Annotated in this window: 43 protein-coding genes and 2 pseudogenes (1 of these 45 cut by a window edge); 25 read left to right on the forward strand and 20 right to left on the reverse strand. The window is 70.2% G+C overall.

The window, feature by feature from the left end:
• Together IEZ10_RS33005 and IEZ10_RS33010 are read right to left on the reverse strand one after the other, a co-directional pair.
• A protein-coding gene (locus tag IEZ10_RS33005; RefSeq protein ID WP_189250433.1) for a hypothetical protein crosses the window boundary here: on the reverse strand, positions 1-194 show its 5' end (the start). 319 nt of this gene lie to the left of the window's left edge; only the first 194 of its 513 coding nucleotides appear in the window; it begins with the start codon at positions 192-194; its stop codon lies beyond the left edge, outside the window.
• Between the two features lie 181 nt (positions 195-375).
• On the reverse strand, positions 376-771 hold the full coding sequence (locus tag IEZ10_RS33010) for an OsmC family protein (RefSeq protein ID WP_189250434.1): 396 nt from the start codon (positions 769-771) through the stop codon (positions 376-378).
• Between the two features lie 288 nt (positions 772-1,059).
• Between IEZ10_RS33010 and IEZ10_RS33015 the strand changes: the two genes are divergently transcribed.
• A complete protein-coding gene (locus tag IEZ10_RS33015; protein WP_189250435.1) occupies positions 1,060-1,428 on the forward strand; it encodes a DUF427 domain-containing protein in 369 nt (122 codons plus the stop codon).
• Between the two features lie 402 nt (positions 1,429-1,830).
• Here the strand turns inward: IEZ10_RS33015 and IEZ10_RS33020 are convergent, their stop codons facing one another.
• The 3 genes from IEZ10_RS33020 to IEZ10_RS33030 all read right to left on the reverse strand — a co-directional run bounded on the left by IEZ10_RS33020 (position 1,831) and on the right by IEZ10_RS33030 (position 5,409).
• Positions 1,831-2,097, reverse strand: coding sequence for a site-specific integrase (locus IEZ10_RS33020; RefSeq protein ID WP_189250436.1), 267 nt, complete (start codon positions 2,095-2,097; stop codon positions 1,831-1,833).
• A gap of 230 nt (positions 2,098-2,327) precedes the next feature.
• Positions 2,328-5,213: a type 2 lanthipeptide synthetase LanM family protein gene (locus IEZ10_RS33025; RefSeq protein WP_229811889.1), complete on the reverse strand. Its 2,886-nt coding sequence runs from the start codon at positions 5,211-5,213 to the stop codon at positions 2,328-2,330.
• A 10-nt stretch (positions 5,214-5,223) separates the two neighbouring features.
• Positions 5,224-5,409 carry a DUF6229 family protein gene (locus tag IEZ10_RS33030; protein WP_189250437.1) on the reverse strand — a complete coding sequence of 62 codons (186 nt, stop codon included), beginning with the start codon at positions 5,407-5,409 and terminating at the stop codon, positions 5,224-5,226.
• A gap of 540 nt (positions 5,410-5,949) precedes the next feature.
• On the opposite strand from IEZ10_RS33030, the pseudogene IEZ10_RS33035 reads away from it, so the two are divergent.
• Together IEZ10_RS33035 and IEZ10_RS33040 are read left to right on the forward strand one after the other, a co-directional pair.
• A pseudogene (locus IEZ10_RS33035) lies at positions 5,950-6,192 on the forward strand (helix-turn-helix domain-containing protein); the annotation flags it as partial.
• Between the two features lie 261 nt (positions 6,193-6,453).
• Complete coding sequence (locus IEZ10_RS33040; protein WP_189250438.1) at positions 6,454-7,377, forward strand: CPBP family intramembrane glutamic endopeptidase; 924 nt, start codon at positions 6,454-6,456, stop codon at positions 7,375-7,377.
• Here IEZ10_RS33040 and IEZ10_RS33045 read toward each other — a convergent pair.
• Entirely contained in the window at positions 7,344-8,006 is a 663-nt protein-coding gene (locus IEZ10_RS33045) for a response regulator (protein WP_189250439.1), read from the reverse strand. The genes IEZ10_RS33040 and IEZ10_RS33045 overlap by 34 nt on opposite strands.
• A complete protein-coding gene (locus tag IEZ10_RS33050; RefSeq protein ID WP_189250440.1) occupies positions 7,994-9,253 on the reverse strand; it encodes a sensor histidine kinase in 1,260 nt (419 codons plus the stop codon). Before IEZ10_RS33050 ends, IEZ10_RS33045 begins: the two co-directional genes overlap by 13 nt.
• Positions 9,254-9,404: 151 nt before the next feature.
• Between IEZ10_RS33050 and IEZ10_RS33055 the strand changes: the two genes are divergently transcribed.
• Positions 9,405-9,635 (forward strand): hypothetical protein, encoded by a 231-nt coding sequence (locus IEZ10_RS33055; RefSeq protein WP_189250441.1) that lies wholly within the window; start codon positions 9,405-9,407, stop codon positions 9,633-9,635.
• 297 nt (positions 9,636-9,932) lie between these two features.
• On the opposite strand, the gene IEZ10_RS33060 is transcribed toward IEZ10_RS33055, so the two are convergent.
• On the reverse strand, positions 9,933-10,757 hold the full coding sequence (locus IEZ10_RS33060; protein ID WP_189250442.1) for an MBL fold metallo-hydrolase: 825 nt from the start codon (positions 10,755-10,757) through the stop codon (positions 9,933-9,935).
• A gap of 47 nt (positions 10,758-10,804) precedes the next feature.
• Between IEZ10_RS33060 and IEZ10_RS33065 the strand changes: the two genes are divergently transcribed.
• The 10 genes from IEZ10_RS33065 to IEZ10_RS33110 all read left to right on the forward strand — a co-directional run bounded on the left by IEZ10_RS33065 (position 10,805) and on the right by IEZ10_RS33110 (position 19,787).
• Positions 10,805-11,236, forward strand: a complete 432-nt coding sequence (locus IEZ10_RS33065; protein WP_189250443.1) for a MerR family transcriptional regulator — start codon at positions 10,805-10,807, stop codon at positions 11,234-11,236.
• Between the two features lie 749 nt (positions 11,237-11,985).
• The gene (locus IEZ10_RS33070) at positions 11,986-12,504 is read left to right on the forward strand and encodes a carboxymuconolactone decarboxylase family protein (protein ID WP_189250444.1); all 519 of its coding nucleotides are present in this window, start codon (positions 11,986-11,988) and stop codon (positions 12,502-12,504) included.
• A complete protein-coding gene (locus IEZ10_RS33075) occupies positions 12,497-12,766 on the forward strand; it encodes a metal-sensitive transcriptional regulator (RefSeq protein ID WP_189250445.1) in 270 nt (89 codons plus the stop codon). The genes IEZ10_RS33070 and IEZ10_RS33075 overlap by 8 nt, the downstream gene beginning before the upstream one ends.
• Positions 12,767-12,792: 26 nt before the next feature.
• Entirely contained in the window at positions 12,793-13,002 is a 210-nt protein-coding gene (locus IEZ10_RS33080; protein ID WP_189250446.1) for a heavy-metal-associated domain-containing protein, read from the forward strand.
• A complete protein-coding gene (locus IEZ10_RS33085) occupies positions 12,999-13,994 on the forward strand; it encodes a DUF8832 domain-containing protein (protein ID WP_189250447.1) in 996 nt (331 codons plus the stop codon). Before IEZ10_RS33080 ends, IEZ10_RS33085 begins: the two co-directional genes overlap by 4 nt.
• A 27-nt stretch (positions 13,995-14,021) precedes the next feature.
• Positions 14,022-16,253: a heavy metal translocating P-type ATPase gene (locus IEZ10_RS33090; protein WP_189250448.1), complete on the forward strand. Its 2,232-nt coding sequence runs from the start codon at positions 14,022-14,024 to the stop codon at positions 16,251-16,253.
• 191 nt (positions 16,254-16,444) lie between these two features.
• The gene (locus tag IEZ10_RS33095; protein ID WP_189250449.1) at positions 16,445-17,038 is read left to right on the forward strand and encodes a MarC family protein; all 594 of its coding nucleotides are present in this window, start codon (positions 16,445-16,447) and stop codon (positions 17,036-17,038) included.
• 140 nt (positions 17,039-17,178) lie between these two features.
• On the forward strand, positions 17,179-18,540 hold the full coding sequence (locus IEZ10_RS33100) for an MFS transporter (RefSeq protein WP_189250450.1): 1,362 nt from the start codon (positions 17,179-17,181) through the stop codon (positions 18,538-18,540).
• 62 nt (positions 18,541-18,602) lie between these two features.
• Entirely contained in the window at positions 18,603-18,884 is a 282-nt protein-coding gene (locus IEZ10_RS33105; RefSeq protein WP_189250451.1) for a metal-sensitive transcriptional regulator, read from the forward strand.
• A 318-nt stretch (positions 18,885-19,202) separates the two neighbouring features.
• A complete protein-coding gene (locus IEZ10_RS33110; protein WP_189250452.1) occupies positions 19,203-19,787 on the forward strand; it encodes a DUF6461 domain-containing protein in 585 nt (194 codons plus the stop codon).
• A 145-nt stretch (positions 19,788-19,932) separates the two neighbouring features.
• On the opposite strand, the gene IEZ10_RS33115 is transcribed toward IEZ10_RS33110, so the two are convergent.
• Both IEZ10_RS33115 and IEZ10_RS33120 read right to left on the reverse strand, forming a co-directional pair.
• Positions 19,933-20,295, reverse strand: coding sequence for a nuclear transport factor 2 family protein (locus IEZ10_RS33115; protein WP_189250453.1), 363 nt, complete (start codon positions 20,293-20,295; stop codon positions 19,933-19,935).
• 343 nt (positions 20,296-20,638) lie between these two features.
• A complete protein-coding gene (locus tag IEZ10_RS33120; RefSeq protein ID WP_189250454.1) occupies positions 20,639-21,862 on the reverse strand; it encodes a trans-sulfuration enzyme family protein in 1,224 nt (407 codons plus the stop codon).
• Between the two features lie 99 nt (positions 21,863-21,961).
• On the opposite strand from IEZ10_RS33120, the gene IEZ10_RS33125 reads away from it, so the two are divergent.
• Positions 21,962-22,486: an Lrp/AsnC family transcriptional regulator gene (locus IEZ10_RS33125; protein ID WP_189250455.1), complete on the forward strand. Its 525-nt coding sequence runs from the start codon at positions 21,962-21,964 to the stop codon at positions 22,484-22,486.
• 124 nt (positions 22,487-22,610) lie between these two features.
• Here IEZ10_RS33125 and IEZ10_RS33130 read toward each other — a convergent pair whose 3' ends face one another.
• On the reverse strand, positions 22,611-23,288 hold the full coding sequence (locus IEZ10_RS33130; RefSeq protein WP_189250456.1) for a TetR/AcrR family transcriptional regulator: 678 nt from the start codon (positions 23,286-23,288) through the stop codon (positions 22,611-22,613).
• Between the two features lie 118 nt (positions 23,289-23,406).
• Here IEZ10_RS33130 and IEZ10_RS33135 point away from each other — a divergent pair, with 118 nt between their 5' ends.
• From IEZ10_RS33135 to IEZ10_RS33145, 3 genes are all read left to right on the forward strand, one after another.
• The gene (locus IEZ10_RS33135; protein ID WP_229811891.1) at positions 23,407-24,354 is read left to right on the forward strand and encodes an NAD(P)-dependent alcohol dehydrogenase; all 948 of its coding nucleotides are present in this window, start codon (positions 23,407-23,409) and stop codon (positions 24,352-24,354) included.
• Positions 24,355-24,839: 485 nt separating this feature from the next.
• Positions 24,840-25,079 (forward strand): hypothetical protein, encoded by a 240-nt coding sequence (locus IEZ10_RS33140; RefSeq protein WP_189250458.1) that lies wholly within the window; start codon positions 24,840-24,842, stop codon positions 25,077-25,079.
• A 197-nt stretch (positions 25,080-25,276) separates the two neighbouring features.
• A complete protein-coding gene (locus IEZ10_RS33145) occupies positions 25,277-25,789 on the forward strand; it encodes a sensor histidine kinase (RefSeq protein WP_229811892.1) in 513 nt (170 codons plus the stop codon).
• Positions 25,790-25,912: 123 nt separating this feature from the next.
• Here IEZ10_RS33145 and IEZ10_RS33150 read toward each other — a convergent pair whose 3' ends face one another.
• Positions 25,913-26,797, reverse strand: a complete 885-nt coding sequence (locus IEZ10_RS33150; protein WP_189250460.1) for a hypothetical protein — start codon at positions 26,795-26,797, stop codon at positions 25,913-25,915.
• Between the two features lie 216 nt (positions 26,798-27,013).
• Here IEZ10_RS33150 and IEZ10_RS33155 point away from each other — a divergent pair, with 216 nt between their 5' ends.
• Positions 27,014-28,522 carry a serine/threonine protein kinase gene (locus IEZ10_RS33155; protein ID WP_189250461.1) on the forward strand — a complete coding sequence of 503 codons (1,509 nt, stop codon included), beginning with the start codon at positions 27,014-27,016 and terminating at the stop codon, positions 28,520-28,522.
• A 347-nt stretch (positions 28,523-28,869) separates the two neighbouring features.
• Here IEZ10_RS33155 and IEZ10_RS33160 read toward each other — a convergent pair whose 3' ends face one another.
• On the reverse strand, positions 28,870-29,538 hold the full coding sequence (locus tag IEZ10_RS33160; RefSeq protein WP_189250462.1) for a class I SAM-dependent methyltransferase: 669 nt from the start codon (positions 29,536-29,538) through the stop codon (positions 28,870-28,872).
• Between the two features lie 61 nt (positions 29,539-29,599).
• Between IEZ10_RS33160 and IEZ10_RS33165 the strand changes: the two genes are divergently transcribed.
• Positions 29,600-30,238, forward strand: coding sequence for a TetR/AcrR family transcriptional regulator (locus IEZ10_RS33165; RefSeq protein WP_189250463.1), 639 nt, complete (start codon positions 29,600-29,602; stop codon positions 30,236-30,238).
• A 192-nt stretch (positions 30,239-30,430) separates the two neighbouring features.
• Here IEZ10_RS33165 and IEZ10_RS40495 read toward each other — a convergent pair.
• From IEZ10_RS40495 to IEZ10_RS33175, 3 genes and pseudogenes are all read right to left on the reverse strand, one after another.
• Positions 30,431-30,598: pseudogene (locus tag IEZ10_RS40495) on the reverse strand (hypothetical protein); the annotation flags it as partial.
• A 21-nt stretch (positions 30,599-30,619) separates the two neighbouring features.
• Positions 30,620-31,537, reverse strand: coding sequence for a hypothetical protein (locus IEZ10_RS33170; RefSeq protein ID WP_189250464.1), 918 nt, complete (start codon positions 31,535-31,537; stop codon positions 30,620-30,622).
• Positions 31,538-31,792: 255 nt separating this feature from the next.
• Positions 31,793-32,164 carry a YciI family protein gene (locus IEZ10_RS33175; RefSeq protein ID WP_189250465.1) on the reverse strand — a complete coding sequence of 124 codons (372 nt, stop codon included), beginning with the start codon at positions 32,162-32,164 and terminating at the stop codon, positions 31,793-31,795.
• 242 nt (positions 32,165-32,406) lie between these two features.
• Here IEZ10_RS33175 and IEZ10_RS33180 point away from each other — a divergent pair, with 242 nt between their 5' ends.
• The 3 genes from IEZ10_RS33180 (at position 32,407) to IEZ10_RS33190 (ending at position 35,514) form a co-directional block, all read left to right on the forward strand.
• Positions 32,407-32,832: a hypothetical protein gene (locus IEZ10_RS33180; RefSeq protein WP_189250466.1), complete on the forward strand. Its 426-nt coding sequence runs from the start codon at positions 32,407-32,409 to the stop codon at positions 32,830-32,832.
• A 388-nt stretch (positions 32,833-33,220) separates the two neighbouring features.
• A complete protein-coding gene (locus IEZ10_RS33185) occupies positions 33,221-34,780 on the forward strand; it encodes an MDR family MFS transporter (protein ID WP_189250467.1) in 1,560 nt (519 codons plus the stop codon).
• Positions 34,781-34,908: 128 nt separating this feature from the next.
• Positions 34,909-35,514 (forward strand): response regulator transcription factor, encoded by a 606-nt coding sequence (locus IEZ10_RS33190; RefSeq protein ID WP_189250468.1) that lies wholly within the window; start codon positions 34,909-34,911, stop codon positions 35,512-35,514.
• On the opposite strand, the gene IEZ10_RS33195 is transcribed toward IEZ10_RS33190, so the two are convergent.
• Together IEZ10_RS33195 and IEZ10_RS33200 are read right to left on the reverse strand one after the other, a co-directional pair.
• Positions 35,492-36,217 (reverse strand): sensor histidine kinase, encoded by a 726-nt coding sequence (locus IEZ10_RS33195; RefSeq protein WP_189250469.1) that lies wholly within the window; start codon positions 36,215-36,217, stop codon positions 35,492-35,494. The two genes, IEZ10_RS33190 and IEZ10_RS33195, sit on opposite strands and share 23 nt — an antisense overlap.
• 80 nt (positions 36,218-36,297) lie before the next feature.
• Positions 36,298-37,047 carry a sensor histidine kinase gene (locus tag IEZ10_RS33200; RefSeq protein ID WP_189250470.1) on the reverse strand — a complete coding sequence of 250 codons (750 nt, stop codon included), beginning with the start codon at positions 37,045-37,047 and terminating at the stop codon, positions 36,298-36,300.
• A gap of 141 nt (positions 37,048-37,188) precedes the next feature.
• On the opposite strand from IEZ10_RS33200, the gene IEZ10_RS33205 reads away from it, so the two are divergent.
• On the forward strand, positions 37,189-38,310 hold the full coding sequence (locus tag IEZ10_RS33205; protein WP_189250471.1) for an epoxide hydrolase family protein: 1,122 nt from the start codon (positions 37,189-37,191) through the stop codon (positions 38,308-38,310).
• Positions 38,311-38,429: 119 nt separating this feature from the next.
• Here the strand turns inward: IEZ10_RS33205 and IEZ10_RS33210 are convergent, their stop codons facing one another.
• Together IEZ10_RS33210 and IEZ10_RS33215 are read right to left on the reverse strand one after the other, a co-directional pair.
• Positions 38,430-40,466, reverse strand: coding sequence for a cellulose binding domain-containing protein (locus IEZ10_RS33210; protein WP_189250472.1), 2,037 nt, complete (start codon positions 40,464-40,466; stop codon positions 38,430-38,432).
• A gap of 179 nt (positions 40,467-40,645) precedes the next feature.
• On the reverse strand, positions 40,646-42,127 hold the full coding sequence (locus IEZ10_RS33215; protein ID WP_189250473.1) for an endo-1,4-beta-xylanase: 1,482 nt from the start codon (positions 42,125-42,127) through the stop codon (positions 40,646-40,648).
• 613 nt (positions 42,128-42,740) lie between these two features.
• Between IEZ10_RS33215 and IEZ10_RS33220 the strand changes: the two genes are divergently transcribed.
• The coding region (locus tag IEZ10_RS33220) for an extracellular catalytic domain type 1 short-chain-length polyhydroxyalkanoate depolymerase (protein ID WP_229811893.1) at positions 42,741-43,813 on the forward strand (1,073 nt) is incomplete at its 3' end.

The following is a 43,813-nucleotide window of genomic DNA, read 5'->3' on the forward strand; positions in this document are numbered from 1 at the left end:
GTCCGGCAACGGCAGACGCACAGTTCAACGTGGCCGTAGGAGAACAGGTACGGCCATCGGGTGCGTTTGCTGACGCGGCCGATGGCCCACGGTGGGCCGAGGACGGTGGCGATGCCGGTCAGGGAAACGCCGCACCGCAGCGGTCCGATCCGTCCGGTCGAGCCGAACTCGGTCATGACGTCCAACGCGGTCACGCGTCGAAGCGTGTCAGTCGACGCGCTCCGATGTCCACGGCGTTCATTGGAGATGACGTGAGTCGATCACGACCGTAATCCCTGTTCAGGGTGCTGGTCGGTAGCCTTCTGCCGCCGACCGCGTGTTCACGCCGCCGTAGCGGTGCGGAAGTCCTCATTGGTTGTGGTTCCTACATGGTCATCAGCCGATCCTCTGCACGGTGGCACCCTGTCGGATGGCGCGGGGGATCTCGGCGACGGAGTCCACGATGTCGATCAGGTGGGCGATGCTCTCGGCTGAAGCAGTGGAGCTGACGTCGACGGTGTAGGTGATCCCGGTTGACCGCCAGCTCTCGATATCGAAGCCGCCGGCTGCGGAAACGCGCACTCCCAGGAGCTCGATTCCCAGTGCGGCGGCCTCCCGGTAAAGGTCGTTGAGGACGCATCCCGCCGCCGCGAGGTGAAGGAGATGTCCTCCGGTGAAGTCCGCCCTGACACTCACGCCCTCGGGTGTCCACCGATGAGGGAAATGCACCGCGTGCTCGTCCGTCACCTTCAGCGATCCTGTGCTCACGATCACGTTGAAACGATCATCCATGATTCAGCTCCCGGCACCTCGGGCGTACGGACGTGGCGACAAGAGCCGTCCTACACGTCTCAGCCGCCAACCGGCAACACCCGCTCATGCCGCTGGGCCGTCTGGTGGAGGACGCGTCCGTTCGGCTCGGAGCCCGCTCATGTGATACGCGTGGCATCTTCGCCACATAGCGTGCCGACGAAGCGCGCTCTCTCGTGCTGCCGCACAGCGGCGCGGACAGTGCCGGGACGAATCACGCGTTGCCGGTGAGCGTTGGCCGTCACCGGAGATGTTTGATGGGATTGACGTATGAAGACACGAGGACATGACATCGAGGTCACGCCTACGTCGGACCATGTCGTGGTACGGGTCAAGGACTCGGTCGTCGCGACCTCCTCTCGGCCGCTCGTACTCACCGAGACAGGCTGCCCACCGCGGTACTACCTGCCGCCAGACGATGTGAAGATGGATCTGCTGCGGTCATCGATGACGACGTCGCACTGCCCGTTCAAGGGTGATGCCGTCTACTGGTCGGTGGACACTGGTGACGGCCTGATCGAAGACGTGGTCTGGTCCTACCCGGAGCCGTTCGCGCGGGTGGAGCAGATCGCGGGACGGCTCGCCTTCTGGGCCGAGAAGCCAGGCGTCACTCTTGAGGTGAATGGGCAGGGTGGGTAAGCGTCGCCGACTGCGACCACCGCCACATGAACGGCCACACGAAACGGCAGATCGCCCCGATCGGCGCACGCCAGGCGGCCAACGCCCACCGGCGGGCGGCGGCTGCGCCCCGTGGGGAGTGCTGTACAGCAGCGCCGTACAGCAACACCCTCTGACGCGATCACACGCCACCGGCCCGCATTCACCGCCTGACCAGGGCCCGAGCCGTGAGACGTGCACGCTGCCCTTCCCTGCGGATCAGAAGGTCAGGGGTTCGAGCCCTCTCGGCCGCGCCAGGCGAAAGCCCAGGTCATCAGCCGGTGACCTGGGCTTTTTCGTGCTCTGGATCAGCTGTTGGTGTCCGGTTGTGTCCGGCTGTCGTCGGCTGTCTCCGGTTGATCGTGCCGAATACGTGCCGAAGGTTCAGCCCAGAGCTTCGCTGATCCGGCGCATGGAGACCTCGTCCTGGCCCACGAGGCACCTGGCGTAGGTGCGCAAGAGCACTTCCATGCTGTTGCCTGCCCACTCGGCCACCTGCTTCGGCGAGATGCCAGCGTTGAGCCAGGTGGATAGGCGCGCATGACGGAGGTCGTAGACGCGCTTCGCCGGCGGTGAGCCGTACTCCTCCGGACTGAGGGCGGCGCGGTGGGCCTTGTCCCAGATCCGCTGAATGGTGCTGGTGGCGAGCACGCCACCGTGAGCGCCGTAGAAGACCCGCCCGTCCGGACCGGCGCCGAAGGTCCTGAGGTGCTCGCGGAGGATGGTGACGAGTTCGGAGGCGCACGGCTTCTTGGCTCTCGCTCTGTCGGCGTTCCGCCCACCTGTGCTTGGCCCTCACCAGTTCTCCGGTCACCGAGCAGGGCAAAAGGAGCGCACCGCGGCAAGAAGAACCGGGGCGGGCAGGAGAGGAGACGGGGCGGTCAGTTCTCCGGGTCAGGGAGCAGGACGGAGGGGAGGGAGGTGTCGGGGGGCAGGCGTAGTAGTTGGTAGAGCATGCCGCCCACTCCCGGCATCAGACCTGGGCTGAAGGCGTCACGTGAAAGGCCACTCACCGGGCCGTGCTCGTCCATGCTGCCGATCATGTACGCGGCGAGGTACTCCGGAGTCAGCTCTTCGGGCCCGACACCCGTATCGATCGCGTGGCGCACGACTTCCCAGTTGCCGAGGTCTCCGTGGCAGAGCGTGTGGTTCCAGCCGATGCCCCTCGACCAGGACGACGCGGCGGCCCGGCGCAGCACGTCCGCCCAGCGCGGGTCACCTTCGCGGGCCAGCCGGTCGGCCGCGACGAGGCCGATGCCGGCGGCTCCGTGGCACCATGCGCTGGAGGTCACGCGAAGGTCATCCACTTCGCGCAGGTCACGCCAGCCCTTCTCCGCCGGGTCGTACAGTGACTCCTCGTACAGAAAGGCCCTGTCCGCCAGGGCGCGGAAGTCCGCAGCGCCGGCCGTGGCGCTGTCGGCGAGCCGGGCCAGCGCCCAGGCGATCCCGGTGGCGCCGTGTGAGACCCCGCCTAACCCTTGTGGGAACGCGGTGCTGGGCCAGCGTGCTCTCCGGTCGTCGATGTGGGCCAGTGAGAGCAGGCGCTCCCCGATGCGGTCGGCCTGCGTGGACCACTGCCGGTCACCGGTCTGTTCCGACAGGCGGAGCAACGGCACGATGGCGCCTGCCATGCCGGTGAGCAGGTCGTACACCCCGTCGGCGGCCACCGCCTCGGGCAGTTGCCCCGCCAGGGCGCCGGCCCGGGCGACCGCCTCCTCCGAGCCGACGGTGCCCAGCCCGCGCAGCAGCAGCCAGCTCCAGATTTGCGAGCCGATGCCGACATAGCCGCCTGGGGTGGCGGGGCGGCGCCGCGGCCCGGTGCGGCGTGCCTCCGCGTCGCGCTCCTCGGCCAGCCTGATCGTGTGGAGGAGATCGGCGAGCAGCCCGTCCAGCCCCGGCACCTCGTCGGCCCTGCCCTGCCCGGTCTCACTCACGTAGGCGGCCAGAGTGATGGCGACCCCGTACGCCCCGCCGTACACGTCGGGAGACAGCGACTGTACGAACCAGCCGTCGGAGGTGAGCACCGGCGCGGTCCAGGTGACGGTGCCGTCGTCGCCCCGGACCGCCGTGTCAAGCATGCTGCGGGCGATCCCGGCCGCGATCCGACGCCGGCGCCGCTCGAGGTCCCGGTGCCGGATGGGCGGCACGGTCATACGCTTGTTGGCAGGCATCCACCCTTCATTGAGGTAGGCGCTGACCAGAGCGGACCGGATCACCTCGCGGTCCAGGGCCGCGTCGCGGTCGCGCCAGCGCCGCAGTGCGTCCGCGATGAGGTCCTGCTCGTCTCCGTAAGAGGTTCCGCCAGGGCCGTCCAGACGGCCGCGAGCAGGGGTCGTGGCGAAGAAGGGGATGTCGCCGACCAGCAACTCGGCCACCTCGGCGTCGATCACCTCGGGGTCCGATGGCGCGCCGGGCAGGTTCTCGGCATGCTGGGCCAGCAACCCCGCCGCCTTGCCCATCGCGGTCGGCTCGTCGTGCAGTGAGGCCGGGTGCCACAACATGCGGGCCAGCTCGGCGTACGCCTCGGTGGCGCGGAGCACGACCCGGATCGGACGGTCGGCGAAGTCCGTGAGCAGCCCGGCGAGCTCATCCCGCCGATCCAGCATGTCGAGGTGCTCGACCAGCTCGGTGAATCCGGACAGCACCAGGTCCCAGTAGTGGACGAGGATCGGATCGGGGCTCGGGTGGTTGCTCACCGCTCCCAGCTCGACCCGTTCCATCCCCAATCTCGCCATGTCCGTGCCCGCGTCGACGACGACCGGCACCTGCGTGTACGGCTGCTGGCCAGGCAGGCCTCCGACGGCGGACATGTCGACGCCGCGCCAGGCGAGCGAGACGCCGCGTCCGGGAAGGAGTCCGGTGCGCAGCACCGATCCGCTGAGCAGGTCGGTCGCCTGGTCGACGGCGTCGCCGTATCCGGACGGTTTGGCCGGGACGTGCGGGGTGAACAGCGTCTCGCAGTCGACGACGACGGGCGCGGGACCGGCCGCGATGAGGTTCTCCATGTGCAGGTCGCTGCCGCCGATCAGCCGCATCAGCGCCAGCCAGTGCCCGACACCGCGGTAGAAGGACCGCAGCTCCGTCTCGTCGGCGCAGTAGCGGTGCTGGATGTGCTCCGCCCAGCCGTACCCCTGGCGAATCAGCACGTCGGGTACGCGGATGCGGCTGCCGGCGGGCAGCTGGGGTGCCAGGCGGTCGATCAGCCGCGCCAGCGCCTCGTCCACGGCGAGGGACCGGGGCTTGTAGACCACCTTGCCCTGCGAGCCGTGCAGGACGGCGACGCTGTGCCCTCCGCGATGGCTGTCTCCCGCCCCGAAGTCGACTCCGACCAGCTCGCCTCGGAGACCGCCGGGCAGTGCGGTGAGCGCCGCGCGGTCGGCGGCGAACCTGCGGGCCAGTTCCACGGCCGCGGCGCACCTGTTGTCGATGATCGTGCCGAGCCTGGACAGCATCGTGGGGTAGTGCCCGGTCAGGGACAGCCAGAACTCGGGCGTCGCGGCCGTCGCCTTCCACTCCTGCCACCGCAGCTGCGGCGTCTCGGCGGTCAGCCTTCCGGTGATCCTGGCGGCGTTGAGTTCCAGCAGCAGGACCCTGTTGACCTTGAGGCGGACGGTCTCCTCTAGCGCTTCGGCGGTTCTCTGGCATATCAGCCGGGCCTCCGCCTCCGTGAGGCCGGGGATCGATCCCAGCGTGGCGGACAGCCCGACCAGCGCCGGTGCGGTCAAAAAGTCCAGCGACGGGTCGAAGTCCCCGGCCATTCGGATCATCCTTCCTTGATCAACAGCAGAAGCGGCTGCAGGTGCACGAGCTCGCCAGCCGGGTGTCCAGGGCCGTCAGCGTGATCTCCGACTCGGCGTAGTCACCGATGAACAGCGGACCGGCCGGGTTGTCCCAGCCCTCGACGTCGGCTCCGCTGCGCCACGCGGAGACGATCTCCTCAGAGCGTTCCAGGGTGACAGGCATTCTTACTCCCTCCATGACCGGGCGTCCCGATCAGCGTTGGTCAGCCAATCGAAAAAATCAATACATAGCGGGCGAAATGTAGACTTGTCGGCATTCAGTAGAAATGGTGAAAGTTGCCGTTGACTGTGACGGAGTTTGCCCAGACGCCGACGGAATGTCCGAAACGCGCAAGCGAGACCGTCCACCCCTCCACACCACCGGTCCACGCCCATCAAGGGGACGACAGCGCACGTCAGGGGTTTCGTCCCACAACGGGCCATGACCACCACCTCGGTGACGGCGCTCATGTGCGGGACGGCCCAGCGAACCGCTTTCATACGGAAGGGGAGGCCGCGAGAAGGTTTCCGCTGTTCGGGAGCGCGGCAGGCGGCGGGGAACAGCCCCGACCACGGGCCGTCCGGCGACATTTCCCACCGATGAGCATTTTCCATCGTGATCGTGCTGGTCACGGTGATGGGGTTAGGGTCAAAGGTGCGGTGAGATAAGGCTCCCGGTAAGACAGCAGTCGACCAAGATCCGATGTCCCAACCGGGAGCCTCGTTGCTGTCTTACCCTGCCGCGATTCCGCTGTCGAACCGCACGCTTGTCCGTCTGGCCGATCTCATCCGCGCTCAGCGCGTCCAACGGCGATGCAGGTGGCGGCGCCTGGATCCGGGCCGGCAAGCCCTGCTCGTACCGGCCCATCTGCGCAACGGCGACACCTACGCTCGCCCGGCCGCCGGGTTCGCCATCGGCACCACGACAGCCTGGCGCTATGTACGGGAATCAGTCGACCTGCTCGCCGATCTCGGCTTGAACCTGCTCGGGTTCGCCCTGATGGAGGTGCGGCAGACTCTGGCGAACGCGACAGCGGGAGTGGACGCCTGAGCGTAGCGAGCGCGGGCCCTGATGTGGCTCTGGCCGTAGCGGCGCGGTTCCATTTTGTGTAGTCGGACGTGATGGCTGCGGTCACCTTGACGACCCTGCGCGTCGTGCCTGCACCACCTCTTATTGGGGAGCTTGCGTAATCGTGCGGGACGGGTGAAGTTTCTAGCGTTGCTTCCCATGTCGATAACCTCTCCCGAGTTCAAAACAGTGCCGTGGAAGGAAGTATCGTTCTTCCTCGGCTTCACACTGGTCGCGGCGTGGATCACCGCGCTGCCCATGTGGATTGCCGGTGTCGGCCCGGGTGACACGGTGTTTCTCCTGATCAGTGTGAGCACCATGCTGACGCCCTCGCTCGCGGCCTTCGTGACCCTCCGGATTTTCCGCCCGGCGCGGGGCATGGCGCGCTCCACCGGGCTGGTCCCGCCGTCGTGGCGACGCATGTGGAGCTACGGCGTTCTCGGTCTGGCCTACCCGATCATCGCGGCGCTGCTCGCGCTCCCGTTGGGACTCATCACCGGGCTCAACCATCTCGACCTGGCCCAGATGTCCGGGCCTCGGGCGTTGGTGGGTCCGTGGGTTGAGCTCGCTTCATCCAGTCCGGCACAGATTCTGCTGAGTGGCATCGCCGCGATGGCGGTGAGCTTCGCCATCGGGCTGATCCCCTGTTTCGGAGAGGAATGGGGATGGCGGGGTTACCTGCTGCCCAGGCTCATGCCGTTGGGCATGTGGCCCACGTTGTTGATCAGCGGTGCGTTGTGGGCCTTCTGGCATGCGCCGCTGGTGCTCCGCGGGTTCAACTACGACGATGGCGGCATCGCCGGAATGGCCGCGATGACGGTGTCGTGCATGCTGGCGGGGATCGTGCTGGGCTGGCTGGATCTGAGCTCGGGCTCGGTGTGGCCGGCGGTCATCGCGCACAGCTCGAACAACACCTTCGCGGTGCTGATCACTTCGGGGCTGGGAGCGAACGCCGCGGTCCAGGTGGATCCGCTGCTCAGTCAGATTCCCGTCTGGGTCACGACGGCGCTCCTTGTGGTGGTGCTGGCCGTACGGCGCTCTGGTGCCTTTCATGGACGGGACGGCGTACGACTGTCGAGGTAGCGCAGCACGGCCGCGACCCGGCGGTCCGTCTGGTCCGTCGGGTGGAGGTCGAACTTCAGGAAGATGTTGCGGATGTGCTTGTGAACCGCCTTGTCAGTGACGAAGAGGCGTTCGGCGATGGCGGTGTTGCCCAGCCCTTCGGCCATGAGCGCCAGCACCTCACGTTCACGTGGGCTGAGGGGCCGCATGACGTCGATGGCGCGCTGGTGGGTGAAGAGCTGGGCGACCACTTCCGGGTCGATCGCGGTGCCACCGGCGACCACCCGGTGCAGGGCGTCCAAGAACTCCTGGAGCCGCCCGACTCGCTCCTTGAGCAGATAGCCGATGCCGCCGACCCCGTCGGCGAGCAGGTCGGCGGCGAAGGACTGCTCGACGTAGGCGGACAGGACCAGCACCGCAAGCGGCGGATGCAGTCGACGTGCCTGTACGGCGGCGCGGATGCCTTCATCCGTGAAGGTCGGTGGCATGCGCACGTCGACCACGGCAATGTCCGGGCGATGCTCGGCCACCGCCGCCAGGAACTCCTCTGGCGTCGGCACGGCCGCGACCAGGTCGAAGCCCCGCGCGGTCAGCAGCAGAGTGAGCCCCTCGCGTAGTAGGGCGTCGTCCTCCGCGATCACGATGCGCACGGCAACTCGACCTCCAGTACGGTCGGCCCCCCGATGGGGCTGGTCAGGGTGATGGTCCCGTCGTGGGCCTCGACGCGTCGCCGTATCCCGGTGAGCCCCGAGCCCGCACTGACAGCGGCTCCACCGATGCCGTCATCCCGCACGTGGACCGACAGTAGGTCGCCGACCCGGTTCACGCTGACGGCGGCGGTGGTGGCGCGGCTGTGCCGGGCGGTGTTGGTGAGGGCCTCAGCGGCAATGAAATAGGCCGTGGTCTCGACCGCGACGGGCAGATGACCCAGCTCAGCCACCGTGACCTCGCACGGCACGGGGCAGTCGGCCGCCAGCGAAGTCAGCGCCCCGGCCAGGCCGCGTTCCTCCAGCACCGGCGGCAAGATCCCGCGGATCACGGTGCGAAGCTCACCCAAGGCCTGTTCGGCGGCGCTCTGAGCGCGTTCGAGAGCCGCCTCTGCACCGGCGGGATCCCGTACCACCGCATCGCGGGCCACACCGAGGAGTACGGCCACGCCGATGATCCGGTTCTGCGTGCCATCGTGCAATGCGCGCTCGATACGGCGCAGTTCGGCAGCATGGGCTTGCAAGGCGCTGGCACGGGTCACGGTGAGCTGCGCGATGCGCTGGGACAGGTCAGCCGACGGGTGCGGCCGGAGCAGCCGCACCCCGGGAAGTGCTTGCAGGCGCGCCATCGCCGGGCCCAGACCGATCAGGATGGCGGCCCAGCTGATGCCCATCAGGCTGACGGCCAGAACCGCCGGCCATGTGCGTACCGGGAAGCCCAACGATGCCCCGGCCTCCTCGATCGGGAGCAGCCACCACCAGAGCGGAAAGCTCGCATCGCGGACGGCGATGATCGGCAGGACGACCCCCGCCAACCCCAGCAGGAGACCCAGGCTCGCGTGAGAGGCGAGCCAGCGTAGATCGCGCCAAGTCGCCGGATCACTCGCGGCCGCGCGCAGACGGGCAGCCCAGCCTGTCGGGCGCGTGTCAGCGTAGGGGCTGATCACCTGGTACTGCCATCGGTTGAGCCGCCCACGCTCGCGCTCGGCGACGAGCCGTACCAGCGACAGCATGAACGGCAGGAGCAGCAGGCCCACCCCCGCCAGGCTCGCCGCAGCCACCACGATCAGCCCGGCTGAGGTGAACAGCGCCAGCAGACTCGTTCCCAGGCCACCCGCGAGCCGTTCCACGGCCTCGAACACATCTCGCGGGCTTGTGCCGCGGTTGTCGCTGATGGCAACCCCTCTCATCCCCCGAACCCTATGTCCACAAATATGGCGCGATGGGAGGAAGTGGCGGAAGGTAGAGCCTGCACCACCTGGACGCGGGCGCGTGCGTCCTTTCGCAGCACAGCGACCACTTCTAGCGTGAGGAACGCCCATCCACGAAAGGAACGCCGCTGTGCCCGATCCCTACCGCGACCAGCCTGCCCCACGGCGACGCCCGCTCTCCTTCGGCCGCCTCGTGCTGCGTGCTGTTTTGTGGTGCCTCCTGGTGCTCGCCGCCGCCGCGAACATGGTGGCTTCGCTTTCCGGGATGTCGACGTTGGTACGGCTGGCGTTCGGCATGACGGGGGTGGCGTGCGTGGTCCTGCTGGTCATCGACAGCATCCGAGCCCGTCGCCACCGTTGAGATCCCGCCAACGAGCGGGCACGTGGGGATGACCGGCCTGGCAACGGCTCGTCACAGCACGGCCAGGAACGAACAGACACCATGCGAGGCAACCCACGACGGCAAGCCCAAGCGGGACACCAGCCGCACTCGCGGGGCAGTAAATTCGCCGCTACATCATCTGGCGGAATAATCGCGCCGTCTATGAGCGTCTCGGCACGATCGTCGCACGGGCCGACGTCGCCTGAATCGTGTGACGGTCCGGCGATAGACCTGTCGGGGCTCGTCTGGCCACCCGATGAGTGCGGCCCTGTGAATTTACCGCAGCACCATGGGCTGCCCGGGATGACGGTAGTGATGGAGCTCCCAGGGGTCGTGGGCGCTGAAGATCGACACTTGGTCGCCATGGTGGCGGAGGAGTTCGCGTAGCCGAGCCTGAGTGCCGAGTCTGAGATCGTGGTGAACTTCTGAGCTGGTTTGCACTAGGTCCAGGAGCGGGTGAGGGTGGGGGGCGTCACCGAGTTCCCGATGGTAGTAGTAGGCGTCACCGCAGTGCAGGAGCCAGCGGTCGCCGTCCTGGACCGCCACTCCGGTGTGGCCGGCGGTGTGGCCGCCGAGCGGAACCAGGCGGATCTGCGGCGGAAGGCCCTGGGGCTGCAGGGACGTGAAGCCGAACCAGTCCTTGCCGGAGCCGGTGGGATAGGTCACCCAGTTCGGGTGGTGCGCCCAGTGGGCCGGGCGGTAGCGGAAGCTGGGCGCCTGGCTGGTCGCGGCTTCGAGTTCGGCCGCCAGGACGTGGACCTGGGCGGTGGGGAAGTCAGGCAGGCCACCGCAGTGGTCCACATCGAGGTGCGTCACGATGATGTGGCGTACGTCGGCGGGGTTGTACCCGAGCCGGGCGATCTGGCGGATGGCGGTTTCCTGCTCGTCCAGCACGGGCTCGGCCATCTCGACCCAGTCGGCGCCGAGGGTATGGCTGGGGTTGCGTACGTCGTCCAGGCCGAGACCGGTCTCGATGAGGACCAGTCCTTTGGAGTCGGTCTCGACCAGCAGGCAGTGGTTGACGGCGTGCGCGGGGGCCGGGCCCGGGTAGGTGGCTTCGATCTGCCGTACGGACCCGCAGTTGAGGTGATGGATCTGCATGGCGGCTAGCCTGCTAGTTGAAGCGAGGTTCAAGTCAAGGAGGCATGGTGGGCGAGCAACTGCTGGACATCGCAGAGGTAGCCGAGCGCTCCGGACTGGCGGCGTCGGCGCTGCGGTTCTATGAGAAGCGGGGCCTCGTCGCCTCGGCGGGCCGCAACGGGTTGCGCCGGACCTATCACCCCGGGGTCCTCGATCACCTCGCCTTCATCACCTGCGCACGCGGCGCCGGGTTCACCATTGCCGAGATCGCCGGATTCCTGCGGGCAACCCCCGGCGACCTGGAGCTGCGTACCCGCATGATGCGCAAGGCCGAGGAACTGGAGGAGGACATCGCCCGCTTGATCCGCATGCGCGACGGTCTCCGCCACGCCTCGACCTGCACGCACGAGCCGCTCGTGGAGTGCCCCGACTTCAAGCGCACCTTCCAACCCGGCACCCCTTCCGACTCCCTGGGGCCAGTCCCGGTAGATCAGGCTTGATCCCGATACACCCTGTTCTTGCGGCGAAGGCTCCCCGTCAAACGGGCCAGAGCCCCTGGTCGCCCTTCCTGGCTTGGGAGCCACCCTGGGAGCCGCTCGGACGGACGATCATGAACTGAGCCGTACGGACCTGAACAGCCGGAGTCCTGAGGAGCAGCATGGCGAATGGCTCTGAACGATCCCGGTCATCGTTCGGGGACCTACGGATGAGAAGGTCAGGGGTTCGAGTCCTCTCGGCCGCGCGGCAGGTCAGAGGCCCTCCGGGATCACCCCGGAGGGCCTTTTTCGTGGCCGTACAGCAGCGTTGTACAGCAACGCCGTCTTCTGAGCGGTCGGCTGCAGGGTTGTCCGCTCAGGCACCGTGGCCATTGTCCGGCGTCCCAACGGGGGTGGGCGGACAGTCGTGCGGGTCGATTGACACGGCGGCGTTCTCCAAGAGTGGTTCGGGTTCGTCCTCGCCGGTGCGGAAGGTGAAGCCGACGTCCCCTGCACTGGTCCGCGCGGGTCCTGCCGTATGCCCGTTTGCGGGTCCTCCTGCCCTCGGCTGTGGTGACCCGGACATAGCCGGCCCAGCCGTCCCTGTACGGGAAGGCCGAGCCTTCGCCGTTCGCGCGCCTGCCCATGCCCGGCCTCGGTTCTTCGTGCGTCCTCCGGTAGATCGGACATTCGTGTTCGAGTTATCCATACCCATGGGGGGTTCCGGAATACCCACGGGGGGTATATGGTTGGCGGCAGATGAGGAGGACACGATGAGACGCCTTCAAGCACTTGACCCGTCGGAAGCCCCCGACAGGTCCCGCGAGATCCTGGGTGACATCGTCGCCAGGCGCGGCGGGGTGGGCGACATGGTGGCCACGATGGCCCACTCGCCCGCACTGCTCCAGGGCTACTTGGACTTCTCCCGCGCGATCAAGCGGGTGAAGATCCCCCGCCCGCTGAGCGAGAAGATCTCGCTCGCGGTGCAGGAGTGGATCGGTTGCGCGATGTGCTTGTCGGCGCACACCAAAGCGGCGCGAGCGGCGGGGCTCAGCGAAGGGGACATCGAGCTGGCTCGCCAGGGCACCTCGACCGACGCGCGCGAGGCCGCCTTGATCGCCGTGGCCGTGCGGGTGCTGGCCGAGCCCTCCTCTCTCTCCGACGAGGACGTGGCCGAGCTGCGAGCCCATGGCTGGAGCGACCGGGTGATCGCGGAGATCGTCGGCCTGGTGTCGCTGAACCTGTTGACCGGCGCCTTCAACCTGTTGATCGGGCTTGAGCCCGATGAATGACAAAGCGGCTCACCTGCGGCGACTGCGCCGGGTGGAGGGGCAGGTGCGAGGCCTGCAGCGGATGGTGGACGACGACAAGTACTGCATCGACGTCCTGACCCAGGTCTCGGCGGCCATCAGCGCCCTGCAGTCCTTTTCCCTGGTCCTCCTGGAGGAGCACATGGCCCACTGCGTCGCGGAGGCGACGCGGAAGGGCGGCGCCGAGGCGGACATCAAGATCAAGGAAGCGGCCGACGCGATCGCGCGCCTGGTCCGTTCGTGAGAGTCACGAGACGAGAGGTGATCGTCATGGCCACCGCCACCTACACCGTTAAGGGCATGACCTGCGGACACTGCGTCAGCTCCGTCAAGGAGGAGGTCGGCGAGGTCGCCGGCGTGACCGAGGTCGACGTCGATCTGGCCACCGGGCTGCTGACCGTGACGAGCGAAGGCCCGGTCGACGCGGCGCGGATCAGCACCGCGGTCGAAGAGGCCGGATACGAAGTGGTGAACCCATGAACGCCGCAGCGAAGCTCGGCGCCTACATGGCGGGCCTCGCCGTGGTCTTCGGCGGAGCGCTCGGGCTCGGCAACGTCGTCGGGCCGCTGGGCGGGGAGCCGGCGAAGCCGAGCCATGGCAGCGGTGGCCACGCCGTGGCGGCTCCGGCTCCACAGGTCACCGCAGGCCACGGAGAGCACGCTGCTCCCGCGCAACAGGTCGAGAACGATACCCCCGGAGGGCTTCAAGTGTCCGAGAACGGCTACACCTTCACCCCGCTCACCACGGCGATCAAGCCGGGCGAGCCGACAGACCTCCGGTTCACCGTGACCGGCCCTGACGGCAAGGCGGTCACCGACTACCAGGTCCAGCACGACAAGAAGCTCCACTTCATCGTCGTCTCGCGTGACCTGGGCACCTTTCAGCATCTCCACCCGGTCGAGGCCGGCGGCGGCGTCTGGTCGGTCAAGCTGACGCTGCCCGAGGCGGGGGCCTACCGGGCCTTCGCCGACTTCGCGCCGACCGGCGGTCAGGCCCTGACGCTCGGCGGCGACCTGCTCGTCGCGGGCGACTACACGCCCAAGGCGCTGCCCGCGGCCAGCCGTACGTCCGAGGTCGACGGCTACACCGTCACCCTCGACGGCGAGCTGCTCCCCGGCAGGCAGAGCAAGCTGACCCTCAAGGTCAGCAAGGACGGAAAGCCGGTCACCGACCTGCAGCCCTACCTCGGGGCCTACGGGCACCTGGTGGCCCTGCGCGGCGGCGACCTGGCCTACCTCCACGTACACCCCGACGGCGAGCCCGGCGACGGCAGAACCCAGCCCGGTCCGGAGATCGTCTTCTACGCCGAAGTGCCCAGCCGCGGCGACTACCGGCTCTTCCTCGATTTCCAGCATGAGGGCAAGGTCCGGACAGCCGACTTCACCCTCGGAGCCGAGCAGGACCCCACCGTGGAGCCGAGCGCGGAGCCCACGCCCGGCTCCACCGGGCACGGCGCCGGCCACAAGCACTGACAGCAGGACGCACAGAAAGGAGCGGTGATGTCTCCGCTTACCGATGACCAGCGCCAAGGCGCCATCGAGCTGTCCATTGGTGGCATGACCTGCGCGTCGTGCGCCAACCGGATCGAGCGCAAGCTGAACAGGCTGGACGGCGTCACCGCGACGGTCAACTACGCCACCGAGAAGGCGAAGGTGACCTTTCCCGAGGGCATCGACCCGCAGCAGTTGATCGCCACGGTGGAGTCGGCCGGCTACACCGCGGCTCTCCCGGCCCCGCCGAAGGCGGAGTCGGACCAGGAGGTCCAGGAGGTCCAGGAGCCGGAGAACGAGCTCCGTCCACTGCGCAACCGCCTGATCACGAGCCTGGTGCTGAGCGTTCCGGTGATCGCGATGGCGATGATCCCACCGCTGCAGTTCACCAACTGGCAGTGGTTGTCGCTGACGCTGGCCGCTCCGGTGGTGGTCTATGCGGGCTGGCCCTTCCACAGGGCCGCCTGGACCAACCTGCGGCATGGCGCGGCGACCATGGACACCCTGGTGTCCCTGGGCACGCTGGCCGCGCTCGGCTGGTCGCTGTGGGCTCTGTTCTTCGGTACGGCGGGCGTACCGGGTATGACGCACCCGTTCGAGTTCACGATCGCCCGCAGTGACGGCTCCGGCAACATCTATCTTGAGGCCGCCGCCGGTGTGACCGCGTTCATCTTGGCCGGACGCTACTTCGAGGCGCGATCCAAGCGCCGCGCGGGAGCGGCGTTGCGCGCCCTGCTCGAACTGGGCGCCAAGGAGGTCGAGCTCGTCGACGGCCGGCGGGTTCCCACCGACCAGCTCAACGTCGGCGACCTCTTCCTGGTCCGCCCGGGCGAGAAGATCGCCACCGACGGTGTGATCGAGGAGGGTACCTCCGCCATCGACGCCTCCATGCTGACCGGCGAGTCGGTCCCGGTGGAGGTACGGCAGGGCGACCCCGTCACCGGCGCCACCGTCAACGCGGGCGGGAGGCTGATCGTCAAGGCCACCCGCGTCGGCTCCGACACCCAGCTGGCCCAGATGGCCAAGCTGGTGGAGGATGCCCAGACCGGCAAGGCCCAGGTCCAGCGGCTGGCCGACCGCATCTCGGGCATCTTCGTCCCGATCGTGATCGCTCTGGCGCTCGGCACCCTCGGCTTCTGGCTCGGCACCGGGTCCGGCGCGGCGGCGGCCTTCACGGCCGCGGTGGCCGTACTGATCATCGCCTGCCCCTGCGCGCTCGGCCTGGCGACGCCGACGGCCCTGCTGGTCGGCACCGGCCGGGGTGCTCAGATGGGCATCCTGATCAAGGGCCCGGAAGTGCTGGAGTCCACCCGCAGGATCGACACGATCGTCCTCGACAAGACCGGCACCGTGACCGAGGGCAAGATGACCCTCACCGACGTGCTCCTGGCCGAGGGCGAGGACCGCGACGAGGTCCTCAAGCTCGCCGGGGCCCTGGAGCACGCCTCCGAGCACCCGATCGCCCAGGCGATCGCCCGCGCCGCGCAGTCCACCGCCACGGTGGAGGACTTCGCCAACGTCGAGGGCCTCGGTGTGCAGGGCGTCGTGGACGGCCACGCCGTCCTGGTCGGCCGGCCCAAGCTGCTGGCCGAGTGGTCGCAGCACCTGCCCGTCGAGCTGGAGCGTGCCTTCCAGGAGGCCCAGGCGGCCGGCCGTACGGCTGTCGCGGTCGGCTGGGACGGCCAGGCCCGGGCCGTCCTCGTGGTGGCCGACGTGGTGAAGCCGACCAGCGAGGAGGCCATCCGGCGACTGCGGGCGCTCGGCCTCACCCCGGTGCTGCTCACCGGCGACAACGAGGCGGTCGCCAGGACCGTCGCGGCCGAGGTCGGCATCGACGAGGTGATCGCCGAGGTCCTGCCCAAGGACAAGGTGGACGTCGTCAAGAAGCTCCAGGCCGAGGGCAAGACGGTGGCGATGGTGGGTGACGGCGTCAACGATGCCGCCGCGCTCGCCCAGGCCGACCTCGGCCTGGCGATGGGCACCGGAACGGACGCGGCGATCGAGGCCTCGGATCTCACCCTGGTCCGCGGCGACCTTCGAGTGGCCGCGGACGCGATCCGGCTCTCCCGCCGGACGCTGGGCACCATCAAGGGCAACCTGTTCTGGGCCTTCGCCTACAACGTGGCCGCCCTGCCGCTCGCGGCGCTGGGCCTGCTCAACCCGATGATCGCGGGAGCGGCGATGGCCTTCTCCAGCGTCTTCGTGGTCACCAACAGCCTGCGCCTGCGCAGCTTCACGTAACAGGACGCCGGTGGCCGGTGGCCCGGGATTCCCGGGCCACCGGCCACCGGATTGCTCGAAAGGAGGGACGGACATGGTCGCGGTGTGGCTGCGCCGGACGATCCCCTGCCTCTCCACGGCTACCGAGTCCATCCCGCCCCTCCGATGACTCCGGGGGCGGGGCGCATCAGACCCGCCCGTGGAGGCCCGTCATGTCGGCCCTGTTCACGCAGGCCTTCGTCACCCTGCTCGTCATCTTCGACCCGCTTGCCGCCATCCCGGTGTTCCTCACCCTCACCCGGCACCAGAGCCCGTCCGGGCAGCGCAGAACAGCCCGGGTCTCGGTGCTCGTGGCCGCCGGGATCGTGACCGTCTTCGCCGTCGCCGGCAAGAGCCTGCTCGACGCACTCGGAATCTCTCTCCAGGCGCTCCAGGTGGCCGGCGGCGCGCTGCTCGCCCTGATCGCGCTCGACCTGCTCAAGGCGGACTGCGCCCGCGACCGCGCCGCGGCCGAGAGCGGTGGCGTGGCGTTCGTCCCGCTCGGCACGCCTCTGCTGGCCGGACCCGGCGCCATCGCGGCGACCATGCTCTACATGGAGAAGGCCGGAAGCGCCCCCGCCGTGGTGGCGGTAGCCCTCGCCCTGGCTGCGGCACTGCTGCTGACCTGGCTGACCCTGCACTTCTCGCCCTTCATCGGGCGGCTGCTCAAGGACAACGGGCTCAACCTGGTCACCCGGATCATGGGGCTTCTGGCCGCGGCCATAGCCGTGGAGCTCATCGCCGGGGCGATCCTGCACTGGACCTGAGGCGATACGGCGGTCCGGCGCCGGAGGCCGCAAAGCCTCAGACATGACCCGATCCGTCGCCTTGTTATACCCCCCTTGGGTATGTTACGTTCCTTGCGCCTCAGATACCCCCCTCGGGTATCAACTGAAAGGAGAACGTCGTGTCTACCGTTAATCCGCGTCGGTGGTGGGCGCTCATCGTGCTCGCCGCCGCGCAGTTCATGGTGATCATGGATACGTCCATCATCGGAGTGGCCCTGCCGGACATGCAGCGCGAGCTGGGCTTCACCGACAGCAGCCTGCAGTGGGTGTTCAACGCCTACGTCGTCGCCTTCGGCGGCCTGCTCCTGCTGGGCGGCAAGCTCTCCGATCTGCTCGGCGCCCGCAAGGTCTTCACCACCGGCTGGGTCGTCCTGACCGCCGGCTCGGTCATCGCCGCGGCGGCGGGCACCGTGTGGGTGGAGATCCTGGGACGCGCCGTCCAGGGCGTCGGCGGAGCCCTCATCGCCCCCGCCGCGATGACGCTGCTGATGATGCTGTTCGGGCACAACCCGCGTGAGCTGGGCAAGGCCATGTCCCTGTACGGCGCCGCCGCACCCGCGGGCGGTACGGCGGGCGTCTTCCTCGGCGGCGTGATCACCGAGTACCTGAGCTGGCCCTGGGTGTTCATCGTCTACATCCCGATCGGCCTGGCCACGCTGGCCGCCGTCCCCGCGCTGCTGCCCAAGGCCGCGGGCAAGCGCGGGTCGGTCGACTGGCTCGGCGCGATCGCCGCGACCGCGGGCATCGCCCTCGCCGTCTACGCGATCGTCACCACCGACTGGCTCGCCGGAGTCGGCGCCGCCGTTCTCCTGGTCGCCTTCCTGCTCATCCAGCGCTCGGTCCGCGAGCCCCTCATGCCGCTCGCCATCTGGAAGACCCCCGGCCTGGCCGCCGCCAACCTGGCCATGGCACTCCTGGGCGCCGCGTGGATCCCGATGTGGTACTTCCTCAACCTCTACCTGCAGAAGACCCTCGGTTACGGCTCCTTCGCGAGCGGCGCGGCGCTGCTGCCCATGACCATCGCCGTCATGATCTTCATGGTCGGCATCACCGCCAGGCTGCTCGGCCGCTTCGGCGCGAAGCCGCTCATCGTGCTGGGCCTGGGCGTCCTCGCCGTGGGGATCGCCGGTCTGAGCCTGGTCGGTGCGAACGGATCGTTCGTCACCGATGTGCTGCCCGCGAGCCTGATCGCGGCGGTGGGCATGTCGTTGGCCTACATCCCCGCGATGATGTCGGCCATGTCCGGTGTGCGGCCCGAAGAGGCGGGCCTGGCCTCCGGCATCGTGAACACCACGTACAACGTGGGCTCCGCGCTCGGCCTGGCCGTGATGACGGCCATCGCCACCGGCCAGGACTCCACCAACGCGGCCTTCGTCGGCGCGGCGGTGGTCGCGGCGATCGGCGCGGTCGCCACGGTGGCGTTCATGAGGCGGCCCAAGGCCGTCGCCCAGGAGGCGCAACAGCCGGCGACCCTTGCGTGAGGAGAACCCACTCTCAGATACCCCTAGGAGGTACAGTGATGAGATAGGGGGAGGGAGCGGACATGGCTGGATACGGCACCGCCAGACAAGACCATCTCCGGCGTCTGCGCCGGATCGAGGGTCAGACCCGTGGTCTGCAGCGCATGGTCGACGACGACAAGTACTGCATCGACATCCTGACCCAGGTGTCCGCGGTCACCAGCGCGCTCCAGTCGTTCGCCCTCTCCCTCCTGGAGGAGCACCTGGCCCACTGCGTGGCCGAGGCCACCAGAAACGGCGGTCCCGAGGCCCAAGAGAAGATCAAGGAGGCCTCGGACGCCATCGGAAGACTTGTCCGTTCCTGATTCTTCGAAGTACATCGAGAGAGTGCCGCCGCCTACGCCGTCAAGGGCGCACCGGGCCTGATCCGCCCCTTCGGTTCGTACATCGCCGGCCCCGTGGCGCAGAGCAGGAGCACGAGAGCCGGAATGGCGTGGATCGCGACGGAAGGACTCCGCAGCCCGTCGAGATCCACGCCAGAGGCCGCCACCCCCGCCGGGTACCACATTCAGAGATCTTGAGACTCGGCTCCGTGGCGCGGTGCAGCGGCTTCGTCGTCGTCGTGTGACCTGTTCTCTGACGTACGATCCGGTCGTGTCGGTCGGGGCTGTGAGCATGACGGAATGATCGCGACCCCTGGTGACCATGCCTGGTTCTCCCACGAGCGCTTCCCCGAGCTGGCGGAGGCCTACTGCTTCACCTACGTCCACGGCCTGACACCCGGGCAACTGGTGGTCCGGCTCGGTGGCAGGCCAGAGGATTTCACGCCCATGACGCTTGGGGAGCTGATCGAGACTCGCCACGGGAACAGCTACGACACCGCGTTCCTCGGTGTCACGACCATGGGCGACTGGGTGTTCGCCGTTGAGCCCAACGGCGGGCTCGGCGTCGATGAAGAGATCATCACTTCGTTGTCGGCGGGAACCCGCCTCATCTCCCATTTCCGCGACGTCGAAGGCGTCGAGTACTTCTACTGGAGCGAAGACGGAGAGATCCGGTTCTGCTTCATCGCCGATGAAGGGTACTCGGAAGAGGCACCGGAGGAGATCGTGGAGATCATGCAGCGGATCGGCGCCGACCGCGGACACCTCCACCCCAGCGACGGGCCGGCGTTCCTCCTGGCCGAGCATCTCACCGGCATCACGCTGACACCGGAGCTGCTGGAGGGGTCCACCTACCTGTGCGGAGTCACCCCCGAACCGAGGTGAGCAGGATCCATCGTCTGCGACCCCCTCGGGGCGGTCGCAGCCGGTGGATCACGCCGCTGCGAGCTCCCGCAAGATTCACCGGGGGCGCCGTTCCGCGCGGACCCGCTGCACCAGGCCACCGGGATGAAAAAGCTTCACCGGAGGTTCAGACCGCGTAGACGGGGGCGAGGTCGACGAATATGCGGTAGTCGGTGATCAGGCCGTCGTCGCGGGTGTGCCAGATCGACACGGCTACGGCGCTGGCGTCCTTGCCGTCGAGTCGCCGGTAGGTCACCTCGGTCTCGGCGATGACGTCGGCGTCCACCTGCCAGTTTCTGACGATCCGGTGCCGCAGGCCGCCGATGGTGGAGTAGAACGCCCGCAACCCGGCGACGATGGCCTCGCGTCCCGCCAGCGGTTCGGCGTTGCCGAACACCAGCGTGGCATCTTCGGCCAGCAGCCGGGCGAACTCGTCGGGGTCGAACGAGTCGACCACCTGGAAAACGCGTCGTACCACGTCGTCGGTCATGCCGTCCCTTTCCCGCACGGCCGGGAGCACTGGTGGGGACGATACGGGGCGAAGGACGGCGTACAACTATCGCCAGGGTGGGGATCCCGTCGCCGTACGAGCCGTATGACTCGTCGGAGTTCTCCGGACCTGCGCGCCGTGTCGCGGTCGGACAGGCGGTCGGTCGCATCCGGACGGGTGAACGCCGGTCAGCCTGCGCGACCCCGCCGCCGGAGCGCCGCGCCGAACGGGATCCGACGAGCTCGCCGGGAAGATCCGCTGCCTCGCCGGGGGAGCGACGGCTTCGGCCGCTCCCGCCCCGCGTCGGTCACGTCTCTTCGGCCTTCGGGCCGACCAGGGGAAGTCAGGTCTGGAGATCCGGGATCCGGGACCTGATCGCCGAACGGTGCACGTGAGTACGGCGGTTCACGGACAGGGCGCGGTCCAGGTCGTCGATGAGGTCCACGGGGTTCTCCAGTCCGATGGACAGGCGGACCAGAGCCGGGGTGGGGCGGGCGTCGGAGGCCACCGGACGGTGGGTGAGCGCGCTCGGGTGCTGGATCAGGGAGTCGACGCCGCCCAGTGACACCGCGTGCGTGAACACCCGGACGGCTGAGGTGAGGCAGGCGGCCTGGTCGTAGCCGCCGCGCAACTCGATCGACAGCATCGCGCCGGTGCCGTTCATCTGCCGCCCGATCAGCGGATGGTCGTCGGCGGGATAGTGGAGGCGGGTCACGTCCGGACGGTCGGCGAGCCAGGCGGCGACGGCGCGCGCGTTCGCCTGCTGGGCGCGTACCCGCACCGGCAACGTCGCCAGCCCGCGATGCAGCAGGTAGGCGCCCAGCGGATGGAGCAGTGCGCCGGTGATCGCGCGTACCCGGCGCAGTGCCGCGGCGCGCTCCTGGTCGCAGGCGATCACACCCGCCACCACGTCGCCATGCCCGCCCAGGTACTTGGTCGCGCTGTGCAGCGCCATCGCGGCACCGAACTCGAGCGGGTTCTGCAGCACGGGCGTCGCGAACGTGTTGTCCACCAGCACCGGCACCCCGTCCGCCGCCGTCACGACGGAACGTATGTCGACCAGATCGAGCGTGGGGTTGGCGGGAGTCTCCAGCACGACCAGCGCGGTGTCGCGGCGGATCGCCGCGGCCACCGCCGTGCCCGTGCCCTCGCAGAACGTCGTCTCGACGTCCAGCAGGCCCGATGCCAGCAGGTGATCGGTGCCGCCGTACAGGGGGCGGACGGCCACGACATGGCGTCGCCCGGTCTCCCGCGTCGCCGCCAGCACCGCCGCCGTCAGCGCCGCCATGCCGGAAGAGAAGGCGACCGCCGCCTCCGCGTGCTCCAACCTCGCCAATCCCGCCTCGAACCGCGCCACCGTCGGGTTCCACAGCCGTGCGTAGACCGCCGTTCCCTCCGGATGGCCACCGGAGGCCAACGTCTCGTAGGCGTGTCCTCCGGTCTCGATGTCCGGCAGTGGGTTGGTCGAGGAGAGATCGATCGGAGGCGCATGCACCCCGAGATCCGCCAGATCCTCACGCCCAGCGTGTACGGCGACGGTGTCGGGATGAAAAGAACGGGAGGTCATGGCCCGACTGTCGGGGAATCGCCAATCATTCTCAAGATATGTTGCGGAAGATGGCCTGTTTCCGGATAGTCGGTGCGGAATCCGTAAACAGGAGGGTCGATGTCGCGACGCGTACCGCAGGATCCACAGCTCGACGGCACCGACCTGAAGATCCTGGCGGCCCTGTCCCGGGACGGCCGCCTGACCAACGCCGCGCTCGCGGCTCAGGTCGGTGTCGCCGAGTCGACGTGCGCCTATCGGGTGCGCGCGCTGCGCGCTTCCGGTGTGATCACCGCCATCCACGCGCACATCGACACCGCCGCGCTGGGCCGTCCGCTGCACGCGATCATCCGGGTCCGGCTGGGCGGCCACAACCGCGACCCGGTCCGCACCCTGTTCGATCGGCTGGTCGAGACACCCGGTGTCCTGGCGGTCTTCCACGTCAGCGGTGACGACGACTTCCTCGTGCATGCCGCCGTCGCCACCCCACAGGACCTCCGTGACCTGATCCTCGAACGGATCACCGTGCATCCCGGCGTACGGCAGACGCAGACGCAGCTCGTCTTCGAGGCCCGCACCGGCGTCGGCGTCCTGCCGCCCTCCCCGGCCCTCGAAGACAGGAAGGCGACCAGGCCCACCCGGTAGTGAGCGGCCGCGTTCGTCCTCCGCGGCCGCGTTCGTCCTCCAGGGCGACTTCGTCCAAGCCGGTGGGCGCCGGGCGTGCGGAGGAGCTCCAAAGGGCGTGCCACGCGGTAGGCGCCGCTTCGCGTCAGGCCCTGGAGGGCCGCTGCCTCTGGGAGCCGTCGGCCGCGAGCGGGAGACCGCCCAGCGACAGAGCGCTCGGTGGAGGCAGGGCCCCGTGAGCCGCCTCGGCGCGGAACGACTGGAGCAGGTACGCCACCAGGCGCCGGGACGCGGCACCGTCATGCGGCAGCGCGGTGACCAGACCGCAGTGGGCCAACAGGGCCACGGCGAGGTCGGAAGGGTGGAAATCGGCCCGCAGCGCGCCCGCCGTCTGGGCTCTGCGGACCAGGGTCATGAGGTCCCGCTCGGCCCGTTCCCGGGCCTGCGCGTGTTCCGCCGCGCTGTCCGGGAAGGCCGCGACGAACGCGGCCGGGAACCCCTGTTCCTCCCGCTGAAGCTCGCAGACCGTCTCGACCAGCCGCTGGAAGCCCCGCCAGGGGTCGGGGTCGGCCAGCGCCTCGGTGAGTGCTCGGCCGCATGTTTCCGCCTGCTGCGCGAACGCGGCCCGCACCAGGGCGTCCCGGGTCGGAAAACGCCGGTACAGCGTCGCCACGCCGACCCCCGCCCGTCGGGCCACGGTCGCCATGGGCGCGTCGATCCCGTGCTCGGCGAAGACCTCACGGGCGGCGACGAGGATGCGCCCCCGGTTGCGCCGGGCGTCGGCCCGTAGCTCCGGGCCCGCGATCCGAGAGGATTCCTCCACCACTGTCTCTCATCTCCGGTCCAAACGGACGGTGTCGTCCGGTTAAGAGCCTACGCTCGGGGCCGGATCCCCCGCACGGCCACTGGTGGCGAAGGTGAGAACGATGGACGACCGCACGATGAGAGCAGTACTTTTCGACCGCTTCGGCGGCCCCGAGGTGTTGTACGTGGGCCGGGTGCCGCGCCCCGAACCGGCGCCCGGCGAGGTGCTCGTGCGGGTGCGCGCGTTCAGCGTCAACGGCGGCGAACTGGCGGCCCGTTCCGGCAGCCTCCGTCTCTTCACCGGACGGAGGTTCCCGCAACGCGTCGGATTGGACTTCACCGGCGAGGTCGCCGCGCTCGGCACCGGCGTGACGGACGTCGCGGTCGGCGACCGTGTGTGGGGCGTCGTGGGCCGTACCGGATTCGGCAGCGCCGCCGAGTACGTGACGGTCCGGGCCGAGCGGCTCGGCCGGGTCCCGGACGGACTGGATCTGGTGGCGGCCGCCGCGCTGCCGGTGGCGACCACGGCCATCACGGCGCTGCGCGACAAGGCCGGGCTGCGACCCGGCGAACGACTGCTCGTACGGGGCGCCGCGGGCGGCGTCGGCAACGCCGCCGTCCAGCTCGGACAGGCATATGGCGCCGAGGTCACGGCCCTGGCCCGCGCCGCCAACCTCGACTTCGTCCGCACGCTCGGCGCCCACCACGCCATCGACCACCGGACCGTCCCGCCGGGGGAACTGGGCCTGTTCGACGTGGTCCTCGACACCGCGGGCACCGACCTGCGGGCCTTCCGGCGCCTGCTGGCGCCCGGCGGACGCATGGTCACCATCACCTTCGACCTGACACGGCCCGCCGCCTCGCTCGGCTACATCGCCGGCAGCGCCGTACACGGACGCGGCCGGGTGCGCTTCTTCAGCGGCAACCCCACGCGGGCACTCTTCGACGACCTCGCCCGTCAGGTGACGGAGGGGGGACTGCGCCCCGCGGTGGACAGGTGCTTCCCGCTGGAGGAGACAGCGGCGGCACACCGGGCGCTGGAGGCGGGCGGGGTGCGGGGCAAGTACGTGGTCAGGGTCGACTGAGGAAGCCCTGACGGAGTGATCGAGGAATGCGTGTGATCGGCGGAAAGCCCCTGGGCGGTGCCGTATCGGGGACCCGCCGGCGTCCACCGGCGCAACCGAGCAGCACGGACGCCCCGAGCCGATCATGGCCGGGGCTCTCCCGGTCGTGCTCGGCGGCAGCGGGCATGGCGGCTGCTCCGGCGCGACTGCGAAGATCGGGGCGTGAGGCGGACCGGCAACACGATGCCGCCGCGCATCCGGGGGCAGGACGGCCGCCGCTTCAGGCACGACATGGGCGGGTCGTGCAAGGGCATCGGCGCCGACGCGAACATCGCGGAACGCAAGGCACGTCAACTGTCCGAGGGCCCGGAACGCCGGGGTGGAGGGCTTCACCGAACGCGACCCGGACAAGATCAACAAATGCGTACCTTTCTAGATCAACAAGCGCTACCGTGGGGCCATCCGTACGGCGGCGCGTGCGCCGCCCGTCGAGGAAGGACGATGTCTTGCGACAGAAAGCCGCACGGTTCGGCCTGACACTGGCCGTGGCCGGCACCCTCGCCGCCGGCGCTCTCGCCGCCGCGACCCCCGCCAGTGCCGCGGCTACGGGCTGGGCCCCGTACAAGGGCTATCGGACGCTTCAGAACTGCGTCTCGGCGGGAACCACCATGCTCGTCATGAAGGGGTACAAGGAGTACGACTGCCGCTGGGACAGCCCGTACTACATGCTCTGGCTGAGAAAGTAGCGCCGGGCGCGGTCAGGCGTTCCGCTCGGCGAGCGCTCCTGACCGTGTGACCGCCTGGTCCGCTCTGCGCGGATCGGGCGGTCAGGTGTCATGGGAGCCGTCCCGGGGTTCGTGGAAGCCGGGCCCGTCCGGGTGGAGTCCGGCGTGTTCCTCGTCGTCGAAGGTCGCGATGACGAGTCCGGACAGCGCGTCGTTGAATGCGCGTGCGACAGCCGCCGGTGCGGGCCGAGCCCACGGGGAAGGCGGCGACGACGGAACCGGGGAACCGCTCGCCTTCTCAGGGGCCGATCGTGTCGGTGTGGTGGTCGGGTTCGATCCGCTCACCGCCACAGCCGAGCTGCGCAGGCGGCTGCCGCTGCCTGGTCGAGATCGCCGTCGAGGACGGCCGCGTACGGCTGCGGGTGACCAACGACGGGGTCACCCCCGCGCCCGGTGAGCCCGGCATGGGACTGCGGAGCCTGCGTTCCCGCCTGGCCGCCGTCGGCGGCGAACTCGCCACCGATCCGGCCGCCTTCCGCACCGAACTGCGTGTGCCGCCGCTGCTCGAACCCGAGACGGACGGGGACGGGACGCGGAGGTTCACGCTGACGATGCGGCGGGGCCGCAGTGAGATCCTGGCCGGCAAGCCGGTCGGGACCCGGGGGTTCAACATCGTGGAGCCCGGCACCGAGAATCAGGTGCCCCGCAGGATCGCCGCCCACCACATGTAGTGGCCGCCGGAGGCGGCAGGGCGCCGGGCTCCGGCGGGATCCAGCGCATGCGAACCCGGATCCTCCTCGTCCGTCACGGGGGCTCCGTGGTACGGCGTGCGCATCCTCGGCCGGTGGGGTGTCTCAGGTGTTGCCGGAGTCCTCCGGGACGGGCTCGTTCCGCTCGCGGACGTACTCCAGCAGGTCGGCCTCGTCGATGACCTCGTCGGCGGGCGGGGCGGTGACGACGAGACGGAAGCCCCAGCCGGTGTAGCGCGTGTCGCTCCGCTTGACCAGCGGGTCCTTCCCCTCTCCCGCGGTGTCGGCGGTGACGAGGCGCTCGGGCAGGCCGGTCCGGTCGGTCCAGAGCCGCCAGGAGACCTTCCCCTTGCTCTTCGCGCCGACGGGCCGTCCCGAGGTCCAGTCGATGAAGGCGCCCTTGGAGAGCCTGCCCAGCTCCTTGCGGCTCAGGGTTCCCCGGTAGAGGAAGCCGCCGGAGACGCGCTCGCTCTTCGAGCACTTCAGCAGGGTCTTCATCAGGGACGTGTCGTACAGGTCGATCGGCTGCAGGCTGGCGTCCCGGGCCATGTCCCGGTTCGTGCGTCCCCGGTGAGCGTCCGGGAACCGGATCCACTTCTTGCCCTCCGGGACCGGCCCGCCGGGATAGTGGGCGGCGTCGTCGTAGGTGTTCCCGCCGACGCGGATCATGCGGTGGGAGGTCTGCTTCCCTGGCGGGACCTTCCCGGCCTTCGGCGCGGGAAGGTCCCGCCAGGTGAGGTCCGCGGCGACCGGGCCCGACGGGGCGAGCTGGAGCCTGCCGGTGATCCGGGTCCCGTTTCCGGAGACCGTCGACTTCGCGCCGAAGTAGAAGCGGTCGGTCTCGGAGATCCGGACGCCGTGCTCGCTGCGGAGCTGCCGCTTGATCGCACGCACCGGATCGGGGGATTCCGCCTGCGCGACGGCGGGACTCGCGGTGACCGGTGCGGCCCCGGCCAGTACGGCGGCCGCCAGCACAACCCATCGTCTCATTGGGGGTTTGTCCTTTTGTTACGGCTTTGGGGGCACTAAGCAAAAAGATAAGGGGTGAATGCGATATTAACCCGCACGTTCCATCCAAAACTCGCTCGCCTTCGGCGTCCGGCCGTGTCCTCCGCCCGGTTCCCCGGTGGTCGCCTCGGCGGGACCGTGGTGGGGCGGGTCCCGCGTCGCTAGTGTGAGGGGACGACCCCGCGCGTGGAGGAACCGATGCCCGCTGGTCCGCTGGAACCGGGAGATCCGCGCGTCCTGGGGAGGTTCGAGGTGGTCGGGCGGCTCGGCGAGGGCGGGCAGGGCATCGTCTACGACGGGCGAAGCCGGTCCGGCGAGCGAGTGGCGATCAAGGTGTTGCGCAGCGGTTCGGATCCCGCCGCGCGCCGCCGGCTGGCCAGGGAACTGCGGTCGGCGCTGCGGGTGGCCCCCTTCTGCACGGCCCGGGTGCTGGTGGCCGAGACCGACCGGCCGGACCCCTACGTCGTCAGCGAGTTCGTCGCGGGTCCCTCGCTCCACGAGCGGGTGCGTGACGGAGGGCCACTGCGCGGGGGCGACCTCGACCGCCTGGCGGTCGCCACGGCCACCGCGCTCGCCGCCATCCACAGCGCGGGGGTCGTCCACCGGGACTTCAAGCCGGCCAACGTGCTGCTCGGCCCGGACGGCCCACGGGTGGTCGACTTCGGTATCGCCCAGTTGCTCGACGCGAGCACGATGCCCTCGTCGATGTCCGGCACGCCGCCGTACATGGCTCCCGAGCAGCTCAACGGCGTGTACGGCTCGCCCGCGGCCGACGTGTTCTCCTGGGCCTCGACCATGGTCTACGCCGCCACCGGCCGCGCGCCGTTCGGCAGCGACACCGTCGCCGCGGTCTTCCGCCGGATTCTCAGCGCCGAGCCCGACCTCACGGGCGTTCCGTCACCCCTGCGGGAGACGCTGGCCGTCTGCATGGCCAAGGACCCCGGGGCACGTCCCTCAGCCCGGGCACTCATGATCCGCCTGGTCGAGCCCGGCGTCCCGACCGTCACGGTCCCCGAGGTCGGCCCGGTGCCCACCGCCTACCTGCCCGCCGGCTGGAACGGCCGGGCGGACCCGGAGACGGTGCCGCGGCACGACGAACCGGCACCCCGGCATGGTGAGCCGCCGCCCCGGCGAAGGCGGAGACCCGCCGTACTGATCGCGGTCACCGGGATCACCGCGGCGCTCGTGACGGCGACGGTGCTGTACGCCACGGGGGTGCTCGGCGGCTCCCCTGGTGGCGACCCGGCGGGGTCGAATGGCGCCACCGGTACGGGCGGGGAACCCGGATCGCGTTCGGTCACGGACGGGCGACCGGATCCGTCACGCCCGGCCGCGGACGGGCGGTCGAGTTCCGCGGCGCCGTCGGCGCAGTCCTCGGTCCGGCCGGGCGGGGGAGTCCCGGAGGCGTTCGCCGGAACGTGGACGGGCCGGGTCGTCTCGCAGGACACCCGGCGGAAGGCAGTCGACATCACGCTGACCCTGCCGGGTGACCGGCCGACGGGGACATGGCGGACCGGTGCGTGCGATCAGCAGGTCGTGCTGACCCGGGTCAGGGCCGGGAACGTGCTCGACCTGACCCGGGTGCAGCGGGACCAGTGCGTGGGGGGAGACATGACCCTCACCCTGAAGGGCCCGGCGACGCTGGACTTCGTCGGTCAGGAGGGCGCGGGCGCGCTGGAGTATCGCGGAAGCCTGAGCAGGCCCTGAGCCGGTCCCGGTCGGAGCCCGGTCGGGGAGGGCACGGGCATGCGACCACGTCGGCCCCCACTCGGGTCCGCGTCACCAACCGTAAGTAAGTGTTCGAGCCGGTTGAACAGCACGAATTCGCCGTTCAGGTGAATCAGGGTTCAGTCGCCGGAGCCCCGTCCGCAACTACCGCACGCGAACCGGCTGGCGAGGCACTCACCGCGGCCGATCAGCCTCAAACACCACCTGGCCCACGAGCGGCGCTCAGGGCCATCACCTGGCACTTCGACCACTAAGCCGCCCAAGCTCGACTTGCTCGGGCGGCGTGAGACTTGCCACAGACCCACAGAAACCGCGGCCGGAGATTGCTAGGCGTCGCGGCGCAGCGTGAACCAGAAGGTCGGCACCGAGTTGGTGCCCGGTGTGACGTCGAGTAGTTCCCAGCCGGGGAACCTGGCGCGGAGTTCGTCGGCTGTGACGCCCGCCGCCCACGACGTGAGCTCGGGGGTCGGACCGCCGAGCGGCTCGGGGCCGTACCCGAACATCAGCAACCGTGCTCCGGGAGCGGCGCGGTGGGTGAGCCCGGCGGCGTAGGCGTCGCGGCGGTGCAGCGGGATCCCGCAGTAGCAGCTCAGGTCGAAGAACAGGTCGAAGGGGCCCGGCACGTCAAGCTCGTCGAGGCGGGTGGCGTCTCCGTGCAGCAGCCGTACCGCCACTCCCGCCTCCGCGGCCTTCTCCCTGGCCTGGTCGACGGCGCGGTCGATCAGGTCGACGGCCGTCACCTCCCAGCCGTGCCGTGCGAGGTAGACGGCGTTGGTCCCCGTGCCGCAGCCGAGTTCGAGGGCGCGGCCGGGCGGCAGCACGCCGTGTCCCTCTACCAGGGCGACCAGCTCGGGCGGCGTCACGCCGGTGTCCCACGGTGGCTTGCCGGTGCGGTAGTAGCCCTCCAGCGCGCGGTGGACGGACTCCTCCTCCGGGTCTCGCCGCGTTGAGGCCAGGTCCGGTTCCGGCTTCTGGATGGTGTTGGGCTCGTCCATCGTCTCCTCCAAGAATCTAGAGTTGAACTCTAGTGATGTACTCTAGAGATATACTCGCAATATGGACAAGGTCAAGCGGCCGGACAAGCGAGCCGAGCGCTCACGCCGCACCCGTGAAAAGGTCGTCGAGGTGGCTCGCGAGCTGTTCGTCGCGCAGGGTTACGGGGCGACGAGCCTGCAGGAGGTCGCGGACCGGGCGGGCGTGGCCGTCCAGACGGTCTATTTCGTCTTCCGCAACAAGCGCACGCTGTTCAAGGACGTCGTCGACACATCCATAGCCGGGGATACCGAGCCGGTCGCCACCATGGATCGTGAGTGGTTTCGCGCCGCATGCGCCGAGCCCACCGCGGCCGGGCAATTGCGCGCGCACATCCACGGCACCCGCGAGATCCTGGGCCGGGTCGCCCCGATCATGCCGCTGATCGCGGCTGCCGCGGCCACCGACCCTGAGATCGCCGCACAGTGGCCGGAAGGCCCCGACCCGCGTTACACCGTGCAGTACGCAGCGGCCGAAGCCCTGGTTCGCAAGCCCGACATCCGTCCCGGCCTCTCCGTCGAGATGGCGGCGGACCTGCTGTTCGGCCTGCTCAGTCCGCAGCTCTACCTGATCTTCGTCCGCGACCGCGACTGGTCACCGGACACGTGGGAAGAGTGGGCCCGCACCGCCTTGACCTCCCAACTCTGCGCCGACCCCGGCTAAGCGGACGGACGCCACGATGGTCCTCCAGCCCGCAATGCTGGTAGCCAACCAGCTGGCCGGCCTTCTGCGGGCCGGGTCGGACAACCTGGCCGACACCCATACCGGGCCCTACTCCGACCAGATCATCCCGGCCGTCCAAGCCCCGGGGCCGGTAGGCCGGTCATGGCAAACAAAACTCCGACCCTGTCCCGACTACGTCCTATCCAGGGTCTTCTTTGGCCGGCGGGGCACAGCGTCGCCCTTCAGATGCCCGTACACCGTCGAGCGCGGCACCCCGAACGAGTCCGCGATCTGCTGGGCGGTCCTGTCCCGCGTGTCGTACGGCTGCCGGGCGAGGGCGGCCTGGTCGGCGGTGAGCTTGGGCCGGCGCCCGGCCGGCGTTCAGCCCGCCCGGGCGATCTGGAACGAGTAGGGCCCGGTCTTCGCCGTACCCGATCTGACCACGAGCGCGTACCGGCCGTCCCCGTTGGAGAGCGGGATGTCGGACTCGTACCCGCAGAGGGGGATGGGCTGCCGCGGGCTCGCGACGCTCCTCTGCGCGGCGTCCACGAGCTCCAGCTCGATGGCCTCGCACGCCCCGGCCCCGCCGAGGACCTTGATGGCCGACGCGCCGTCCGCGTCGAACTCGAAGCGGTCGATGCGTCCGGGGACGTCCAGCCGTCCCGCGCCGTCCGGACCGCCCTCGCCGATCTGCAGGCCGATCGCCGCCGGGAACGTACGGACCTTCACCGTCGCGATCCGGAAACCGTACGGCCCGACGACGTTCGTGTTCCCGAAGACCTCCAGCCGGTGCCTGCCCGCCTTGGTCAGCTTGACGACGGACGTGCCCCAGCTGAGAGCGATGCCGGACGGGCCGACCGGCCGGCCGTCGACCTCGGAGTACACCTGGAGCTGGATGTCGTCACCGGTCATGTCGGTGACGTAGAACTCCCTGGCGTCACCCAGGTCCAGGGCGAACCTGTCCCGCTGCCCGGCACGGGTGAGCTCGGATGCGACGGTGCCGCCGTCGGTGAGGACCCCGCCCGGCCGCACCACCGTCCGGTCCGGGGCCGTCTCGCCCGTCTCGTCCGTCTCGCTCGTCTCGCCCGGCTCACCGCTCTCCGCGGGCCGGGCGGACTCGATGGTCCCAGTGGTCTCGGGGGCCCCGGCGGTGACCGTGACGGTCACGCGTTCCGGGGCGGGCCGATCGTTCCCGAGGACGCCGGCGCCGCATCCGGTGACGATCAGGAGCATGAAGGCCGCGCCGGCGGCGAGCCGGAGGGGTGGCACGCCACGGCGGCCGGTGGAGGAGGCTTCCATGCCGGCCATTGTGCGAAGCCCACTTGCAGCCCGCTTTCGTCGCGGCTCTGTGCCCCGGAGCCCGCGGGAGCGACGCCGCGGCGTACGCCCTTCCCGTCGGGGTGAAGCGCGCGCCGGCGCCGGGCCGGCGCGTCGAGCACCTGCGGCGCCTCCACGCGCGGCAGGTGCCCGACGTCCGCGTTCACGGCGGGTCCGCCTTCGGCGTGCCCTCCCGCTTCCTCGTCTCCCCGGCGCGTCACCCGGTACGGCGGCCGGTCACGCCGTGAACTCCTCGCCCATGATCGGCCGGATCTCGATCGGTTCGCCCAGAACCTCGACGATCCGTGAGGCGATCTCCACGGCTCGTTCCCGGCCGCTCACATCGATCACGGCGAAGCTGGCCAGGACCTCCTTGAGCTCGGCGAAGGGTCCGTCGGTCGCCGCCACGCCGTCCGGGGTCCTGCGGACCGTGGTGCTGACCACCGGGTGACCGAGGCCCACGCCGGTGACGAACTCGCCGGTCTCGATCAGCTCCCGCTCGAACCTCTGGTACGTGGCGAAGGCGGTCATCGCCTCCTCGGACAGCGTGTCAGGGGTGGCGGCGTCCCAGTCGGCGGCCGGGGTGTAGCCGAGCAGCAGATATTTCACGGGGGTCCTCCTCGGTCGTTCTCGGTGAATGTACGCAAGGTGCGGTGGGACGGCGGCCGATGAGGACGGAGACGGTGGTCACGGCTTCCTCCTCGGTCGGGTCCTATCGGATACCTCGTGGCCGGGTCCGGGATCTCGACACGACCTGACTGTGACGTACATCACATCAGATGCGTGTCGAGACCCGCCGGCCGCCTCCGAGGTACCGGCGAACACTCACCACGACCCGCGAGGGAGACGAGATGTCTGAGAACTACCAGCCGAGCGCCGGCCTGAAGGCTCTGGACCGCCTGGTCGGCACCTGGAAGATCACCGGCGGCGCGGAGGGGACCGTGCGGTACGAGTGGATGCCCGGCGGGTTCTTCCTGCTCCAGCACGTCGATCTCAGCGGGTCCGGCGAGTCGGCCACCGGCCTGGAGGTGATCGGTAACCTGCGGCCGTTCGGTGAGCCGGCCGGTACGGAGGTGGTGTCGCGGTTCTACGGCTCGTCCGGCGACACCCTCGACTACGTCTACGAGCTGATCGGCGACGAGCTGACCATCTGGTGCGGCGCGAAGGGCAGCCCCGCCTACTACCGGGGCACCTTCAGCGCCGACGGCAACACGGCCGTCGGCGGGTGGGTCTACCCCGGCGGGGGCGGGTACGAGACCACCATGACCCGGATCTGAGGCCGGCCCGCACCGCGAGCCCGTACGGCCGCTCCGGACGGCCGGGGGCCGGGGGTCGGGGCCGGTCCGTCGCCGGCTCCGTCGCGGCCCTGGCGGCCGCTCCGGGCGGCCGGGGAGCGGTGAGGCCCGCCGGACAGGGCGGTCACCGTTCCCCGGCCGGTCCGCCGGGGCTCCGGGTCCGCGGTCCCCGGCCGATCCGCCGGCGCTCCGGGCTCGCGGTCACCGGCGGACCCGGGGAGTGTGAGGCGTCCGGAAGCCGTGGCGCGGGGGCTCCCCGGCGATCCCGGGATCCTCGCCCATCGGTGAAAACCGGGTGACATCTCGCGTCGCCCACCGGGATGCTGGAGGCGGTCGATGAGTTTTGTCGGTGGCGTCGGTCACTCTTTACATGACCGCGACTTCTTGCGAGACCCATGGCCGCGACGCCGGCCGTGACGACATCATGTCCGACGAACCCGATCGAGGTGCCGTGTCCGTCCCCCAGCTCGACTCTCCCGCCGCGTCCGTGAAGGCCGCTCCGGACCGTCCCCGGGCCGTTCCGGGACGCACCCCACCCGTGATCCGGTTGCTGGTGCTCGCCACGTTCGTGGTCATCCTCAATGAGACGATCATGGTCAACGCGATCCCCCAGCTGATGAGCGCGCTGCGCATCACCGCGCAGACGGCGCAGTGGCTCTCGACCGCCTTCATGCTGACCATGGCCGCCGTCATCCCGGTCACCGGGTGGTTCCTGCAGCGGGTCTCCACCCGTCAGGCGTACACCGTCGCGATGGGCCTGTTCCTCCTCGGCACGGCGCTGGCCGCCGTCGCGCCGACGTTCGAGGTGCTGCTGGGCGCCCGCATCGTCCAGGCGTCCGGGACGGCGGTGATGATGCCGCTGCTGATGACCACGCTGATGCAGGTCGTGCCGGAGTCGGACCGGGGCCGGGTGATGGGCAACGTCAGCCTGGCCATCTCGGTCGCGCCCGCGATGGGCCCGACCGTCTCGGGGGTGATCCTCCAGCTCGGGTCCTGGCGGCTGCTGTTCGCCGTGGTGCTCCCCATCGCCGCCGTGATCACATGGCGCGGCCTCGCGCAGCTCAGGAACGTCGGGGAGCCCGAGTTCAGCACCGTCGACTGGCTGAGCGTGGTGACCGCCGCCCTCGGCTTCGGCGGCCTGGTCTACGGGCTCAGCCAGTTCGAGGGCGGTGACGCCGGCGTCGCCGCCGCGATCGTGGCGGCCGGTCTGGCGGCCATCGCCGTCTTCGTCGTCCGCCAGCTGCTGCTGCAGAAGCGCGGCGCGCCGCTGATGGACCTGCGCACCCTGCGCCACCGCACCTTCACGGTCTCGCTGATCCTGATGTCGGTGGCCTTCATGGCGATGCTCGGCTCGATGATCCTGCTGCCGCTGTACCTGCAGAGCGTCCGCGGGCTCACCCCCCTGCAGACCGGGCTCCTCGTGATGCCGGGCGGTCTGGCGATGGGGCTGCTCGGCCCGGTCGTCGGCCGCCTGTTCGACCGGTTCGGCGGCCGGGTGCTGGTCGTCCCCGGCGCGATCGGGATCGCGCTCACGCTCACCGGCTTCACCCAGGTCACGATGACCATGCCGTTCTGGCAGCTCCTCGGCCTGCACGCGCTGCTCATGGTGAGCCTGGCCGCGACCTTCACCCCGGTGTTCACCCTCGGGCTCGGAGGGGTCCCCCCGCACCTCTACCCCCACGCCAGCTCGATCCTGAGCACGCTGCAGCAGGTCGCCGCGGCCTTCGGCACCGCGCTCGTGATCACCGTGATGAGCACGCGGGCCGACGCCCTGAGGGCCACGGGCGTCACCGACGCCCTCGCCACCCTCGGCGGCATGCGGCTGGCCTTCGTCGTCGGCGCCGTGCTGTCCGTGGTCGTGGTCGTCACCGCCCTGATCCTGCCCGCCCGGGCGGACAACGCCGGCGAGTTCGGAGGGCACGGGCACTAGGCCGGCTCCGCCGCCGGTGCGGGCACCGGCGGCCGGGGCCGGTGCGGGGCCGTACGCCGATAGGCTGCGGCGAACGCGGCCTCCCCACGGGGCCGGACTCTCCACAGGGCCCCAGCAGTGAGGTTCGGATGATTCGAGTGCTCGTCGCCGAGGACGTACGGATCCTGCGCGAGGCTCTCTGCGAGCTCCTGGGGTTCGAGAGCGACATGGTGGTCGTGGCCGCGGTCGAGTCCGGTGACCGGGTCGTCCCCGCCGCGCTGGAGCACCGGCCGGACATCGCCGTGCTCGACATCGAGCTGCCCGGGATGGACGGCCTCCACGCCGCGGCCGAGCTGCGCGAGAAGCTCCCGGACTGCAGGACCCTGATCCTGACGGGAGTGGCGCGACCGGGGAACCTGCGCCGGGGAATCGCCGCGCAGGTGGCGGGTTTCATGGTCAAGGACTCCCGGCCGCAGGAGCTGGCCGACGCGATCCGCACCGTGGCCGCGGGAGGGCGGGTCATCGACGCGGCGCTCGCCTACGCGGCGCTGGACGCGGCGGGCAGCCCGCTGACGGATCGGGAGTCCGACGTGCTGCGGCTGACCGCGTCCGGCGCGACGCCGCGCGAGGTCGCCGCGCGGCTTCACCTGACCTACGGCACCGTGCGGAACTACCTCGCCTCGGCGGTGACCAAGCTGGGGGCGCGCAACCGGGTGGACGCGATCCGCATCGCTAACGAGGCAGGCTGGCTGTGAGCGTGAACGCGCCGTCGCGCTGACCGGCGGCGATCCGCCCGCCCGCGCGGGTGACGCGCTCGGTGAGGCTGGCCAGCCCGGTCCCCCGGCGTTCCGGCGTGGCCCCGGCCAGGCCGGGGGCGGCCCCGCCGGCCCCGTCGGCCGGGCCGGTGACCCGGTGGTCCGGTGTGGAGTCACCGGTGCTCCGGTGTTCCGGCGCGGTCGGGGCGAGGCCGTCGTTGGTGACGCGCAGCCGTACCCGGCCGGGGGCCGAGACCACGGAGATGTGGCAGGTGCGCGCGGTGGAGTGGCGGATGACGTTGGTCACCGCCTCGCGGAGGGTGACGGCCAGGAGCGGAGCGTCGGGGGGCGGCGCGGGCGCCGAGACGGTGACGTGGACGCCGGCGGCCTCCAGGATCGAACGAGCGGTCGCGATCTCCTCACCCAGGGAGAGCTCGGTGGTGAGGGAACGGATCTCGCCGTGGGCGCGCTCGGCCAGGGTGAGCGCCTCGGCGAGCTCGCGCCGGGCACGGCCGGGGTCCGCCGGCAGCAGGCGGGCGGCGAGCTCCGCCTTGAGGCTGATCCCCGACAGGCTCATGCCGAGCAGGTCGTGGACGTCGCGGGCCAGGCGCAGCCGCTCGGTGACGGCGGAGACGCGGGCCACGTCGCCGCTGGTCTCCTCAAGGTCGCGGGCCACCTCGGGGATGCGGCACAGGGCGTACACCTGGATGGTGATGGCGACGGTGGCCGCGCCCCAGTAGACGCGGTCGCCGACGCCGATCCAGTCCCGATCGGTGACGAGGATCAGCGCCAGGGTGAAGAGCGGGATGATCGCCCAGGCCCAGGGGCGGCGCAGCCGGACGACGGCGGCGCCACCGTCACGCTCCGGGCGCCGGTGATCGTCCGTGCGGTCGCCAGGGCCGCACGGCCGAGGTCGGCCACCCGGGTCAGCCGCTGGGCGGTCGGCTCGGCCTGGCCGTCCCGGATCAGATGGATGATCGCCGACAGTTCTGCTCCGAGGGTGCCGCGCAGCCGGGCCGCGCTCTCCAGCCGTTCCCTGGTGGCGGCGAGCGCGGCGAGCCGTTCGCGCTGCCCGGCCGTCTGGTCGAGCCGCCTGGCCAGGTGGGTGACGGCGAACACGCTGAGCGCGGTGTTGACGACGACGATCGCGAAACCCGCCGTGGAGAGCGCGTCGGAGCCGTGGTAGGCGGTGATGGCGGTGTCGGAGGCCGCGACGACCGCGAACAGCGGCCAGGAGACCGGGGCGGGCAGGGTCAGCAGGATCGCCGCGCCCAGGAAACCGGAGAGGGGACCCCACGCCCCGCCGAGCGCGAGATACGGCGCGAAGACCAGGAACGCCTGGGCCGCCAGCAGGAGGCGTGGCCGCCAGGACCGCGTGACGACCGCGACGTGGAGGGCCGCGATCGCCACGATGGCCGCGGCACCGAGCGTCGTGTCCCCGGCGGGCAGCGGGGTCTGCAGGAAGGCCCCCACGCGGGCGGCGGCGAGGGCGCACACCAGAGAGAGGACGAGCGTCCAACCGAACCTGTTCACCGGCCCCCGATCGCATCCGGAACTGATGTGCATTCTGCACCGGCGCGCCATGCGGAGAGTGGACGGGCGTCATGCGAAGGGCGGGCGGACCGGTGCACGGGACACTGCCACCGTGTCCCCGCGAATCGAGATCGTGGGGACATGACACAGGACATCACCCCGTTCCGGATCGCGATCCCGGAAGCCGACATCGTCGATCTGCGCGACCGCCTGGCCCGTACCCGCTGGGTGAACGAGCTGCCGCCGGAGGAGCTGGCCGACCTGCCGGTCTCCGGCCCCGTACGGCCGGGCTGGCAGTACGGCGTGCCCCTGGCGTACGTGCGGGACCTCGTCGAGCGCTGGCGCGACTCCTTCGACTGGCGGGCGCAGGAGGCGAGGCTGAACTCCCACCCGCAGTTCACGACCGTCATCGACGGCCAGACCGTCCACTTCGTGCACGTGCGTTCCGCCGACCCCGCGGCGACGCCGCTCATCCTCACGCACGGCTGGCCCAGCACCTTCGCGGAGTACCTCGACCTGGTCGAGCCGCTGTCACGCGACTTCCACCTGGTGATCCCGTCCATCCCCGGCTTCGGCTTCTCCGGGCACACCCGCGAGAAGGGCTGGGACGCCGTACGCGTCGCCGGGGCCTGGGCCGAGCTGATGCGCCGGCTCGGCTACGACCGGTACGGCGCGCACGGCAACGACGCGGGCGCGATCATCTCACCGGTGCTCGGCCGGATCGATCCCGAGCACGTGATCGGCGTGCACGTCAACCAGATCTTCTCCTTCCCCTCCGGGGACCCCGCCGAGTTCCAGGGCCTCTCCCCGGAGGACATGGAGTATCTGGGCTTCCTGCAGTCCTTCGTCGACCATGCCGTCCATGACAAGGCCCAGCAGGCGCAACCGCAGACCCTCGCCCACGCGCTGGCCGACTCGCCAGCCGGCCAGCTCGCCTGGATCGGCCAGCTGCTGGCCGGCGTGGACCCGGACGTGGTGCTGACCAACGCCTCGATCTACTGGTTCACCAACACCGCGGCGTCCTCGGCCCGCTTCTACTACGAGAACGACCACGCCTCGACGGGCTCGGAGCCGACCACGTTCCCGATGGGCCTGGCGAGCTTCGCCTACGACTTCCGCCCGATCCGGAGGTTCGCCGAGCGGGACCACAAGGACATCGTGTCCTGGCACGAGTTCGACCGCGGCAGCCACTGGGCCGCCCATGATGCCCCGGACCTGCTCGCCGAGGACATCCGCGGCTTCTTCACCGGCCTGTCCGGCTGAGGGCCCGTCCGCCCGAGGGGAGCGGCCGGTCACCGGCTCTCGCCGGGTGACCGGTGACCGGCGTTCCCCCTCGGGGCGTGCAGGCGGTTCGGTTCACGGGGTCGCGTGGGTGGTTCCGCTCACCGGGTCGTGCAGACGGTTCCGTTGAGGGTGAAGACCTCGGGCAGCACGTTCGGGCCGCTGTAGTTGCCGACGTAGCCGATCGTGGCCGTCGCGCCGGTGGCCAGCGAGCCGTTGCCGGGCTCGTTGACGACCTTGACGTCCTGGCCGTTCTGCGTCCAGACGGCGCTCCATCCGCTGCCCAGGCTCTGCCACGCCCTGGGCCAGCCGAAGGTCAGGGTCCAGCCGTTGACCGGTGCGCCGTTGTTGGTGATGTCGATGGAGCCGACGTAGCCGCTGCCCCAGTCGGACTGCTTGGTCAGGCGTACCGAGCACGGGCTGGAGGCGGGCGTGCCGGTGGTGAACGTCAGCGGCGCGGAGGGGGGCGAGACGCCGCCGCCGCCGTCGCGGGCGATCACGTTGACCGTGTGGCGCGTGCCCGGCTTCAGGTTGCGCACGGTGAGCGAGGTGCCGGCGGTCTCGCCGATCTGCTCGCTGACGGCTCCGTTCTGGAGGCGGACCTCGTACTTCGCGATCGGGCGGGTGCCGGCGGAGGCGGCGGGCCAGGAGATCGTGGCCGCCCGGTCCGTCACGCCCGAGACCGCCGGCTGCCCGGGTGCGCCCGGCAGGCCCGCCTGGGCGGAGGCGGGACGCACGATGATCGTGGTCAGCGAGAGGGGCGGCAGCGTCCGGCTGGTCGCGTCGCCCGTGGCCGAGGTGGTGATGCCCGTGGCGCCGTTGGTGTGGGTCAGCACGGTGGGGGCCCCGGACGCCGGGCTGAAGCCGGAGTAGTCGATCGCGACGGGGTACGACGTGTCGGACGAGGTGTTGATCAGCATGACGGCCAGCGCGCCGTCGGGGCGGCGTACGGCGTGCGCGGTGACCTTCGCCTGGTCGGTCGCGGCCCGGATGAACCGGTCCCCGGGGCGGGCGAACCTGCTCACCATCTGGAGCGCGTGGTACGGCGCGAAGGGCGTGTTCGCCGCCGGCTCGCAGACGCCGCCGTCGGTGCACGTCCCGCTCGACAGCAGGCCGAAGTCGCCGTAGTCGGTGTGTCCCTCGACCTCGGTGACCTTGCCGATTCCGTTGTGGACGTTCCACCAGTCGACGGTGAACACCCCGTTCGCCAGCAGCGTCGCGTAGGCGTCGGCGGCGGCCAGGGCGCCGGGCTGGGTCGTCGCGCCGCGGTCGCTCGACCCGGTGTTGAACTCGGTCATCGCGATGCCGATCCGCTCGGACCCGGCTCCCGCGTGCTTCGCGATCTGCTTGCGGACGAGCTGGATCATGTCCGGGACCTGCGCGGCCCTGTCGAAGGCGCCGGGGTACCAGTGCAGGATCACGAAGTCGATCTTCGGCCCGGCGGTGGACAGGACGACCTCGTTCCAGCTCCCGGCGTCGCCGTCGGCGACCAGGGCGTCGGGCCAGTTGGCGGGTGTGGTCAGCACCGCGCCGATCTTGATGGTCGGGTCGACGGCCTTCATCGCGTCGGAGTAGGCCACGACGTTGCGCGCGTACTCGGCCGGGCTCTTGTCGGCGTGGTCGTCGGCCTCCCAGGCGGCGCCGTAGCGGCCGTTGCCGTAGTTCTCGTTGCCGATCTCCCAGTACCTGACGCCGTAGCCCTTGGTGACGTTGGCGCGCCGTACCCAGGCCGCGGCCTCCTCCGCCGTGCCGGTGCCGTAGTTGGCGGTCACCATCGGCTGCGCCCCGGTGCGCCGTACCCCGCGCATGAAGGTGTCGAAGTCGGTGTCGGGGGCCACGTAGCCGCCGGGAGCGGTGTGGTCGGCCCAGTGGTAGATGTCGGAGTAGGAGCCGCCGGGGTAGCGCAGCAGCTTCACACCGGCGTCTTTGAGCAGGTCGGCGGTCTCGTCGGTGCCCAACCGCGAGTCCCAGATCGCATGGTTGGCTCCGACGGCGGTCTCGGGCACGGAGGCGAGCGCGGCGCGGGCGTTGACGGTCACCGCGACCGGGGCGGTCTCGTCGGCGTACGCCGTGGGCGCCTGCAGGACGGCCAGCGTCAGCAGTACGGCGGACGCGGCCCGCAACAGAGGTCTTGGCATCGATGGACACCTCGAATCGATAGCGGCCTTCATTCGACGCCTCCCCTGACCCGGAGGCAACATGATCGTGGGTGGCCGCTCCACGCCCGTCAACCGACGGTGAAACTTTCACGCCGGAGGGCCCCCGCGGCGGGTCGTGCCGCGGGGGCCTTCCGAGGGCTGAGGTCCGGCGGGTGAGGTCAGCCGGTCCGGGTCCACTTCTGGTTGTCGCCGCCCCAGCAGGAGTAGAGCTGAAGCTTGGTGCCGTTGGCGGTGCCCGATCCGACGGCGTCCAGGCAGAGGCCGGACTGGACGCCGACGATGGTGCCGTCGCCGTTCAGGCGCCACTTCTGGTTGTCGCCGCCCCAGCAGGAGTAGATCTGGACCACGGCGCCGTTGCCGGTGCCGCCGGCGTCGAGGCACTTGTTGCCGTAGACGCGGAGCTCTCCGGCGGAGGTGGAGGCCCACTGCTGGTTGGTGGCGCTGTGGCAGTCCCAGAGCTGGACCTGGGTGCCGTCGGTGGTGCTGCTGTTGGGCACGTCCAGGCAGCGTCCGGAGGCGACGCCCCTGATCTGCCCGCCGCCGGGCGGCGGGGAGGTGGGCGGCGTGGTGGGCGTCTGGCTCGGGCCGGGGCCGGGGGAGGCGGCGTTGAGGGCGTTGAGCACCGAGTTGTAGGCGGCCTTCTTGTTGCCGTTGCCGTCGAACAGCAGCGGGGTGTCGCCCGAACGCCAGGAGTCGGTGTCGCGCACCCCCCACACGGTGATGCCGACGCAGCGCGACACGGCCAGGCAGTCGTTGGTCACGTTGGCGTAGGTCGTGGCCGAGGCGCCCTGGATGTCCAGCTCGGTGATGGCCACGTCGACGCCGAGGGCGGCGAAGTTCTGCAGGGTGGTGCGGAAGTTGCTGTTGTAGGGGCTGCCGCTGTTGAAGTGGCTCTGGAAGCCGACGCAGTCGATCGGCACGCCGCGCTGCTTGAAGTCGCGGACCATGTTGTAGACGCCCTGGGTCTTGGCCCAGGTCCAGTTCTCGATGTTGTAGTCGTTGTAGCAGAGCTTGGCGGACGGGTCGGCGTTCCGCGCGGTGCGGAAGGCGACCTCGATCCAGTCGTTGCCGGTCCGCTGCAGGTTGGAGTCGCGGCGGCCACCGGAGTTGCCGTCGGCGTACGCCTCGTTGACCACGTCCCAGGCGTAGATCTTGCCCTTGTAGTGGGCCATCACGCCGTTGATGTGGTCGATCATCGCCTGGCGCAGGCTGGAACCGGACAGGGACTGCATCCAGCCGGGTTGCTGTGAGTGCCAGGCCAGGGTGTGCCCGCGGACCCGCTTGCCGTTCTGGACGGCCCAGTTGTAGATGCGGTCTCCGCTTCCGAAGCTGAACTGGCCCCGCTGCGGTTCGGTGGCGTCGATCTTCATCTCGTTCTCGGCGGTCACCATGTTGAACTCGCGGTTCGCGATCGTGGTGTACGCCGAGTCGCCGAGCTTGTTCCCGGCGATGGCGGTGCCGAAGTAGCGCCCGCTCTGCGCGGCCGCCGCGCCGAGCGTGCTCTCCGCGGCGTCGGCGGGAACCTGTATCGCCAGCGCCGTGATCGTGCCGAGTGCGCCGAGGGCGCCGGCGATCAGGGCCCGGCGGAGGCCGCCGAGGGGTCGCCGGGTTCCAGGCGGGGGTATGGCGTTTGCACCCATGCCTTGAGCCTCCATAACTGGGTCACGGAAAAGGGGGGAACGGGGAGGGCCCCGCGGGACCGACGCCCGTCCCATCGCCTCACAGGGGGCCACGCACCACCGGGCGTCGAGGACGGTGGTCCTCTCCGCGCACCACCACCCGCGGGGCCGTCCTGGGGACCCAGTGTGGAAATGCCCCTGAAACCTGTCAATACCCGATTGAAACTTTCGGAGCGTGTTTTGCGCGCCCGATGCACGCGTGTTGCGACGTCCGGCCCGTCTCCTGGGCCTTCCCGGCGTTCCTCCGCCGGGCGGTACGGCACCACCCCGCGCCCGGTGAGGCTCCGCGGGTGAAATTTTCAGAGACACGCCCGCATCGGCCGGGCGCGGCTTCCCCGATAACGCGAGATGAGCCCCGCCCGGCCGCCGCGCACGCCGGCGCGACGGGTTCCGGACTCTTGACGCGCCTTCCCGCCTCGTATTTGCTCCGCCCACCACCACCGTCTCCACCCACCCGGTGGAGAACCGTCTCCATCCGCCCGACGGGAGGTCCTCCGTACCCGGCGGGCCGGACCGGCGGCGACCACCGGGAGCCCGACCGGATGGCCCACCCCAGAACTGACGAGGACATGGCGTGAAACGAACACTCAGAGCCGTGCTGGCGGTCATCGCCCTGCCCCTGGTGATCGCGGGCATGCTGGCGGCGACCCGGCCGGTGGCGGCGGCGTCGCTGACCCGGGTGACCGGCTTCGGCAACAACCCGACCAACCTGAACATGTACCTCTACGTGCCCGACCGGGTCGCGGCCCGGCCGGCGCTGCTGGTGCTGGTGCACTACTGCACCGGCACGGCCTCGGCGATCTTCAACGGAAACGGGCACGACTACGTCACCGCCGCCGACCGCTACGGCTACATCATCGTGCTGCCCGAGGCCACCCGCAGCGAGAAGTGCTTCGACGTGTCCACCCCCGCCGCGCTGCGCCGCGACGGCGGCAGCGACTCCACCGGCATCATGTCGATGGTCGCCTACGCCCGCCAGCGCTACAACGTCGACCCCGCCCGGATCGTGGTCAGCGGCTTCTCCTCCGGCGCGATGATGACCAACGTCCTGGCCGCCGAGTACCCCGACGTCTTCGCCGCCGGAGCGGCCTTCTCCGGGGTCCCGGCCGGATGCTTCGCCACCACCAACGGCTCGCTGTGGAACAGCCAGTGCTCCGGCGGCAACCTCATCAAGACCGCCCAGCAGTGGGGCGACCAGGCACGGGCGATGTATCCCGGTTACTCCGGCCGCTACCCCCGGATGCAGCTGTGGCACGGCACCACCGACACCACGCTGGCCTACCCCAACTTCGGCGAGGAGATCAAGCAGTGGACCAACCTCCACGGCCTGAGCCAGACCCCCGCCTTCACCGACCACCCGCAGTCGTCCTGGACCCGCACCCGTTACGGCACCACCACGACCCAGGCCACCGTCGAGGGCGTCAGCATCAGCGGTGTCGGCCACTCCCTGCCGATGAGCGGTCAGCTCGCCTACGCCATCTCCTTCCTCGGCCTCGACGGCACCACGCCGTCCCCCTCTCCGTCGGCGACCCCGTCGCCCTCTCCGTCGGTGACCCCGTCGCCCAGCGTCACCCCGACGTCCCCCGGTGAACCGGGCGCCTGCCGGGTCGGCGTCACCGTCAACGCCTGGAACACCGGGCTGACCGA

Source organism: Streptosporangium pseudovulgare (genome assembly GCF_014648055.1).
GTDB lineage: Bacteria > Actinomycetota > Actinomycetes > Streptosporangiales > Streptosporangiaceae > Streptosporangium > Streptosporangium pseudovulgare.

What these genes read in the sequence shown, in the direction of transcription:
- IEZ10_RS33010 (WP_189250434.1), bottom strand. Translation starts at nt 771, where the DNA reads ATGGATGATCGTTTCAACGTGATCGTGAGCACAGGATCGCTGAAGGTG.
- IEZ10_RS33015 (WP_189250435.1), top strand. Translation starts at nt 1,060, where the DNA reads ATGAAGACACGAGGACATGACATCGAGGTCACGCCTACGTCGGACCAT.
- IEZ10_RS33025 (WP_229811889.1), bottom strand. Translation starts at nt 5,213, where the DNA reads ATGATCCGAATGGCCGGGGACTTCGACCCGTCGCTGGACTTTTTGACC.
- IEZ10_RS33030 (WP_189250437.1), bottom strand. Translation starts at nt 5,409, where the DNA reads ATGCCTGTCACCCTGGAACGCTCTGAGGAGATCGTCTCCGCGTGGCGC.
- IEZ10_RS33040 (WP_189250438.1), top strand. Translation starts at nt 6,454, where the DNA reads ATGTCGATAACCTCTCCCGAGTTCAAAACAGTGCCGTGGAAGGAAGTA.
- IEZ10_RS33050 (WP_189250440.1), bottom strand. Translation starts at nt 9,253, where the DNA reads ATGAGAGGGGTTGCCATCAGCGACAACCGCGGCACAAGCCCGCGAGAT.
- IEZ10_RS33060 (WP_189250442.1), bottom strand. Translation starts at nt 10,757, where the DNA reads ATGCAGATCCATCACCTCAACTGCGGGTCCGTACGGCAGATCGAAGCC.
- IEZ10_RS33070 (WP_189250444.1), top strand. Translation starts at nt 11,986, where the DNA reads ATGAGACGCCTTCAAGCACTTGACCCGTCGGAAGCCCCCGACAGGTCC.
- IEZ10_RS33075 (WP_189250445.1), top strand. Translation starts at nt 12,497, where the DNA reads ATGAATGACAAAGCGGCTCACCTGCGGCGACTGCGCCGGGTGGAGGGG.
- IEZ10_RS33080 (WP_189250446.1), top strand. Translation starts at nt 12,793, where the DNA reads ATGGCCACCGCCACCTACACCGTTAAGGGCATGACCTGCGGACACTGC.
- IEZ10_RS33085 (WP_189250447.1), top strand. Translation starts at nt 12,999, where the DNA reads ATGAACGCCGCAGCGAAGCTCGGCGCCTACATGGCGGGCCTCGCCGTG.
- IEZ10_RS33090 (WP_189250448.1), top strand. Translation starts at nt 14,022, where the DNA reads ATGTCTCCGCTTACCGATGACCAGCGCCAAGGCGCCATCGAGCTGTCC.
- IEZ10_RS33095 (WP_189250449.1), top strand. Translation starts at nt 16,445, where the DNA reads ATGTCGGCCCTGTTCACGCAGGCCTTCGTCACCCTGCTCGTCATCTTC.
- IEZ10_RS33105 (WP_189250451.1), top strand. Translation starts at nt 18,603, where the DNA reads ATGGCTGGATACGGCACCGCCAGACAAGACCATCTCCGGCGTCTGCGC.
- IEZ10_RS33110 (WP_189250452.1), top strand. Translation starts at nt 19,203, where the DNA reads ATGATCGCGACCCCTGGTGACCATGCCTGGTTCTCCCACGAGCGCTTC.
- IEZ10_RS33115 (WP_189250453.1), bottom strand. Translation starts at nt 20,295, where the DNA reads ATGACCGACGACGTGGTACGACGCGTTTTCCAGGTGGTCGACTCGTTC.
- IEZ10_RS33120 (WP_189250454.1), bottom strand. Translation starts at nt 21,862, where the DNA reads ATGACCTCCCGTTCTTTTCATCCCGACACCGTCGCCGTACACGCTGGG.
- IEZ10_RS33125 (WP_189250455.1), top strand. Translation starts at nt 21,962, where the DNA reads ATGTCGCGACGCGTACCGCAGGATCCACAGCTCGACGGCACCGACCTG.
- IEZ10_RS33135 (WP_229811891.1), top strand. Translation starts at nt 23,407, where the DNA reads ATGAGAGCAGTACTTTTCGACCGCTTCGGCGGCCCCGAGGTGTTGTAC.
- IEZ10_RS33145 (WP_229811892.1), top strand. Translation starts at nt 25,277, where the DNA reads ATGCGCGTGCGACAGCCGCCGGTGCGGGCCGAGCCCACGGGGAAGGCG.
- IEZ10_RS33150 (WP_189250460.1), bottom strand. Translation starts at nt 26,797, where the DNA reads ATGAGACGATGGGTTGTGCTGGCGGCCGCCGTACTGGCCGGGGCCGCA.
- IEZ10_RS33155 (WP_189250461.1), top strand. Translation starts at nt 27,014, where the DNA reads ATGCCCGCTGGTCCGCTGGAACCGGGAGATCCGCGCGTCCTGGGGAGG.
- IEZ10_RS33160 (WP_189250462.1), bottom strand. Translation starts at nt 29,538, where the DNA reads ATGGACGAGCCCAACACCATCCAGAAGCCGGAACCGGACCTGGCCTCA.
- IEZ10_RS33165 (WP_189250463.1), top strand. Translation starts at nt 29,600, where the DNA reads ATGGACAAGGTCAAGCGGCCGGACAAGCGAGCCGAGCGCTCACGCCGC.
- IEZ10_RS33170 (WP_189250464.1), bottom strand. Translation starts at nt 31,537, where the DNA reads ATGGAAGCCTCCTCCACCGGCCGCCGTGGCGTGCCACCCCTCCGGCTC.
- IEZ10_RS33180 (WP_189250466.1), top strand. Translation starts at nt 32,407, where the DNA reads ATGTCTGAGAACTACCAGCCGAGCGCCGGCCTGAAGGCTCTGGACCGC.
- IEZ10_RS33185 (WP_189250467.1), top strand. Translation starts at nt 33,221, where the DNA reads ATGACCGCGACTTCTTGCGAGACCCATGGCCGCGACGCCGGCCGTGAC.
- IEZ10_RS33190 (WP_189250468.1), top strand. Translation starts at nt 34,909, where the DNA reads ATGATTCGAGTGCTCGTCGCCGAGGACGTACGGATCCTGCGCGAGGCT.
- IEZ10_RS33205 (WP_189250471.1), top strand. Translation starts at nt 37,189, where the DNA reads ATGACACAGGACATCACCCCGTTCCGGATCGCGATCCCGGAAGCCGAC.
- IEZ10_RS33210 (WP_189250472.1), bottom strand. Translation starts at nt 40,466, where the DNA reads ATGCCAAGACCTCTGTTGCGGGCCGCGTCCGCCGTACTGCTGACGCTG.
- IEZ10_RS33215 (WP_189250473.1), bottom strand. Translation starts at nt 42,127, where the DNA reads ATGGGTGCAAACGCCATACCCCCGCCTGGAACCCGGCGACCCCTCGGC.